Source organism: Nonomuraea antri (assembly GCF_013283785.1).
Taxonomy (GTDB): Bacteria; Actinomycetota; Actinomycetes; order Streptosporangiales; family Streptosporangiaceae; genus Nonomuraea; species Nonomuraea antri.
The window spans coordinates 1-41019 of sequence record NZ_JABCPZ010000084.1 but is presented as its reverse complement, the minus strand read 5'-3'; the positions used below and the strand labels follow the sequence as shown (position 1 = coordinate 41019).

At 72.0% G+C, this 41019-nt stretch carries 31 protein-coding genes and 1 tRNA gene; 15 read left to right on the top strand and 17 right to left on the bottom strand.

Annotated features, from left to right (window positions below):
- From HII36_RS26150 to HII36_RS26140, 3 genes are all read right to left on the bottom strand, one after another.
- Positions 1 to 2368, bottom strand: a 2368-nt coding sequence (locus HII36_RS26150; RefSeq protein WP_173525889.1) for a non-ribosomal peptide synthetase, incomplete at its 3' end; no start/stop codon positions are given.
- Between the two features lie 145 nt (positions 2369 to 2513).
- On the bottom strand, positions 2514 to 7532 hold the full coding sequence (locus HII36_RS26145; RefSeq protein ID WP_217369980.1) for a non-ribosomal peptide synthetase: 5019 nt from the start codon (positions 7530 to 7532) through the stop codon (positions 2514 to 2516).
- Positions 7529 to 9439, bottom strand: a complete 1911-nt coding sequence (locus HII36_RS26140; protein ID WP_217369981.1) for an ABC transporter ATP-binding protein — start codon at positions 9437 to 9439, stop codon at positions 7529 to 7531. The genes HII36_RS26145 and HII36_RS26140 overlap by 4 nt, the downstream gene beginning before the upstream one ends.
- Positions 9440 to 9592: 153 nt before the next feature.
- Here HII36_RS26140 and HII36_RS26135 point away from each other — a divergent pair, with 153 nt between their 5' ends.
- A complete protein-coding gene (locus HII36_RS26135; RefSeq protein WP_217369979.1) occupies positions 9593 to 10765 on the top strand; it encodes a sensor histidine kinase in 1173 nt (390 codons plus the stop codon).
- Positions 10766 to 10779: 14 nt separating this feature from the next.
- Here the strand turns inward: HII36_RS26135 and HII36_RS26130 are convergent, their stop codons facing one another.
- From HII36_RS26130 to HII36_RS26100, 7 genes are all read right to left on the bottom strand, one after another.
- Positions 10780 to 12030: an ABC transporter permease gene (locus HII36_RS26130; RefSeq protein ID WP_173525887.1), complete on the bottom strand. Its 1251-nt coding sequence runs from the start codon at positions 12028 to 12030 to the stop codon at positions 10780 to 10782.
- A complete protein-coding gene (locus HII36_RS26125; protein ID WP_173525886.1) occupies positions 12027 to 12839 on the bottom strand; it encodes an ABC transporter ATP-binding protein in 813 nt (270 codons plus the stop codon). Before HII36_RS26125 ends, HII36_RS26130 begins: the two co-directional genes overlap by 4 nt.
- The gene (locus tag HII36_RS26120; RefSeq protein ID WP_173525885.1) at positions 12836 to 13897 is read right to left on the bottom strand and encodes an RND family efflux transporter; all 1062 of its coding nucleotides are present in this window, start codon (positions 13895 to 13897) and stop codon (positions 12836 to 12838) included. Before HII36_RS26120 ends, HII36_RS26125 begins: the two co-directional genes overlap by 4 nt.
- A complete protein-coding gene (locus HII36_RS26115) occupies positions 13894 to 14403 on the bottom strand; it encodes a hypothetical protein (protein WP_173525884.1) in 510 nt (169 codons plus the stop codon). Before HII36_RS26115 ends, HII36_RS26120 begins: the two co-directional genes overlap by 4 nt.
- A 121-nt stretch (positions 14404 to 14524) precedes the next feature.
- A complete protein-coding gene (locus HII36_RS26110) occupies positions 14525 to 15178 on the bottom strand; it encodes a response regulator transcription factor (RefSeq protein WP_173525883.1) in 654 nt (217 codons plus the stop codon).
- Between the two features lie 6 nt (positions 15179 to 15184).
- A complete protein-coding gene (locus HII36_RS26105; RefSeq protein ID WP_173525891.1) occupies positions 15185 to 16324 on the bottom strand; it encodes a prephenate dehydrogenase in 1140 nt (379 codons plus the stop codon).
- Positions 16325 to 16508: 184 nt separating this feature from the next.
- Positions 16509 to 16997 (bottom strand): MarR family transcriptional regulator, encoded by a 489-nt coding sequence (locus HII36_RS26100; protein ID WP_173525882.1) that lies wholly within the window; start codon positions 16995 to 16997, stop codon positions 16509 to 16511.
- On the opposite strand from HII36_RS26100, the gene HII36_RS26095 reads away from it, so the two are divergent.
- From HII36_RS26095 to HII36_RS26060, 8 genes are all read left to right on the top strand, one after another.
- Positions 16996 to 18129: an FAD-dependent oxidoreductase gene (locus tag HII36_RS26095; RefSeq protein ID WP_173525881.1), complete on the top strand. Its 1134-nt coding sequence runs from the start codon at positions 16996 to 16998 to the stop codon at positions 18127 to 18129. The genes HII36_RS26100 and HII36_RS26095 overlap by 2 nt on opposite strands.
- A 230-nt stretch (positions 18130 to 18359) precedes the next feature.
- Entirely contained in the window at positions 18360 to 18515 is a 156-nt protein-coding gene (locus tag HII36_RS26090; protein ID WP_173525880.1) for a hypothetical protein, read from the top strand.
- A 180-nt stretch (positions 18516 to 18695) separates the two neighbouring features.
- Complete coding sequence (locus HII36_RS56890; protein WP_173525879.1) at positions 18696 to 19772, top strand: TOMM precursor leader peptide-binding protein; 1077 nt, start codon at positions 18696 to 18698, stop codon at positions 19770 to 19772.
- A gap of 31 nt (positions 19773 to 19803) precedes the next feature.
- Positions 19804 to 21273, top strand: coding sequence for a tetratricopeptide repeat protein (locus HII36_RS26080; protein WP_173525878.1), 1470 nt, complete (start codon positions 19804 to 19806; stop codon positions 21271 to 21273).
- Positions 21270 to 22007, top strand: a complete 738-nt coding sequence (locus HII36_RS26075; RefSeq protein WP_173525877.1) for a cupin-like domain-containing protein — start codon at positions 21270 to 21272, stop codon at positions 22005 to 22007. Before HII36_RS26080 ends, HII36_RS26075 begins: the two co-directional genes overlap by 4 nt.
- A gap of 23 nt (positions 22008 to 22030) precedes the next feature.
- The gene (locus HII36_RS26070) at positions 22031 to 23656 is read left to right on the top strand and encodes a B12-binding domain-containing radical SAM protein (protein ID WP_173525876.1); all 1626 of its coding nucleotides are present in this window, start codon (positions 22031 to 22033) and stop codon (positions 23654 to 23656) included.
- Complete coding sequence (locus tag HII36_RS26065; RefSeq protein WP_173525875.1) at positions 23653 to 24906, top strand: MFS transporter; 1254 nt, start codon at positions 23653 to 23655, stop codon at positions 24904 to 24906. Before HII36_RS26070 ends, HII36_RS26065 begins: the two co-directional genes overlap by 4 nt.
- 9 nt (positions 24907 to 24915) lie before the next feature.
- Positions 24916 to 26091, top strand: a complete 1176-nt coding sequence (locus tag HII36_RS26060; RefSeq protein ID WP_173525874.1) for a cytochrome P450 — start codon at positions 24916 to 24918, stop codon at positions 26089 to 26091.
- 35 nt (positions 26092 to 26126) lie between these two features.
- On the opposite strand, the gene HII36_RS26055 is transcribed toward HII36_RS26060, so the two are convergent.
- Both HII36_RS26055 and HII36_RS26050 read right to left on the bottom strand, forming a co-directional pair.
- Positions 26127 to 27914 (bottom strand): AfsR/SARP family transcriptional regulator, encoded by a 1788-nt coding sequence (locus tag HII36_RS26055; RefSeq protein WP_173525873.1) that lies wholly within the window; start codon positions 27912 to 27914, stop codon positions 26127 to 26129.
- Positions 27915 to 28233: 319 nt separating this feature from the next.
- Positions 28234 to 28307 (bottom strand) — tRNA-Lys (locus tag HII36_RS26050).
- 133 nt (positions 28308 to 28440) lie between these two features.
- Here HII36_RS26050 and HII36_RS26045 point away from each other — a divergent pair.
- A complete protein-coding gene (locus tag HII36_RS26045; protein ID WP_173525872.1) occupies positions 28441 to 29274 on the top strand; it encodes an AAA family ATPase in 834 nt (277 codons plus the stop codon).
- The gene (locus HII36_RS26040; protein ID WP_173525871.1) at positions 29274 to 30635 is read left to right on the top strand and encodes a vWA domain-containing protein; all 1362 of its coding nucleotides are present in this window, start codon (positions 29274 to 29276) and stop codon (positions 30633 to 30635) included. The genes HII36_RS26045 and HII36_RS26040 overlap by 1 nt, the downstream gene beginning before the upstream one ends.
- Here HII36_RS26040 and HII36_RS26035 read toward each other — a convergent pair whose 3' ends face one another.
- On the bottom strand, positions 30636 to 31403 hold the full coding sequence (locus HII36_RS26035) for a nuclease-related domain-containing protein (protein WP_173525870.1): 768 nt from the start codon (positions 31401 to 31403) through the stop codon (positions 30636 to 30638).
- Positions 31404 to 31547: 144 nt separating this feature from the next.
- Between HII36_RS26035 and HII36_RS26030 the strand changes: the two genes are divergently transcribed.
- Positions 31548 to 32168, top strand: a complete 621-nt coding sequence (locus HII36_RS26030; RefSeq protein ID WP_173525869.1) for a TetR/AcrR family transcriptional regulator — start codon at positions 31548 to 31550, stop codon at positions 32166 to 32168.
- On the opposite strand, the gene HII36_RS26025 is transcribed toward HII36_RS26030, so the two are convergent.
- The 3 genes from HII36_RS26025 to HII36_RS26015 are packed head-to-tail and all read right to left on the bottom strand — an operon-like array spanning position 32127 to position 35580.
- Complete coding sequence (locus HII36_RS26025) at positions 32127 to 33221, bottom strand: acyl-CoA dehydrogenase family protein (protein ID WP_173525868.1); 1095 nt, start codon at positions 33219 to 33221, stop codon at positions 32127 to 32129. The two genes, HII36_RS26030 and HII36_RS26025, sit on opposite strands and share 42 nt — an antisense overlap.
- On the bottom strand, positions 33218 to 34366 hold the full coding sequence (locus HII36_RS26020; RefSeq protein ID WP_173525867.1) for an acyl-CoA dehydrogenase family protein: 1149 nt from the start codon (positions 34364 to 34366) through the stop codon (positions 33218 to 33220). Before HII36_RS26020 ends, HII36_RS26025 begins: the two co-directional genes overlap by 4 nt.
- An 11-nt stretch (positions 34367 to 34377) precedes the next feature.
- Positions 34378 to 35580 carry an acyl-CoA dehydrogenase family protein gene (locus HII36_RS26015; protein WP_173525866.1) on the bottom strand — a complete coding sequence of 401 codons (1203 nt, stop codon included), beginning with the start codon at positions 35578 to 35580 and terminating at the stop codon, positions 34378 to 34380.
- A gap of 107 nt (positions 35581 to 35687) precedes the next feature.
- Here HII36_RS26015 and HII36_RS26010 point away from each other — a divergent pair, with 107 nt between their 5' ends.
- Positions 35688 to 36260, top strand: coding sequence for a GNAT family N-acetyltransferase (locus tag HII36_RS26010; protein ID WP_173525865.1), 573 nt, complete (start codon positions 35688 to 35690; stop codon positions 36258 to 36260).
- Positions 36261 to 36284: 24 nt separating this feature from the next.
- Positions 36285 to 38696 carry an nSTAND1 domain-containing NTPase gene (locus tag HII36_RS26005; RefSeq protein ID WP_173525864.1) on the top strand — a complete coding sequence of 804 codons (2412 nt, stop codon included), beginning with the start codon at positions 36285 to 36287 and terminating at the stop codon, positions 38694 to 38696.
- A gap of 223 nt (positions 38697 to 38919) precedes the next feature.
- On the opposite strand, the gene HII36_RS26000 is transcribed toward HII36_RS26005, so the two are convergent.
- Entirely contained in the window at positions 38920 to 39483 is a 564-nt protein-coding gene (locus HII36_RS26000; RefSeq protein WP_328807896.1) for a TetR/AcrR family transcriptional regulator, read from the bottom strand.
- 86 nt (positions 39484 to 39569) lie between these two features.
- Here HII36_RS26000 and HII36_RS25995 point away from each other — a divergent pair, with 86 nt between their 5' ends.
- A complete protein-coding gene (locus HII36_RS25995; protein WP_173525863.1) occupies positions 39570 to 40862 on the top strand; it encodes an FAD-dependent oxidoreductase in 1293 nt (430 codons plus the stop codon).
- Positions 40863 to 41019: the final 157 nt, after the last annotated feature.

Sequence of the window (41019 nt, the reverse complement as noted above, 5' to 3'; positions counted from 1 at the left end):
CACCCGCCACCCCCGGCGGCACCGGATGCAGGAACGCGTCCAGCACGAACGCCCGCCGCCCCGCCACCGGGCCACCGATCGGCAACACCGCACCGACCTCCGCACCCGGCTCGATCACGTGCCAGGTCGCGTACAGCGTGGACTCGGTCGGCCCGTAGGTGTGCCGTACCCGGACCTGCGGGCAGGCGGCTCGCACCCGCTCCACCGCCGCCCGGGGGACCACGTCCCCGCCCGCGGCGACCTCGCGGAGGCCGGCGAACGACTCCGGCGCCTCCTCGGCCACCACGCGGAACGTCCCGGCGGTCAGCTGGGCCACGGTCACGCCGCCGGCCACGTACGCGGCCAGCCGTTCTCCGTCGACCGCTCCCGGTTCGGCGATCACCACCCGGGCTCCGCAGGCCAGCGGCACCCAGATGTCGTGCAGCGACGCGTCGAACGCGTGCGAGGCGTGCATGAGCACCGCGTCCTCCGGCCCGACCTCCAGCCCGGGATCGGCGGCCAGCGCCGCCACCGCGCCGTGCGGAACCGCCACCCCCTTCGGAACCCCGGTCGACCCGGAGGTGTACATCACGTACGCCAGGTCCAGCGCCCCGGGCCGGGTCAGCCCGGCCACCGGGCCGTCGTCATCACGCACGACCAGCGACTCGACACCCTCCACGCAGCCGGTGGCCTCGTCGCACAACGCCAGCGACACCCCGGAGTCGGTCAGCATGAACCGCATCCGATCCGCCGGATACGCCCGGTCCACCGGCACGTACGCCGCACCCGACCGCCAAACCCCGAGGAAGGCCACCAGCAGATCGGCCGAGCGATCCATCACCACCGCGACCCGATCCCCGCGACCCACCCCACGCGCCGCCAGCACCCCGGCCAACCGGCCCGCCCGCGCCCACAACTCCCCATACGTCAGCGAACCCCCACGCCAGGCCACCGCCACCGCACCCGGCGCCCGGGCCACCCGATCCTCGATCAACTCCACGACCGAGCCCGGCCCCGCGGCACGGCTCTCCGAACCGTCGCCGGTAGCGGTCATCGCCTCCACCCGGCCCACCGGGGTCCGCGGATCCGTCACCAGGTGCTCCAGGACCTGGACGAGCTCGCCGAGTGCGCCGCGCGCGACGGGTTCGTCGATCGCGGCGGGCCGGTACTGCACCTGGAACTCCAGGGATTCCCCGGGCAGGACGGTCAACGTCAGCGGGTACGGCGTGGCCTGGTCGACGTCGAGCAGGGTGAACCTCGGCGAGCCTGCGGGAGCCGGCTCCTCCCGCATGCCGGCGTAGTTCTCGAAGACCACCAGCGTGTCGATGGTGACTCCGGTCACCCGCTGCACCTCCGCGAGGCCGAGGTGATGGTGGGGCGACAGCGCCTGTTGCCGTTCCTGCAGCTCGGCCAGGAGGTCCAGGAACGGGCGCGCGCCACGCAGCCGCACCCGGACCGGCACGGTGGTGACGAACATCCCCACCATCCGCTCCACGCCGGGCAGCTCCGGCGGGCGTCCCGACACCGCCGTGCCGAACACCACGTCCGTCCGCCCGGACAGCCGCGCCAGCACCAGTGCCCACGCGCCCTGTACCAGGGTGTTCAGCGTCAGCCCGCACGTACGGGAGAGTTCGGTGAGCGCCGCGGTCCGCTCGGCGGTGAGCCGTACCACCGTCTGCGCGGGCGGCTCCGTCTGCCGTTCGTCCGAGCCGCCGCCGCCCCATGGGGAGCCCGAGGAGTCGAAGCCCGCCAGCTCGGCCCGCCACGCCGCCCTGGCCGCCGCCTTGTCCTGACGGCCCAGCCAGGCCAGGTGGTCGCGGAACGACACGGCCGGCGCCAAGACCCCGGCATCGCCGCCGGCCGCGTAGACGGCCCGCAGTTCCGCCTGCAGGATGCCCTTCGACCAGCCGTCCATCAGCAGGTGGTGTCCGGTCGTCACCAGGATGTGGCGGTCGTCCGCGAGCTTGATCAGCAGGAGGCGCAGCAGCGGCGGCACCTCCAGGTCGAAGCCCGCGCTCCGCTCCTTCTCCGCGAGCGCCGCCACGTCGGCGCGCGCGGCCTCCTCCGGCAGCTCGGACAGGTCCCGCTCGCTCCACTGCAGCTCGGCCTCCCGCAGGATGAGCTGCGCGGGGACGCCCGACTTGCCGCGGTGGAAGCAGGCCCGCAGCGCCGCGTGCCTGGTGAGCAGGGCCTGCCAGGAGGTGCGCAGCAGGGCCGCGTCGAGCGTTCCTTCGATGAGCTGGGACTGCTGGATGACGTAGATGTCGGGAGCGGTGCCCGGCACGGCGTGCGAGGTCCGCACGCTGTCGAAGAGCATGCCTTCCTGCATCGGTGTCAGCGGCCAGACCTCGGCCAGAGCCGGCCCGGCGACCTGTGATGACGCGGCCATCGACTTCCCCCTTAACAGCACAGTCGAGCGGTCAAGCACCGCAAAATTACGAATTTCCCTACAAAACCGTCAAGAATTGTCCAGTTACCCACAGTCACCCCGTCCAACTGTGGATGTCGCCCGGTTGGGCACCCCGCCCCCGGGATCAGGCGTCGCCGGTCAGCCGTGCCGCGATCGACTCGAACTCGTGCACGTCGTCCTGGTCGAGGGGGATGAGGTCGAAGTCGGAGGCGGACCTGCCGCCGGCGTCCGGCGCCCGCGTGTGGTCGGCGAGACCGGACAGCAGGTCGAGCCAGGTACGGACGAATGCCTCGACCTCGTCCTCGCCGACGAGCCGGCCGGCCCAGTTCAGCACGAGGTCGAACTCCGGCCCGTCCCGCACGATCACGTTGGCCTCGATCGCATGCTGCAGCGGCGTCTCCGGATCCATCGACCCGCCGATGCCGCCGATCATCCGCCAGGGCGCCGAGCCGTCCGAGCCGCTGAACCTGCCCAGGTAGTTGAAGCCGATCCGGGGCGCAGGCAGGGCGGCCAGCACCGGCGCGGTCCCGGGGTTGAGATGGCGCAGCAGCCCGTACCCCAGCCCATCGCCGGGTACGGCCCGCGCCTGCTCCTTGACCTGCAGCAGCAACTGCCCGGCGGCGCGGCCACCGGCCACGGCCTCGTCCAGGTCGACATCGGTCAGCGACAGCCGCACCGGATGAACGCTGGTGAACCAGCCGACCGTCCGCGACAGATCCGTTCCTGGCGTGAACGGCCGCCTGCCGTGCCCCTCCACGTCCAGCAGCACGGACGACGTCCCCCAGTGCCGGGCCACCGCTCCGGCGAACGTGGCCAGCAGCACCTCGTGGATCCCGCAGTGGAACAGCGCCGGCGCGCGATCGGCCAGCCGTGCCGCCCGCTCCCCCGAGAGTGTCCACGATCGCGACCGCATGGTCGCCCCGGTGTCCTGCACCCGGTCCGGCTCGTCCAGGGGCGGCGCCGGGTGGTCGAGGACGGCCCGCCACGACTCCAGCTCCCCCGCCCGCGCCGGGCCGCCCGCCTCCCGCGTCAGCAGGGTGGACCAGCTCAGGAAGGACGTGGTCGCCGGTTCGAGCACCGGTTCCCGGCCGGCCGCGGCCGCTTCGCAGGCCGCCGCCAGGTCCGGGACCAGGATGCGCCAGGACACCCCGTCGATCACCAGATGGTGGGCCACCAGCACCAGCCTGCCCGGCTGAGCGGGCCCGCCCGCCACCCACACGACTTGGAACATCCGGCCGAGCTTCGGGGCCAGCCGATCGCGGGCTTCCGCCACGGCTTGCGCCGTCCTGGCGTCGAGGTCTCCGCCGGCCTCGATCCGGGTGACGAGGTCGGCCGCGTCGACGGCGCCGGTGTCGGGGACCGCCAGGCGACCGTCCGCCGCCGAGGCCCGCAGCATGCCGTGCGTCGCCAGCACCGCCTCCACCGCTCGGGTCAGCACCGGCAGGGTCAGGTCCGCGGGAGCGGCGAGCACCACCCACTGCGCGAACCACGTGCCCAGCGCGCCGTCGCCGAACGCCCGGATCACCGGGGTCGGCGGGATCTCACCGACGCCGGCGTCGACCCCGGAGGCGGCCGCCGGCTCGGCGGCCGGGGCCGTGGACGGGTCGCTGTCGATCAACCGTGCCAGGCGTTCCGGGGTCTTCTCGGTGAAGACCTGCGCCGCGGTGAAGCGGAGACCCTCGCTGCGGGCCCGCGCCGTGAGCTGCATCGTGGTGATCGAATCACCGCCGAGTTCGAGGAAGCCGTCCTCCGGGCCCACCCTGGGCAGGCCGAGGACTTCGGCGAACAGCCGGCACAGGAGCCGTTCGAGCGCGGTGGCGGGCTCGCGGCCGGAGGCCGGCCCGGCCAGGTCCGGTGCGGGGAGCGCGTCTCGGTCCACCTTGCCGCTGGGCGTCCTGGGCAGCTCCGCCAGCACGACGATCGCCGTCGGGATCATGAATTCGGGGAGTCGGCCGGCCGCGTGCTCGCGCAGGAGCCGGGGGTCCTGCCCCGCTTCGCGCGGGACGACATAGCCGATGACGTGCCGCCTGCCGGGCTGGACCTCCCGCACCGTCACCACGGCCTCGCCGACGGACTCGTGGCTCATCAGCACGGCCTCGATCTCGCCGAGCTCCACCCGGTGCCCGCGCACCTTGACCTGGCCGTCGGCCCGGCCCGCGTGCATCAGCTCCCCCGACGGGGTCCAGTAGGCCAGGTCCCCGGTCCGGTACATCCGCTCGCCGGCCGCCGCGGGGAGCGAGCCGGGCACCGCCACGAAACGCTCCGCCGTCAGGGCGGCGCGCTCCCGGTAGCCCCGGGCGAGGCCGCTCCCGGCCAGGTACAGCTCACCGGTGATCCCGGCGGGCAACGGCCGCAGGAACGCGTCGAGCACGTACGCGCGGCAGCCCGGGATCGGGCGGCCGATCGGCGGCGCGGGCGCGCCGGTCAGCGCGCCGGTGACGGTGGAGGTGACGGTCGCCTCGGTCACGCCGTACTCGTTGACCAGCTCGACCCTGGACGACCACCAGCGCAGCGCGGTGTCGCTCGCGCCCTCCCCGCCGATCACCAGAACCCGCAGCTCAGGGATGTCCCGGTCCGGGAGCTGCGCCAGCAGACCGGCCACCATGATCGCGTGCGTGACCCGGTGGTCCCGCATCAGGTCGGCGAGCTCGTCCCCGGAGAACCGGCCGGCCGGCCCGAGCACGAGGGTCGCACCGGCGCACAGCGTCGGCCAGATGTCGCCCATCGCGACGTCGAAGCTCGGCGACGAGAGCTGCAGCACCCGGCTCGACGCGTCGAGCCGGTACCTGTCCCGGCGGAAGGCGATGAACCGGGACAGGCTCGCGTGCGACACGGTGACCCCCTTCGGGGCTCCCGTCGACCCGGAGGTGTAGATGACGTAGGCCGCGTTCCCGCCGTCCACCCGCGGCAGCGGCCCGTCCCAGGCGGGCCCGCTCGGGTCGATCCCGACGGCCTGGCACCCGGCCGGCACCACGTCCCTCGTCTCCGGGGTGCACAGCACCAGCGCCACGTCGGCCAGCATGTCCGCCACCCGCCGCGCCGGATACTCCGGATCAACCGGGACGAAGGCGCCGCCCGCCAGCGACACGGCGAGCAGGCCGACCACCAGCTCGGGCGACCGTTTGGCGACCACGCCCACCGGGCACTCCGGCCCCACTCCGCGCGCCACCAGGTTCCTCGCCAGCGCCGTCGCCCGATCCCACAGCTCGGCGTAGGTCAGCTCGCCGTCCTGGCCCGTCACGGCCACCGCATCGGGGTCGCGCCGCACCGCCCGTCCGACCAGCACCGGCAGCGACGGCGCCGCCACCGGCTCGTCGAGCGGCTGGTCGAGCGGCTGCGCCGCGGGCAGGCCGAGCCTGCCGACCAGGGGCTCGGCCACGATGCCGGCCAGCACGCCGAGCAGCTGCTCCAGCAGGGACCCGGCGACACCGGCGTCGAACGCCCCCTCACGGTAGGCGAGCCGCAGCGTCAGCTCCGCACCCGGCACGACGCCGATGGTCAGCGGGTAGTGGGTCGCCTCGACCGTGCCCAGGTACCGGTAGCCGCCGGCGAAGTCGCGCGGGTAGTTCTCCATGACCAGCAGGGTGTCCAGGCCCGCGGCCGGCCCGGCCGCCCGCTGTATCTCGGCCAGCCCCAGGTGCTGGTGGGGCATCAGGTTCGCCTGCCGTCCCGCCAGCTCCGCGAGCATCTCGCCGACCGGCTGACCGCCGCGCAGCCGTACCCGGACCGGCACGGTGTTCATCATCAGCCCGAGCATCCCCTCCACGCCGGGAAGCTCGGGCGGGCGGATGGCCGCCACCGTGCCGAAGACGACGTCGTTCCGGCCGGCCAGCCGGGACAGGACGATCCCCCAGGCGCCTTGCATGATCACGCCGAGGGTGAGCCCACGGGCGCGGGCGAAGTCCAGCAGCGCCGTGTGGAGTGCCGCGGGGACGACCGTGTCGCGGTACACGCTCTCGCCGCCGGGGGCGCCGGTGCCGGCCAGGGTGGGCTCGTCCAGGCCGGACAGCTCGGCGCGCCAGGCCTCGCGCGCGGCGTCGGCGTCCCGGCCGGCCAGCCAGGCGAGATACTCGCGGTAGGAGGTCACCGGGCCGAGCCCGGAGGCGTCGCCGCCCGCCGCGTACACCTCGGCCGCCTCGTTGAGCACGCCCGCGACCGACCAGCCGTCGGTGACGATGTGATGGTGCACGACGAGCAGCCGACGCAGGTCCGCCCGCAGCCGGATCAGCACCAGCCGGGTCAGCGGCGCCTTCGCCAGGTCCAGCAGCTCCGCCTGCTCCCCGGCGATCACCTCGGCCACCGCGGCCTCCTGGTCGGGCACGTGGCTCAGATCCACCTCGCGCCAGTCGAGGTCCACAGCGCCCGCGACGGCCTGGACGGCCCTGCCCGACGCCAGGCGGTGGAAGGACACCCGCAGCGCCGCGTGCCGCGCGAAGACCTCGGCCCACGACGTGCGCAGCCGCGGCACGTCGACGGGCCCGGGCAGCTCCACGATCCACTGGCCCTGGTAGGCGTCGGAGCTCTCGGCGTGGAACAGCAGGCCCTCCTGCAGCGGTGACAGCGGCCAGACCTCGGCCAGGCCGGGGGCGGCCGCCGCCAGCTCCGCCGACTCCGCCGCGGACAGCTCGATCAGCCGCCGCGTCCCTGCCGGGGCCGCCTTCCCGCGCTCGGCGACGGCGGCCAGTCTCCGCGCCGTCCCCTCCGTCAGCACCTGGGCCGGCGTCACCATCAGGCCGTGCCCGGCCGCCCGCGCCGCGACGCGCATGGCCAGGATCGAGTCGCCGCCCAGTTCGAGGAAGCGGTCGCCGGCCGCGATCCCGGGCACCCCGAGGACCTCGGAGAACAGCTCGCGGAAGACCCGCTCGGCGTCCGGGTCCGCCGCCGGTGCGGCCGCGTCACTGCCGGGGGCGGCGGGCTCGGGCAGCGCCTGCCGGTCGATCACCGCCACGGGCATGATCACGGTGGGGACCAGGTGGTCGGGCAGCACTTCGGACAGTCGCTCGCGCAGCCGTACCGGATCAAGCGGCGCGTGCGCGACCACATAGCCGATCAGGCGGCCCTCGCGCACTGCCACGGCGGCCTCCCGTACCCCGGGTTGTGCCGCCAGCACCCCCTCGATCTCGTCCACGGGCATCGCGTTCATCGGCTCTCCTCCAGTGCCACCGCCTGGCGTTTCGCCACCCCGTTCCCGTTCAGCTGGGTGTGGTACAGCCCGGCGTAGAGACCGCCGGCCCGCAGCAGTTCCTCGTGCGTGCCACGCTCGCGGACCCCGCCGTCGTCGATGACGAGGATCTGGTCGGCCTCGCGGACGGTGGAGAGCCGATGCGCGATCACCAGCGCGGTACGGCTCCGCAGCGCGGCCACCAGGGCACGCTGGACCGCCGCCTCGGACTCCGAGTCCAGATGCGCGGTGGCCTCGTCGAGCACGACCACCGACGGCGACTTGAGCAGCAGCCGGGCGATGGCCAGCCGCTGCTTCTCCCCGCCCGACATGCGGTATCCCCGGTCGCCGACCACGGTGTCCAGCCCGCGCGGCAGAGCCTTGATCACATCCCAGATCTGCGCGCGCTCGCAGGCCTCGACCAGTTCCTCCTCGGTCGCGTCCGGCCGGGCGTAGCGGAGGTTCTCCCTGATGGTGTCGTGGAACAAGTAGGAGTCCTGCGAGACGACGCCGACCGTGCGGCGCAGCGATTCGAAGGTCAGGTCACGGACGTCGTGGCCGCCGAGGCGAACGGCGCCCGACGTCGGGTCGTACAACCGGGACACCAGGTGCGTCAGCGTGGTCTTGCCCGCGCCGGAGGGGCCGACCAGGGCGGTGACCGTACCGGCGGGAACCCGGAAGCCGACCCCGCGCAGCACCTCCGGGCTGTCGTCCGCGCGCTCGGCGAGGGCGTGCTCGTTCGTTTCGAGCGACTCCAGGGAGACCTCGTCGGCGCGGGGGTAGCGGAAGGACACGTCCTCGAACTCGATGTCCGGTGCCGGACCCGAGTCGGGCAGCGCGACCGCGTCGGGGCGTTCGGTGATCAACGGCTTCAGGTCGAGCAGCTCGAACACCCGGTCGAAGCTGACCAGCACGTTCAGCGCGCCCGCCTGCATGCCGGAGAGCTGGGTGATCGGGCCGAAGAGCCGGCTCAGCAGGAGGGCGAGCGCCACCAGCGTGCCGAGCTGGAAGACCCCGTCCAGCACCAGCCCGCCGCCGACGCCGTAGACGACCGCGGTGGCGAGCGAGGCCAGCAGCGCCATGATGATGAACGCGAGGCGGCCGTAGACCGTGACGACGACCCCGATCCTGCGGATCCGCTCGGCCCGGTCCGTGTAGTCGGCCAGTTCCTCGGCGGGCCGGCCGAAGAGCTTGGCGAGCATCGCGCCCTGCACGTTGAACCGCTCGTGGATCAGCCCGGCCAGGCCGCTCTGCAGCTCCATCTGCCGCCGCTGGTGGCGTTGCAGCCGCCGGCCCACGTAGGCCCACGGCACCAGGAAGATCGGGATGAGCACCAGGGCGGCGACCGCGACCAGCCAGGACAGGTAGAACAGCTCGGCCACCACGAGCACCACCGTGACCACGGCGGTCGCCGACATGAGCACCTGGGTGAACGCGTGCTGGGCGACGACGATGTCGGTGTGCATCCGGCTGGACAGCACTCCGGGCTGGGTGCGGGTGAAGAAGGCCAGCGGCAGCCGCTGCACGTGGTCGTGGGCCTGGACCCGCAGGTCGTGGCTGACCCCCTGGCCGATCCTGCCGGAGATCCGGCTCAGCACGAGCTGCGCCAGCGCCTCGATCAGGGCGAGCCCCGCGACCGCGCCGGCCAGCCGGGTCACCGTCGCCATGTCGTTGTTCAGGATCCCGTCGTCCACGATCGCCTTCAGCAACAGCGGCGTCGCGACGATGATCATCGCCTCCACGACGGCGACGAGGCCGAACGCGGCGATCGGCCCGCCGTAGGGCCGCAGGTAGGCAAGCGTCCGGCGCGCCGTTCCCGGGCGGATCCGGGCGGTGCCGGCGTCGTCGCCGCCACGCACCATCACCCCCCCTGGACCCGCCGTCATCATGACCTGTCCCATGTCTCTCCCAGGGCCGGTTTATCTCGCGCGGTCCATCGTCCCCGGCGGCGCATTCTGTCCACGAGTGGTCCAACCGCACGCGAAGTTCACTTGGACACCGCCGCCGCGCGCCGTTAGCCCCCGGCCCCTACGATGGGAGAGATGCTGGCCTCCCTGCGGTTCGTCACCTCCCCCCGGACGGTCCGGCTGCGGCTGACCCTGCTGTACGGAGTGCTGTTCGCCGCCTCGGGCGCGGTGCTGCTCACCATCACCTTCCTGCTGGTGTGGAACTCCCGGCGCAACGCCACGGCGCTGCGCTACGGCACCCTGGAGCCCGGCCTGCCCGCGCCCACCCCGTCACTCACCGTCGCCGAGCAGGCCCGCGATTACGTCCAGCGGCAGAACGAGGCCCTCATCCAGGACCTGCTGATCCAGTCGGTGTTCGCGCTCGCCATCATGACGATCATCTCGTTCGCGATCGGCTGGCTGATCTCCGGCCGGGTCCTGCGGCCGCTCCGCACGATGAACGACACGATCAGGCGGATCTCCGCGCGGAACATCCATGAACGGCTCGCCCTGGAAGGGCCCCGCGACGAGCTGCGGAATCTGGCCGACACCGTCGACGGGCTGCTCAGCAGGCTGCACGCCGCACTCGACGCGCACAAGCATTTCGTCGCCAACGCGGCGCACGAGCTGCGCACGCCGCTCACCGTGGAGCACGCGCTGCTGGAGGAGGCCCTGCTCGATCCCGGCGCCGACGCCGACACCCTGCGCTCCACCATGGGCACGCTGCTGACCATCAGCGAGCAGCAGGGGCGCCTGCTGGAGTCGTTGCTCACCCTGGCCGAGAGCGAGGGCGGGCTCGTCCACCGGCAGCCGGTCGATCTGGCGACGGTCACCGACCGGGTGGTCCGCGCGACCTCCACCGGTGACCTGCTGCTGCAGTCCACGCTCTCCTCCGCCCTGGCTTCTGGCGACCCGGCGTTGATCGAACGCCTCGTGGCGAACCTGGTCGACAACGCGGTGCGCTACAACGTGGCGGGCGGCCGGGTCGAGATCGTCACCGAGGTCACGGAGGGCTGGGCCGTCGTCTCGGTGCTGAACACCGGGCCGGTGATCCCGCCCGACCAGCTGGAACGTCTGCTCGAACCCTTCCAGCGGCTGGATCGCACCGTACGCAGCAACGGGCACCACGGGCTGGGCCTGTCGATCGTCCGCGCCATCGCCGCCGCGCACGACGCCCTGCTCTCCGCGCGGGCCAGGCCCGACGGCGGGTTGTCGGTGCGTGTCGCCTTCCCCCTCGCGGCCGGCCTGGCCCCGCGGAAGGAGCCTTGACGGGCCCGAGCCGGTCACACCGTGCGGAGTGCGGCGGTCGGCGACATCCGGGCCGCGCGGAGGGCCGGCAGCAGCCCGGAGAACGCACCGATGAGCAGCGCGGCGGCGATACCGCCCGCCCACGCCTGCACGGGGACGACGACGTCCCAGCCCCTGCCGGTCGCGTAGACCACGGTGGCCAGCGCGCCCGCGCCCACGCCGGCGACTCCGCCGAGTGCCGCGAGCAGGACCGCCTCACCGAGGAACTGCATGCGGATCTGCCCCTTCGTGGCGCCGAGTGCGCGGCGCAGGCCGATCTCCGAGCGGCGTTCGAGCACTGAGATGATCATGATGTTGGCGACGCCGACGGCGCCCACCACCAGTGCCACGGCCCCGAGGCCGAGGAAGAGGCTGTTGAAGGCTCCTTCGGCCGCGGCCCGGGCGGTCAGCGCGTCGGACGGCTGGCTGACGTTCACCTCGTTGGCGGCCTGGGGATTGGCGGTCCGCGCCAGCGCGGCCTGGACCTCCTCGACGTGATCGGTGGCCGTGCGGACGTAGAGCGTGGTGGGCGGGCCGTGCGTCGCCTCGCCGCCGGAGACGCTCACGTGTCCCAGATACTTGCCCGCCGCCGGGTAGCCGATCAGCACGCTCACGTCGATCTCCGGGGCCAGCGTGGCCGGCTGCAGAATGCCCGCGATGTGGAACCACTGGCCGCCGGCCCAGATGCGCAGGCCCGGATGGACGCGGTCGATCCCCAGCCGCTGCGCCGCCACCGACCCCAGCACCGCGACGGGGCCCTCGGCGGTGCCCGCGTTGAGCCAGCTCCCCCGATCCACGCCGATGGTCAGGACCGAGGGCAGGTTGAGGCTGGCGGCCCGGATCTGCAGGGCCCCGGTGTTGGCCGGGGGGACCATGGGGCTCCGGTACACCTTGGCGTCCTTGATCAACCCCACGTGCCCGACCTGCTGGGCGTGGGGGATGTGCGACACCCGCGCGGGCGCCTCAAGCGGCAGGTTCGCGTTCTGGCCGCCGAAGGTGCGTCCGGCCTCGGCCTTGAGCAGGTTGGTCCCGAGCCGGTCGATCTCCGCGAGGAGTCCCGCCTGCGAGGAGGAGGACAGGCCCAGAACTCCGACGATGGCGGCGGTGCCGATGGCGATTCCCAGCGCCGACAGGGCGGCACGCAGCGGCCGGGTGCGCAGCCCCACGTTGGCGATGCGCGCGCTGTCGCGGAAGGACAGCCGGGCCCTGCGGCCGACGCCTGGGCGTTCGTGCGTAGCCGTGCTCATCCGACCCCGTCCTGTTCGTACCGCTCCACCGCTTCGTACCGCTCCACCGCTTCATGCCGCTCCACCGCTTCATGCCGCTTCACCGCCGAGTCGTAGATCACTTGGCCGTCGCGCATCCGTATCTGGCGCGGCAGGGCGGCGGCGAGCTCCATGTCGTGCGTGACCACGATGATCGTCGCCCCGTCGGCATGCAGCTCGTGCAGGAGCTCCACGATCGACGTGCCGGTGACGCTGTCCAGGTTGCCGGTCGGCTCGTCGGCCAGGACGATCGCCGGCCGGCCGATCAGGGCGCGGGCGATGGCCACCCGCTGCCGTTCACCGCCGGAGAGCTTGGGCGGCCGGAAACCCGACCGGTGCGCCAGGCCGACCCTCTCGAGCGACTCCTCGGCACGCGCACGGCGCTCGGCCAGGCCCGCCCCGGTGTACAGCAGCCCGTCGGCGACGTTCTCCAGCACGGTGGCGTACTCGGCGAGGAAGAACTGCTGGAAGACGAAGCCGATGCGGTGCGCTCGCAGGAGGGACAGATCGGTGTCGGTCAGTCCGGCGACGTCGACGCCGTCGATCCGCACCGTGCCACCGCTGGGCCGCTCCAGCGTCCCCATCACGTGGAGCAGCGTGGACTTGCCCGAGCCGGACGGGCCGACGATCGCCGTCAGCTCGCCGCGGCGCACGGTGAAGCTCACCCCGCGCAGTGCGGGCACCGGCGGCTGCTCACCGTAGACCTTGGTGACCTCATCGAGCTCCAGGACCTTGTCCCGGTGCGCCGCCGTGACGGAGTTCCGCGCGGCGGGTTCGGCGGAGCGCCTCATATCGACGGCACCACCACTCTGTCGCCCGCGGCGAGGGCCCCCGTCACCTGGACACGCCCGGTGACGTTGTCGAACAGGCCGAGCTCCACGGGGACGATCTCCCGCCGCCCGTCGGCGCGCACCCGCTCCACCGCGAACCCGCCGGCGGCCCTGCCGATCACCGAGGTCACCGGCACGATCAGCGCGTCCTTCACGCCGCCGACCGTGATCTCCACCCGGACGGGGGCGTTGTCCAGCTTGCGCACGTCCTGCGGCCGGTCCAGGTCGACGAGGACCGGGATCGTGGTCTCGGTGGTTCCGGCCCCCGCGCCCTCCCCCCGCCTGGCGACCGCGCCGACCCAGATGACCTCGCCCGGGGTCGTCGTGTTGTCCGGCAGGGTGATCTGAACGCGATCCCCCACCTCGACCAGGCTCTGCTGGGCGGCGTTGAGATCCACGCCGACCTGGCGCTCCGCCAGCGACGCCTGCACGACCTCGGCGCCGACGCGGGCCCGGGTGCCGAGCCTGCCGGCGACCCCGATCACCCTGATGGAGACGGGCATGAAGACCGCGTCGCCCAGGGGGAGCTCGCCGGTCACCGGCATCCCGCGCTGCTTCTGCAGCTTCCGCAGCGCCCGCGCCGTCTTCGCGGTGAAGCGGTCTCCGCTCACCTTCAGGTTCTGGTTGAGCTGCCGGACGTCCTTGCCCTTCGCGCCGGCCGACAGGTCGCGATAGGCCGGGGTGTCGCCGCACAGCAGCAGCACCGGCTGGTCGTCGACGCGGTAGAACGTCTCCCCGCAGCCGACCTGGTCACCCTCCTGCGGTAACCGGGTGTAGATCCCGCTCGCCTGGTTGACCGCGGAGTACGGCGAGCCGTCGGGACGCTTGCGGTATCCGAGCGTCCCGTCGTCGGTGATCTGGGAGTCGAGCCGCCCCTTCGTCACCGCCGCCGTCTCCGGTGGGCGGGGCTGCGCGCTCGACGCGGTGCCGCCGGAATAGGTCAGCAGGACCGCCCCCGTGGCGACGGTGGCCGCGACGCCGGCCGCCAGACCGGTGATGACCCGGGATCTGCGCATCACTGCCCGCCGATGAGCCCGCCGGGGTTGAGCTCGCGGCAGGCTTCAGCCGCGGCCTTGTACTCCCGCGAGTTCCGGTCGACGTCCCCGCTCAGCAGCGCGCCGCCCTGCGGGTCGGGGAAGTCCGGGACGCCGTTCTTCCGCATGCACTCGGCGTACTTGATCATTTTCTGCTGCTGTTCGCCGGAGAGCTGACCGCCGCCGCCCAGGAACCCGGCGGGCTGCAGATCCTTGCACTTGTCCAGGGCCGTCTTCCACTGCGGCGAGCTGGGGTCCAGCACGGTGCCGCTCCTGAAGTTGGTGTTGAACTGACCGTCGACCGGGTCGGGGAAGTCCTTGAGCCCGTTGCCGCGCATGCACTCGGCGAACTTCACCGCCTTCGCCTGCACGTCCCCGGCCTGGTCTCCGCTGCCGGCGTTGCCGTTGCCGGAACCCTCGGGGTCCGGCCCGCTCGCGCAGCCCGCGACGATCAGCCCGACCGCCGCCAGTGTCATGATTGCCTTCCGCATGGCGCCTTTCTCCTGTCCGGTGAACCTCTCGGCACTTGTCTACGGGAGGGGCGGTGACAGGGACGTCAGGCGTCTTGTGACCGTGGTGTGACGCACCACCGGCCACCAGGCCGCGCGGCGATCAGATCCGGTAGCCCACGCGGGGCACGGTCTCGATCAACGGGGGCGGCCCCAGCTTCGACCGAAGCCGGTTGATCGTCGCCTTGACGGTGGTGGTGAACGGGTCGGCCTCCTCGTCCCACACCCGTTCCAGCAGCTCCTCGGCAGGGACGACGCGACCTCCGGCGGCGAGCAGATACTCCAGCACGGCCAGTTCCTTCGGCGCCAGCGGCAGCCGCATGCCGGCTCTCGTCGCCACCCGCCCGGCCGGGTCGAGCCGCAGATCGCCGTGGACCAGGATGGGTGGCGTGGGCGGCTGCGCGCGCCTGCCCAGCGCGCGGATCCGGGCCACGAGCTCGGCGAAGGCGAAGGGCTTGGGCAGGTAGTCGTCGGCGCCGAGGCTCAGGCCGGCGACCCGGTCGGCGATCGTGCCCGAGGCGGTGAGCATCAGCACCCGCGTCCGCCGGGCCCCCGCGGCGAGCTCGCCGCACAGGTCGTCACCGTGCATGCCGGGGATGTCCCGGTCCAGGACCACCACGTCGTAGTCCACCACGAAGAGCCGCTCGTGCGCGTCGTCGCCGTCGTAGCTGACGTCGACGGCCATGCCCTCCCGGCGCAGCACCCTGGCCACGGAATCGGCCAGCTCGACCTGATCTTCCACCACGAGCACACGCATACCGCTCTATCCTGCCCCGACCTCAGTCACAACCGGGTCACAGTGTCCCGGCCACAGCTCCGACACGTACCAACCGTGGAACTGCAGCGCCTCGGTCAGGCGCTCGGCGTCCCGCGGCCGTACGGAGATCTCGGCCACGGCGACGGGCAGACCCGGCGAGTGCTCGAGTCGGACGTCCTCGATGTTGACCTCGGCGAGCCCGGAGGCGTTGAACAGCCGGCCGAGCTCGCCGGGCCGGTCCTGCAGGACCACCTGGAGCACGGCGTAGTCGCGGGCGGGCCCACCGTGCTTGCCGGGGATCCTGGCTCGCCCCGAGATCCCCCTCCGCAGCAGGTCCGTGATCACGTCCAACTGGCCGATGCGCAGCGCGGTCGCCGCACGGGTGAGGTCCCTGGCGATTCCGGCGACCTCGTCGGCGACCGGGAGTGCGTTCCCGGCCAGGATCGCCCGCCACAATCGCACGTCGCCGCCCGCGATCCGGGTCACGTCGCGCAGCCCCTGGCCGGCCAGCTCCAGCGCGACGGGCCTTTCCCGGAGATGATCGGGCTCGTGCCCGTCCGCCCGCTCCAGCGCCGCCGCCACGGCCGCGGCCACGACGTGCGGGGCGTGCGACACCAGGGCGACCGCGTCGTCGTGCTCCCGTGCTCCGACGTCGATCTCCTGGCCTCCGCAGAGTGAGATCAGCTCGCGCGCCAGCCGGACGGACTCGACGGAGGTCTCCGGCCCCGGGCAGAGCGCCCAGGGACGGCCAAGGAAGAGGTCGACGCGGGCGGCGGTGGGGCCGGAGCGCTCCCGCCCGGCCAGCGGATGACCTGGGACGAATGTGGTCATGTCACACCCGAGCCGGGCCGCCGCGGCCGTCGGCTCGGCCTTGACGCTGGCCACGTCGGTGTACGCGCGGGCGGCGCCCCGCTTCTGCAGATCGGCCAGGACCTCGGCGATCAGGTCCGGCGGCACCGCGAGCACCCCGAGGTCGGCGGGCTCACCCTGCCACGGCTGACCGGCGCCGAGTTCGCGCGCGAGCCGCACGGCGTCCTCGTCCACGTCGGAGAGCGCGACCGTCACGCCGCGGCTGCGCAGGGCGAGCGCGATCGAGGTGCCGATGAGACCCACCCCGACGACGAGCACTGTGGATAGTTTCCGCATGAGCACCACGATCTTGGTCAAGGGGCTTCAAGGAAGACGAGCGGCTTCGCTGGGGGATGTGGACTCCTTGATAGTGCACGCCTGGAAGCGGCGTCGAGCCTGTCCACCCTCGGTGTCCGTGGACGAGACTCGCCGGAAACCAGGAAACCCCGGCTCACCGAGCTGGATCGAGAGTTCTTCGGAGCTACCTGGTGCCCCGCGCCCTGGTGGCATGACTCCGGCCGGCTTTCCGAAGCTGAAGCGTCTCCCGCACGGCGACCTCCCGAGCCGTCCGCGCGAACTCCACCAGAAACCGCAGCTGCTCCTCCTCGAACCGGGCGATCTCCTCGGTGAGGAACCGGGCCATGGGCTCGTAGAGAGCCGCCAGTTCCTCGGCCCGATCGGGCAGCGGGCGAATGACGACCCGCCGCCGGTCATCCGGGTGCGGCTCCCGGCGCACGAACCGGTTCTCCTCCATCCGGTCGAGCATCTTGGTGACCGCCCCGGTCGTCATCCCCATCCGCTCGGCCAGCGCGGTGGGTGTGTCAGCCTCTCCGGTGCCGACCAGATTCAGGCAGTGCAGATCACCCGGCGGCACCCCCAGCTGATCGGCGACCGCGTTCTGGAACAGCGTGGTCGCACTGACGAACCGCGGAATCTCAGCGAGTGCCGCCGCGACGAGATCTGTTGACATGCCCGACCCTCGCCTCGGATCGACGGTGTTCGAAGCCCACCACGACACCGCGCACGGGGTCGGCGCGACGATGGGCCTGTCCACCAACGGCCTGGCCGCGCTCCAGGCCCTCGACGCCCACCTGCCGGTACGGCACGCCGGATTCCCCGTTCCGCGCGGAGTCCTGTGGCTGGGCAACGGCCGCAGGCTCGGGGAGGATGTCCGGGAGCCGTTACCGGACGGGACGACAGCCATCCAGCTCCTGCGCTCCGATCTGTACGGCACGCTGCGCGAACTGGCGGCCGAGCGCGGGATCCGGACAGTGCACGGCAAACGCCTCGCCAGGATCACGCACGGCCGCGATCACGTGATGGCCCACTTCGCCGACGGCAGCCGAGAAGCCGGGGACGTGCTCATCGGCGCCGATGGCATGCACTCGGTGACCAGGGCCGAGATTGACCCGAAGGCCCCTCGCCCCCGCTACTCGGGCATCTTCGGCACCGGCGGATTCGCCCGCGACATCGAGGTGGACGCCGAGCCGGGCGATTTCCACATGGTGTTCGGCAAGAAGGCCTTCTTCGGCTACACCGTCCGGGACGACGGCTGCGTCTGGTGGTTCGTCAACATCCCGGCGTCGAAAGAGCCCGACCCGGCCGCGCCGGCCGCCGTCAGTGACAGCGAATGGCACGCTCGCCTGCAGGCGCTCCACGCTCGCGACGCTTCACCGGCGAGCCGCATCATCGGCGCCACGCCGCCCGCCTACCAGTGGTTCGTCTCGCATCAGATGGCGGCGCCGCGCGTATGGTCCCGTGGGCGTGCCGTGCTGATCGGAGACGCCTGTCATGTCACCTCGCCCAGCTCCGGCCAGGGGGCGTCGATGGCGATCGAGGACGCCGTCGAGCTCGCCCGGTGCCTGCGGGACCTGCCCGTCGAGCAGGCCTTCGCCGCATACCAGCGGTTGCGTGAGCCGCGATTACGGCGGATACACGCGGGGGCGAAGCAGATCAATTGGAGTAAATCCGCGACCGGATTCGGACGGATGATCCGGGACGCGATGTTCCCGGCGATGATGCGCAGGTTCAACCGGCCGGAGGTGCTCGCCTGGCTGCACGAGCACCGGATCGACTTCGAACGCCCCGTGACCGCCGATTGACTCGTCGTCCCGCGGACGATGCCGAATTCCCGGCCTTGCACGGAATGGTTGTCCGGCGTCCGGACCGTTCATCTCAAGAAAGTAGCAAGAAAAATTCAAGGAAAACTCCGGAGCCATATTCTCGGGCCTGCCGAACATTATTGACGCCCCGTCCGCGACTACTTATGGTCAAAATCACCGCGCCGCCATAAAAGGCGTGCGCCATGAATGGAAAGGGAAGGGGAGAGGTCATGGACCCGGAAGTGCGGAGTGAATCGGCGGCCGGCGCGCTCACGGCCACCGATGTCGACGTGGAGGTCATCAGCGTCGAGGAGCAGGAGAAGAAGATCAGCTCCACGATCGAGGGCCTGCCCGACGCGGCGGCGATTCTGACGTACGAAGAATAGGTCAATGGCCCTGAGCCGGTAGGCCGAAGCTTCGAGTGCACGAGCCAGAGGACGGCGCTCGATGATTCGGGCGCCGTCGGCGCGTATTGTCCTGCCACTCGGCGAACAACGTGGCACCTGAAAGCAGTCCGATTCGGGAGGAGCGACGTGTACGAAACCGCTGATGTACATCCCCAGCGCGTGAGCGGCTGGGGCCTTTTTGAATTCGAGGACGGCGCGCTCGTCGTCGCCAGGGACCTGCGCAGAGTCGTCATACGGACGCAGCCGGAGGCGGGCCTGCCCGCCCAGGCCATCAGGGACCTGTTCGAGCTGCTCGACGGCAGCCGCTCGGTGGACGGCGTGATCGACGCGATCCAGGACCGCCACCCGAAGGTCTCACCCACGGCCGTCCGCCGGCTGGTGCGCATGCTGGGCGACCGGCGCGTCCTGGTCGACGCCCAGGCGCCGGTGCCCGCCGGCCTGACGCTGGACGACGTGGCCGCCTACCGCCGTCACCTCGCCTACTACGCGGACTTCGAGACCGAGCAGCGCAGCCGCTTCGACATCCACCTGGCGGTGAAGCGGTCGCGGGTGATGCTGGTGGGTCTGGGCGGGGCGGGCAGCCTGATGGCGGCCTCGCTGGTCTCCTCGGGGGTGCGGCGCCTGATCGGCATGGACGGTGACGCCGTCGAAGCCGACAATCTGCACCGTCAGCTGTTCTTCACCGCCGACGACATCGACAAGCCGAAGGCCGTGGCGCTCAAGGCACGCCTGGAGGCACGGACCCCGGACCTGGAGTTCACGGCCGTGCCCAGGTACATGATGGCGGCCGGCGAACTGGAGGACCTGCTCGACGACGTGGACCTGGTGATCCACCTGGCCGACTACCCGCCCAGGGGCTCGCGCCTGGAGACGACGCGCGCGTGCGTGCGGCGGCGGGTCCCGGTGCTGATGTTCTTCAACTCCTACGCGGGCCCCTTGTGCGTCCCCGGCAAGACCGCCTGCTTCCGCTGCTACGAACGGCTCTCGGCCAAGGTCCACACGGACTACCGCGGAGTCGCGGACCAGCTCGACCGGCATTACCCGTACACCTCGCGCACGCGGCCCGGGATGAACATGCTGATGTGCGGCCTGGCCACCTGGGAAGCCGTCTCCTTCCTGGCCGGCACCGAGACGCCCGCGACGATCAACGGGATGGTCACGGTGAACGCCCCCTCCGGTGAGGCGCGGCGCATCCCCGTGGACCGTGACCCCGGCTGCGACGTCTGCGGCGATTGACAGTCCAGAAACGACAAACCCGGAGAGCGCCATGTCGGGCAGCGCCCGTTTCAAGTCGGTCAGCACGGTCAGAGTCGTCTTCCGCCGCCCGGCGGCCGGCGCCCGTGAGCACCGCGTCCCTGCGATCAGCGGCCGGCCCCTGCTCGCCACCCCTCTCGCGCCACCCGCCGGGCACGGGCCGCTCGGCCTGCTGTACGCGCCGTACCTCGACCTCAGGGAGGCGTCGTACGGCGCCCTGCACGCCCAGGGCGTCGGGCTGGCCTTCCGCAACGTCGAGCGGGGAGTGCCGCCGTTCCATTGGCATCAGCAGGTCCATCCACCGGCGTTCCGCCCCTTGCTGGCCCGGCACCTCGGGGTCCCGGCGGTGGCGCTCACCTCGCCGGTCGAGGCGTTGCGTGACGCCGGCGACGGCCGGGCGGCACGACTCGCCGAATGGGTCGCCGCCGTCGCCGAGCTGACCGCGTCGCAGCGCGTCGCCCTGGCCAAGCTCCTGGTCAAGCTCGGCTTCGACCGGTTCGCCCTCGATCTGTTCGCCCTCGATCTGTTCGGCGAGCAGGACGTGGCGGGCGCGGGTGAGGCCCACGCCGATCTGGCGTACGTCCTCGCAGCGGCGCGCTCCACCCTCTTCACCGGTTATGCCCTGGGCCCGCCGGGCACGTCCGTCGAGTACTGGCCGTCGGATCTCGAGCGCCTGGCGGCGTGCGCTCCGCCCGGCAGCCGGGCACGCCTGTCCGCCGCGATGCTGCTGTGCGTGCTGTTCGGCAAGATCGTCAAGGACGCCGACGCGGTGCGCCACTACGCCGGGGTGGCCCGCGCCGCCTTCGAGGGGCTGGACCACGGCGACGATCCGTTCCACCGGGACCTGGGGCGCAGCAAGATGTTGCGCGCGGTCGCGTTCGAGCCCATGCTGCGCGGTGCCCGGGAGGAGGTGACGCGACAACTCGGCGAGGCGGAGGAACTGGCCCGCGGACTGCCCGCGGACACCCCCGACCAGGCGCTGCTCAAGGCGGACAACCTCGCCACGATCTTGGAGACGCGCTGCCGCGAGGCGCAGTGGCTCGGCGACCTCGACCTCGCGGAGGAGCGCATCCGGGAGAGCGCCGCACGCAACAAGCTGGACCCCATGCGGCACATGGTGCTCGGCGAGGTGCTCAAGCAGCGTGGCAAGTGGCCGGAGGCCGCCGCGGCCTTCGAGCGCAGCGCCTGGCTCGGCCCTTCGACCAGTCCCTTGGCCTGGTTCATGGCCGGGTACGCCCGGGAGCGGCTGGGCGACCTGGAGCACGCCGTCACCTGCTACCTGTCCTGCCTGGCCATCGATCCCGGCGCGGTCTCCGCCACGTCGCGGCTGCGCCACCTGCTGCCCCGCACGGGCCTGCCGGAGCTGGTGGAACCGTGCCTGGAACACCTGCGTACGGTGCTCGGCGAGCAGGAGCCCGCGCCCGCCGCCGCGTCCCGGCGCGTCTGGGAAGCGGCGGCCGTATCAGAAGCAGCGGCCGTATGAGGACCCGGACACCGGCCGAGATCGAGTCGATCGCGTTCGCCCCGCCGGTCGTCGCGCGGTTCCGGCACGACTACCTGGACCAGCGGCCTGTCGTCCTGACGGGTGCCGCGCGCGGGCTGCCGGCCCTGTCCCGGTGTACCCGGGAAGCGCTCGTCGCGATGTTTCCCGACCGGCTCTTCCCCTGCTACGAGAGCCGGCGCGGCCAGGCCATCTCCACCCACACCGACCTGCACGACGTGGTGTCCCAGACCGGGATGACGGTCACGGACTTCGCGGCGAAGGCGGCGAAGGCGGTGAGCGGGGACGAGTGGCGGGCGCAGTTGCGGCTCCGGCTGTCCGACCCGGAGGTGCGCGAGCGTCTCGAACCGGAGTTGCGGTACCCGGAGGAGCTGTTCTCCGCCCCCGCCGACCCAGAGGTGACGGCCGTCTGGCTGGCCTCTCCCGGAAGCCGTACGCCGATCCACCGCGATGGAGGAGACGGGCTGCTGGGCCAGATCGCGGGGCACAAGCGGGCCTATCTCTTCCCTCCGCACGCCGAAGAGCGCGTCCTGGCTCAGATCGCCGCCATCAGATCCTGGCCCGGCACGTACGAGTCCTACGCGGCCTCCTGCGACGACCCACCGGCCTGTCTGGCCGCCACCCTGTCACCGGGCGACGCGCTGTACATCCCGCGTGGCTGGTTCCACGACATCGACAGCATCGACGTCTCCGCGTCACTCGTGCTGCGTAACTGATCATCACTGGAGGTCACCCAGCCATGCGCATACTCCTGGTGAACATGCCGACGCCACCGAAGGTGTCCTTCGGGCGGCGCAGCCAGCCGCTCGGAGTCGCCTACCTCGCCGCCTACCTGCTCGAACGGGGGCACGATGTCGAGATCCATGAGGGCAGCAGCGACTCCGGGGGGCTCGACGGCCTGGTCGAGCGGTGTCTGTCGGAGCGGGCCGGGCTGATCGGGTTCTCCACCACCACCCCGTCGTTCCCCATGGTGGGACAGGCTGCCGCCCGCTACCGCGCGGCCGGTGGACAGGCGCTCCTGGTGGCGGGCGGGCATCATGTGAGCGCGGTGCTCCCGACGACCGTGCTGGCCGAGGTACCCGAACTGGACGCCGTGGTGAGCGGCGAGGGCGAGCAGACCCTGGCCGAACTGGTCGAGGCGCACGCGAGCGGCGCGGACTTCACCGGAATTCGCGGCCTGAGCTTCCGCAGGGGCGAAGAGCTGGTCTGGAACGGATCGCGCAAGCTCCTGTCCTCGCTGGACTCGTTGCCGCTGCCGGCCCGCCACCTGCTGCCACCGCTCAGCGAGTACGCCGGCGTGCGCCGCTGGCCCACGCTCGACGTGGTGCCCTGCGCCACCATCGCGGCCAGCCGCGGCTGCCCCTACCGCTGCTCCTTCTGTGACATCCAGTCCTTCTACCGTCGCGAGGACGGGCCGATGCGCCGGGTCAGGCGGCCGGAGTCGGTGGCCGAGGAGATGGCGATGGTCCGCCGCGACCACGGCGCCGAGCACTTCGCCTTCGTCGACGACCTGTTCCCGTACGCGCCGAACTGGGTGCGGCGCTTCTCCGACGCCCTGGTCGAGGCCGACAAACCGGGCACGTTCTCGTTCGCCGCCCGCGCCGACCACGTCGTCAAGCATCCGGCCCTGCTCGACGCGCTCGCCGTGGGCGGCTGCTCGTCGATCGAGATGGGGATCGAGAGCGGCAGCCAGAGCGTGCTCGACCGGTACCAGAAGGACCTGACCGTCGAGGTCAACCTGGAGGCGATCCGCCTCATCCAGGCCTCCGGCATCCGCACGATCATCGACTACATCATGTTCGACCCGTGGTCGACGCCCACGGAACTGGCGGAAAGCCTCGACTTCCTGGAGGCGGCGGGAGCCGACGCGGGCTATCCCACCACGGCTTACAGCAGGCTGACCTTCTACCCGGGCACGCCGCTCTACGACCGGTGGGCGGCCGGGCCGATGCCGGAGCAGGACGACCCGAAGTGGTTCGAGAACCCGGAGGTCCACCGGATCTGGGCGGCGCTGGGCGGCTTCCGCGACCGGGCGCAGCATCGCATCAACGAGGAGATCGAGGCCTGGCGCCTCATTCACCGCGAGGCCGTGCAGGGCCAGGCCGAGGACGCGCGGCGGGCCGCCATTCAGCAGATGTACCGCCTGCGCCGCCTGCCGCACCAGGCGCTGCGCGAGCTGGTGTCCATGACGCTGAAGGACGGGCTCGACGAGGCCGGGTCGGCGGCGGTGGCCGGCCGGTCGATGGCCGTCCTGGACGCCTCCCGCGCCGAGCGGGACGACCTGGCCGCTCGTGACGGGGCTTGCGGGCCGCTGTCCGGCGCGGTCTCGGGTGCCGCCGACCAGTTGCTCAGCGCGTGCGAGTGAGCGCGGGCAGAGGCACGGAAGGCGCCGCGAGCGGGCTGGTGCGCGGGGTGCGGGGGGCGGGGCGGCCGTACCGGTTCTTCATGGGGGCGCGGCTGCTCTCGCTGCTGGGCGACCACATGTTCAGGATCGCCCTCGCCTTCGCGGTGCTGGAGGCGGGGCATCCGCCCGCGGTGCTGGGCGTGGTCGTGGCGGCCGAGCTGGTGCCGAAGATCGTCCTCACGCCGTTGGCGGGAACGTGGTGCGACCGGCTCGACCGCAAACTCGTCCTCGTGATCGGCGATCTCGTGGCGGCGGCGATCACCGCGGCCTTGGTCGCTGTTCTCTTGCTGGGGGCCGCCACCGTGCCGGTCCTGGTGCTGCTGGCCGCGCTCCTGGGCGCGGCGACGTCGTTCTTCGACCCGGCCGCCGTGGGCCTGATCGCCGAGATCGTGCCCGAACCTCGGCGCCGGGAGGCCAGCGCCGCGCTGGGGCTGGCCTCGAGCGCCGCGATGTTGGTGGCGCCCGCCGTCGCGGGCGGGCTGGTGGCGCTCATCGGACCGGCTCCGGTCATCGCGATCGACGCGATCAGCTTCGCGCTCAGCGCCGCCCTGCTGCGGAGAATACGCTCCGGCGGACGGCGGCCGTCTCCGCCCAGCCGGCCGTCAATGCTGGACGACCTGCGCGAGGGGTGGCGCGAGTTCGCCAGGCAACGATGGTTGTGGCTGCTGAGCACGCAGTTCGCGGCGTTCGTGTTCTGCGGGCTCGCCCTGTTCACCGTGCTGGGCCCGGTGGTCGCGCGGGACCGGCTCGGCGGCGCGGCCGCCTGGGGGTTGATCCAGGCCGGGCTGGGCGTCGGGTACCTGACCGGGCGGCTGGCGTCGTTCCGGTTCCGGCCCGCGCGCCCGGCGCGGGCGGCCTGCCTGCTGGTGGCGGCGACGGTCCCGGCCAACGTGGCGCTGGCCTTCGCGGGCTCACCGGTGCCCGTGCTCCTCGGCCAGGCGCTCACCGGCTGCGCCCTGGCCATGTACGCCACGCTCTGGACCACGCTGGTGACCACCCGGATCCCGCAGGACCGGCTGTCCCGGGTGGTGGCCACCGACCAGGCGGTCTCGCTGACGCTGCTCCCGCTGGCCTCCGTCGCCGCGGTGGCCGTGGCGGACGCGGTCGGCTTCCGCGCCGCGCTCGTCGGCGGGGCCGTCGTGACCGTGCTGATCACCGCGCTCGTCGCCGGCACCCGGGCGATCGGCGCGGTACGCGACACGCCATCGTAAGGAGGAGGCATGGAAGGCATGCAGGACAGCGTGCAGGACGGGAAGCCCGAGGGCTGCCCGGGCATCCGCAGGATCACCACACCCGCCGGCGATCCCGCCTGGCTCGTGACCGGTTATGACGCCGCCAGGGCGTTGCTGGCCGACAACCGGGTCGGCCGGTCCCACCCGGACCCGGCCAACGCGCCACGTTTCTCGGAGTCCACCTTGTTCGGCCGCCCATGGGGCACGGTGGAGACCGAGCGGGCCGAGCATGCCAGGATGCGGCGGCTGATGGCCCGCGCGTTCTCCTCCGGCCAGTCGGAGGCCCTGCGTCCGCAGATCCGGGAACTGACGGAACGGTTGCTCGACGACCTGGCCGCGCTGCCCCGGCCCGCCGACTTCCACCAGGCGGTGTCCCAGCCGCTGCCCGCGCTCGTCGTCGCGATGCTGCTGGGAGTGCCCGTGGAGGACCGTGACCGGTTCCACCGCTGGTCGGACGACTGGACACACGCCGATGACCACCAGCGGGCGCGCTCGGGCATGGAGAACCTGCGGGCGTACATGACCGAGCTGGTGAGGCACAAGCGCGACAAACCCGGCGACGACGCGATCTCGGACCTGCTGGGCGTGGCCGACGGCTCGGGCGAGCTGACGGAGACGGAGGTCGTCGCGCTGGCCACGACGCTGCTCTTCGCCGGCAACGAGACCACCGTCGCCGCGATCAGCAAAGGAGTCCTGCTGCTGCTCGGCGACGAGGAGGCGCGGGTGGCGCTGTGGCGGAACCCGGACCTGGTGCCGGGCGCCGTCGAGGAGATCCTCCGGGTACGCAACCCGCTGCCCAAGGACCCGGCCACCGAACAGCTCGGCATCGTCCGTTACGCCCACCACGACATCGAGGCGGCCGGGGCCGCGATCAGGACCGGTGACCTGATCCTCGTCCGAAAACTGGACGCCAACCAGGACTCCCGCGTCTTCCCCGACCCCACGCGCTTCGACGTCACTCGCCACCCGAACCCGCACCTGACGTTCGGCTTCGGATCGCGCTACTGCCCCGGCGCGCCGCTGGCGCGCGCCGAGCTGCAGGTGCTCTTCGCCGCCTTGCCCCGGAGGTTCCCCCGGCTGCGGCTGGCCTTCCCCGACGACATGCCGCGTCGCCGGCCAGGACGGCTCACGCCGCATCCGGTGGACCTGCTGGTCACGTGGTGATCGAGCACGACACGCAGGCAGGGCGCCAACCGGCGTCAGGCCGGATGCGATGGCACCCGGGCCAGGGCGCGGGTCCGTTCAAGTGCGGGGTCCTCGGTCATGGCCCGCTCCCGCGCGTACGCCCGAGTCAGCTCGTGCATCTCGAAGCTGATCTCTCCGGCGTCGTCGGCCGACGCGTCGAGCAGGCAGAGGTCCACGAGCCTGGCCAGCGTGTCGTGCACCGCGGGCAGGGCCGCACCGACGAGCGCGGCGGCCACCGACGCCGGGAAGGGCCGCGCCTCGACCAGTCCGAGCAGCCGGAACAGGTGGCGGGCCGGCGCGTCCAGCAGCCGGTAGGCCGCGGCCAGCGCCGCACGCACGTCGGCCGGGCCGTGGCTCAGCTCGTCGAGGCAGCGCCGGGGGCCGGACAGCTTGCCCACCAGGTGCCGGACCGGCCAGTGCGGGCGGGCGGCGAGGCGGGCCCCCGCGATCCGGACGGCCAGTGGCAGTCCCGCGCATCGCTCGATCAGGGCAGCCGACGGCTCCGGCTCCCGTGACACTCGCTCGTGCCCGACGATCCTGCTCAGCAGTTCCAGCGCCTGATCGCGGGTGAGCATGCCGAGGTGCCACTTTCCCGCCCCGGGTAGCCCCGCCAGCCGGTACCTGCTGGTCACCACGACCGCGCAGCCGGGCGTACCGGGAAGCAGCGGCTGGATCTGCGCCTCGCCGGCGGCGCCGTCCAGCACCACGACCATCCGCCGCCCGGCGAGCAGGGCGCGGTACATCTCGGCGCGCGGCTCCAAACCGTCCGGGATCGAACGGTGATCGACGTTCAGCGCCCGCAGGAACCGTTCGAGTACGGCGGCGGGGTCGGCGGGACGCGGGTCCAGCCCGTGCAGGTCCACGTAGAGCTGGCCGTCGGGAAAGGCGTCGCGCAACCGGTGGGCGGCGTGCACGGCCAGCGCGCTCTTGCCCACGCCGGCCGGGCCCGAGATCACCGCCATGCCGACGCCGTGCTCGCGGCCGGCGAGGAGATGCCCGGACAGCTCGCGCAGGGCCGGCTCGCGGCCGACGAAGTCGGCGAGCGCGGCGGGAAGCTGGAACGGGCCGCCGCCGCCCGGCGCGCGGGTCGTCTTCGAGCTCGTCGACTCGGGGTGGGCCAGCAGGATCTGCTGAAGCAGGGTGCGCAACTCCGGTCCAGGGGTGACGCCGAGCCGGCTCTCCAGGTGCTCCGCGAACTCCTCGTAAACCCGCACCGCCGCCACCTGCCGCCCGCATCGGCACAGCGCCGTCATGAGCTGGGCGGCCAGCCGCTCGTCCAGGAGATGGGCCGGCGCCATCTCGTGGATGCGCGCCACGACCCGCTCCGCGTGTCCGGAGTCGAGCTGAATCTCGTGGTAGCGGAGCGCAGCGGCCACCCGTACCTCGCCGAGCCGGACCCGGGCGCCCGCGGCCCAGGGGCCGGGCAGGCCCGCCAGAGGCTCGTGCCGGCACAGGTCGAGGGCCTCATGCAGCAGCGCCGTCGCCTGCCTGCCCTCGTGGACGACCTGCGCCTCGTCGACGAGCCGCAGGAAACGGTGCAGGTCGACCCGCTCCGGCTCGATCGGCAGCAGGTAACCGCCCGCGTGGCGTTCCAGCTCGACTCCGCCCGCGTGCAGGACCCCGCGCAGCCGGGCGATGTAGGAGTGCAGGGTGCCCCGCGCCCCCGGAGGCGCGGCCGCCCCCCACAGCCCATCCACGAGCTGGTCACCCAGGACTACCTCGCCCGCGTCCGACAGGAGCATCGCGAGCACGGACCGCTGCTTGGCCGGCCCGAGGCGGATCTCCCGTCCGTCGTCGGACATCGCTTGCGTGGGACCTAGCAACCTGAACCGCAACGTGTCGCCCTCCCCTTGAGGAGTTGTCGTGGATTGCGCGGCCGTGGTCGAGCACGATCACCCCCGATGCGACCTCCGTCGACGACGAACGTGCTCGGTTCCAGGGGCCGGAGATCAGTTTCAGCAGACGGAGGATTGTCTGCCAGCCCGGGTCCGCCACTTCAGACAATCTCCGGCGCCGGTCATCCGGATCGGGACATGCTGCTCCCGGTCGAGCGGCTCAACCCCGCCGGAGCCCTTCGAAAACCAAGAAACCCCAGCTCACTGAGCTGGGGTTTCGGTGCGGTGCGCCGCCAGGGACTCGAACCCCGGACCCGCTGATTAAGAGTCAGCTGCTCTGACCAACTGAGCTAGCGGCGCTTGCAGAGAGGAATATACCGGTACTCCGCATGTAGGTCGAATCGGTTTCCGCGGAGCCGGTGAGGCTAGAATAAAGTTCGGCCCCGGAGGCCCCGCAGGCCACCGGCCCTCCGGCCCGCAGACAGGAGCGTTGATGTTCGACTCGCCCGCCGAAGTGACCGAGCGGCTCGCCGCCGTGGACTACCTCTCCGACGACGCCATCTCCACCTCGGTGTTCCTGGCCGCCGCGCTGGGCAAGCCGCTGCTGGTCGAAGGGCCGGCGGGCGTGGGGAAGACGCAGCTGGCCAAGGCGGTGGCGCTGGCCACCGGCGCCGAGCTGATCCGCCTGCAGTGCTACGAGGGCCTGGACGAGGCCCGCGCCCTGTACGAGTGGAACTACAAGAAGCAGCTCCTGCGCATCCAGGCCACCAGCGACGACGACGACATCTTCAGCGAGGAGTTCCTGCTGGAACGCCCGCTGCTCAAGGCGATCAGGTCCGAGTCGCCGGCCGTGCTGCTCATCGACGAGACGGACAAGGCCGACGTCGAGGTCGAGGGCCTGCTGCTGGAGCTGCTGTCGGACTTCCAGGTGACGATCCCGGAGCTGGGCACGATCAGCGCGGTGCGCAAGCCGTTCGTGGTGCTGACCTCGAACGCGACGCGCGAGCTGTCCGAGGCGCTCAAGCGGCGCTGTCTCTACCTGCACATCGAGTACCCGACGCCGGAGCGCGAGCGCGACATCGTGCTCAGCCAGGTGCCGACGATCCGCGCCGACCTGGCCGAGCAGCTGGCCAGGACGGTGGCCACGCTGCGGTCGCTGGAGCTGAAGAAGGCGCCGTCGGTGGCCGAGACGGTCGACTGGGCCAACACGCTGCTGGCGCTGGGCCGCGAGGACCTGGACGAGGCGACGGTGGCGGGCACGCTCGGGGTCGTGCTCAAGCACGTCTCCGACCAGACCCGTGCGATCAAGGAACTGGGTCTGGGCTGATGTCGCTGGTCGACAGGCACGTGGGATTCGTGCACGCGCTGCGTGAAGCGGGGGTGCCGGTGTCGCTGGCCGAAGGGCTCGACGCGGCCCGCGCGCTGGCGGTGATCGACCTGATCGACCGCGAGTCGCTGCGCGCCGCCTACGCGGCCACGCTGGTGAAGAAGCCGGCCTACCGGCCCGGGTTCGACGTGCTGTTCGACCTCTGGTTCCCGGCCGCCACGTCCGGCAGGTACGGAAAGCGTCAGGAACGCCCGGTGAACCCGGACCAGGCGCCGCTCCCCGACCTGCGCGACTACCTGGCCCACCTCCTCACCGAGGGCACGGAGGCGGAGATCCGGGAGTTCGCCCAGGCCATGGTCGAACGCTTCGGCCGCCAGGAGGCCGGCCCCGGCCGGCAGAACTGGTTCTCCTACAGCGTCCTGCGCGCCCTGTCGCCGGAGACCCTGATGGCCCGCATCCTGCAGCAGGTCCTGGCCGGGCGGGAGCGCGGCGGACTGGCCGAGAAGACCGCCCGCCAGCGCGTGAACGCCGGCATCAAGCGCTTCGAGGACGCCGTGGCCACCGACGTGCGCCGCCGCATCGCCGAGGACTCGGGCATCGAGCGCATCGCCCGCTCGGCCGTCCGCCCGCCGCTCGACCAGATCGACTTCCTCCGCGTAACCAAGGCCGACCTGGCCAGGCTGCGCAGGGAGGTCCACCCGCTGGCCAGGCGGCTGGCCGCACGGCTGACGATCAAGCACAGGAAGGGCAGGCGCGGCCGGCTGGACTTCCGCAGGACCATGCGGGCCTCGCTGCAGAGCGGCGGCGTGCCGCTGACCACCCATTTCAAGCCGCCCCGCCCGCACAAGCCGGAGCTGGTCATCCTCTGTGACACCAGCGACTCGGTCTCGTCGTTCGCGCACTTCACGCTGCTGCTCACGTACGCGCTGCGAGAGCAGTTCACCAAGGTGCGCGCGTTCGGCTTCGTCGACACCGTGGACGAGATCACCAGGTTCTTCGTGCCCGGCGCGGACGTGGTGGAGGCCATGACCCGGCTGGCGAACGAGGCCGACATGGTCAGGTTCGGCCGCACCAACTACGGCCACGCGCTGGAACGGTTCGCCGAGCGGTACGCCGACGCGATCGGCCCCAGGACGTCGTTGCTGATCCTCGGCGACGCCAGGTCCAACTACCAGCCGCCCGCGCTCGACACGCTCAAGTCGCTGGTGTCGCGGTCGCGGCACGCGTACTGGCTGAACCCGGAGCCGCGGCGGCAGTGGGACACCGGCGACTCGGTGGCGAGCGACTACGCCTCGGTCGTGCCGATGCACGAGTGCCGCAACGTCGCCCAGCTCACCGCGTTCATCGAGACCCTGGCCTGATCAGGCCGCCTTCTGCAGCTCCCGCGCCGCCGTGCGGGTGAGCAGTTCGATCTGCTCCCTGCTGTACGCCACGCCCTCGGCGGCGCGGACGACCTTGGCCGCCAGGCCGGGCTTGAGCAGCGTGAGCCCTTCGGCCATCAGCAGCCCGCCGCGCGGCAGCAGGCCGCAGTGCACGGCCAGCATGGGCGCGATCGTCACCGGGATGCCGGTCTCCCTGGTCAGCAGCTCGGCGAACGCCTCGGCGGTGTCGACCAGCGGCTTGGCCACCTTGGTGCCGTATTTCTCGCCGAAGAACAGCCGGCCGTTGTACGAGGCGATCTCGACGTCGGGCGCCCACGACTCGTTGTCGACGATCCAGATGCCGGCCGGGCCGATCACCAGATGGTCGATGGACGCCTGGCCGCGGATGGCCCGTCCGTCGAGCACGCTGTAGCCGAGCTTGCCCAGCGAACGGCGCAGCAGTTTGCCGGTGATCACCTCGCCGCGGCGCTGCCCGCGCCACACGGCGGTCTTGCGGAACGACCGCCAGCCGTAGTACCAATCACCCACGGCCGTGGCGACGGCGAGCACCAGACCGTAGACGGCGCCACCGGCCAGGTCGAACCTGAGCGCGACGGCGAACCCGATGACGAATGCCACGGCCGCCTTGGCCGCTCTGGCCCTACGTCTGCTCTGCGCCCCTTCGCGCCAGTACTTCTCGTAGTACCACTGCGGGGACGCTCCCGTGAACTTCGCGTCCTGCTGCACGTAGATAGAGCCACCGGGCACGGCAAACTCCCCGAATGAGTCGAAAACCATAAGGATCTGCCACGCCGAAGATCCCTCGCCGGTCACCTGATACCCAATACAGAACCAAGGGGAGCCTAAGGTGACGGAATTAGAACCCGCAAGACCATCAACCGACCAGTCGGTATGCTGTGCAGCGTGACCAAGGGGGACCAAGTGAAGGAAGAATCGGTACGGCAGCGGCTGCTGGCCGAGGCGACTCGGCTGTTCGCCGAGCGCGGCTTCGAGAGCACGTCCGTTCAGGAGATCGTGCTCGCGGCCGGCGTCACCAAGGGCGCCATGTACCACTATTTCGACTCAAAAGATGATCTGCTGCACGAGATCTATGCCCGGCTCCTCCGCATGCAGATGGATCGCCTGACCCAGATCGCCGACGGTCCCGGCACGCTCACCGAGCGCCTGCACCGGGCCGCCGCCGACGTCGTGGAGACCACGACCGCGAACCTGGACGACTCCAAGATCTTCTTCAGGTCCATGCACCTGCTCGCGCCCGAGACGCAGAAGAACGTGCGCGCCGAGCGCCGCCGCTACCACGAACGCTTCCGCGACCTGGTCGCCCAGGGCCAGCGCGCGGGCGTCTTCAGCGACAAGGTCCCGGCCGAGCTGGTCGTCGACTACTTCTTCGGCTCGGTGCACCACCTGGGCACCTGGTTCCACGCGGCGGGGCCGCTCACCGGCGCCCAGGTGGGCAAGCACTTCGCCGACCTACTGCTGAGGTCCCTCGGGGCCGGGGACGTCGGCCAGTGAGGCCAGCGCCTCGCGATGGTCGCCCGGCGTGCCGAGCGCGATCTGCGCGGCCTTGGCCCGCTTGAGATAGAGATGCACGGGATGCTCCCAGGTCATCCCGATGCCACCGTGCAACTGCAGCGCCTCCTCCGCCGCGTGCACGGCCACGTCCGCGTTCCACGCCTGGGCCACCGCCACCGACAACTCGGACGGATCCGCCGCCGCGCCACGGGCCGCCGCCCTGGCCCTGACCACGTCCAGCCAGAGATCGGCCAGCCGATGCTTGATCGCCTGGAACGAGCCGATCGGCCGGGCGAACTGGTGCCGCTCCTTGACGTAGGCCAGCGTCGCGTCCAGACACCACTGCGCCATCCCGTACTGCTCGGAGGCCAGCAGCCCGGCGGAGAACCGCAACACCTCGGCCAGGTCGCACGCGCCAACGTCGGCCGCCGGGCCCGGCAGCGTCACGGTCGAGACCGGTCTGGTCAGGTCCAGCGACGGCACCACCTCGACGCTCGCGCCCTCCACCCGGTAGAGCCGCCCGCCGAACGGCACCAGCAGCACGTCCGCCACCTCGGCCCCGGCCACGCCGCGCACCGACCCGGTCAGCCGCCCGTCCTCCAGCCGCACCGAGGAGTTCAGCCCCGGCCGGTACGGCCCCGCCGCGAACGACACCACCAGCGCCGCGGTCTTGCGCCCTTCGGCCAGCTCCGCCAGCAGCTCGCCCGCTCCCCCGGCCCGCACCAGCGCGTACGTCGCCATGACCGAGCTGGTGAAGAACGGCACCGGCGCCACGCCCCGGCCCAGCTCCTCCAGCACCACCGCGACCTCGCTGGCCGAGGCGCCCGCGCCGCCGTGCTCCTCCGGGATGAGCAGCCCGGCCACGCCGATCTCGCCGGCCAGCGTCTTCCACAGGTCCGGGTCGTACACGGAGCTCGCGGAGTCGAGGGGCTCGCGGCGATCCGGCTCGGACTCGATCCGCTTCAGCACCGTGCCGGGCGGGCACCGGTCGGCGAGCAGGCCGCGCACCGCCGCCCGCAGCTCCTCCTCGACCTCGGAATAGAGCAGAGTCATCGCGGCAGGTCCTTCCACGGCACGTCCTTGTCGATACGGGGTTCGGAGGGCAGGCCGAGCACCCGCTCGGAGATGATGTTGCGCAGGATCTCCGAGGTGCCGCCCTCGATCGAGTTCCCCTTGGCGCGCAGGTACCGGTAGCCGGGGCCGCGGCCGTAGAAGTCGACGTCCTCCGAGCGCCGGAACGACCAGTCGTCGTAGCCCAGGTCCCGTCTCATCTCGACGTCCAGACCGGACACCGCCTGGTTCAGCTTGGCGAACGACAACTTCATGCCGGAACCCTCGGGCCCCGGCTGGCCGGCCGCCAGCTGCTCGCGCAGCCGCGCCCCGGACAGCCGCGTGACCTCGGCCTCCACCCACAGCGCGAGCAGCCGCTGGTGCAGGTCGTGGGTGCGCAGCTCGGGCTGTTCGCGCCAGGCGTCGAGCACCGCGGCCAGCATGCCGCCGCCGCGCCGCACCGGCGCGCCGCCGATGGCCACCCGCTCGTTCATCAGCGTGGTCTGCGCCACCCGCCAGCCGTCGCCCACCTCGCCCAGCCGCAGGTCGTCGCCGAGCCGCACGCCGGTCAGGAACACCTCGTTGAACTCGGCCTCACCGGTGATCTGGCGCAGCGGCCGCACGTCCACGCCGGGCGCGTGCATGTCGCAGATGAAGTACGTCATGCCGCGGTGCTTGGGCACGTCCGGGTCGGTCCGGGTGACCAGGATCGCCCAGCGGGCGTGGTGCGCGCCGGACGTCCACACCTTCTGCCCGTCGACCACCCATTCGTCCCCGTCCCTGACCGCCCGCGTGCCGAGCGTCGCCAGGTCGGACCCGGCGCCGGGCTCGCTGAACAGCTGGCACCAGATCTCCTCGCCCGTCCACAGGGGCCGCAGGAAGCGCCGCCGCTGCTCCTCGGTGCCGAACGCGAGGATCGTCGGCGCCGCCATGCCCAGGCCGATGCCCTGGACGCCGGTGTTGAGCTGCGGTGTGTGGGCCAGCTCGCGCTCGACGACCTGCTGCAGCTCGCGCGACACCCCCAGCCCGCCCAGCCCTTCTGGGAACCAGACCCAGGCCAGACCGGCGTCGAACCTGGCACGCAGGAACTCCAGCCGGTCACCGTCGGGGTCGTGCTCGCCGAGGAACGCGGCCACACGCTGCTTCATGTCCGTTTCGTTCACATATACCTCTTGAGTTCGCGGTAGGCGAGGGAACGCTTGTGTACTTCGTCCGGGCCGTCGGCCAGGCGCAGGGAGCGGGCGCCCGCCCAGAGCGCGGCCAGCGGGAAGTCCTGCGAGACGCCGCCGGCGCCGTGCACCTGGATCGCCTTGTCCAGGATCCACTCGACGGTGATCGGGGTGGAGATCTTGATGGCCTGGATCTCGGTGTGCGCGCCCTGGTTGCCGACCGTGTCCATGAGCCAGGCGGTCTTGAGCACCAGCAGGCGCAACTGCTCGATCCTGATGCGCGACTCGGCGATCCAGTCCTGGATCACGCCCTGCTGCGCGATCGGCTTGCCGAAGGCGGTGCGGCCCAGCGCGCGCCGGCACATCAGCTCCACCGCGCGCTCGGCCATGCCGATCAGGCGCATGCAGTGGTGGATGCGGCCGGGGCCGAGCCTGGCCTGCGCGATGGCGAAGCCGCCGCCCTCCTCGCCGATCAGGTTCTCGGCCGGGACGCGGACGTCGGTGAAGACGACCTCGGCGTGCCCGCCGTGGTCGGCGTCGCTGTAGCCGAACACGTGCATGCCGCGCTTGACGTCCAGGCCCGGCGTGTCGCGGGGTACCAGGATCATGCTCTGCCGGCGGTGCGAGGGCGCGTCCGGGTTCGTCTTGCCCATGACGATGAAGATCTTGCAGTTGGGGTTCATCGCGCCGGAGATGAACCACTTGCGGCCGTTGATGACGTACTCGTCGCCGTCGCGGACGATGGAGGTGGCGATGTTGGTGGCGTCGGAGGAGGCCACGTCGGGCTCGGTCATCGCGAACGCCGAGCGGATCTCGCCGTCGAGCAGCGGGCGCAGCCACTCCTTGCGCTGCCAGTCGGTGCCGAACATGGAGAGCACCTCCATGTTGCCCGTGTCGGGCGCGGCGCAGTTGGTGGCCACCGGGGCGAGGGCCGGGCTGCGGCCCATGATCTCCGCCAGCGGGGCGTACTGCAGGTTCGTCAGTCCCGCGCCGTGGTCGCCGGGCAGGAACAGGTTCCACAGGCCGCGCTTCCTGGCCTCGTCCTTGAGGTCGTCGATCAGCGGCGGCGGGCTCCAGCCGCTCGCGGCCGCCTGTTCCTCGAAGGCGGGCTCGGCGGGGTAGACGCATTCGTCCATGAAGCGGAGCAGCCGCTCGCGCAGGTCCTCGGTGACGCTGTCGTAGGCGAAGTCCATGCGTCCGACCCTACCGACCGGCCGGTATGACTGTCGACAGGTGGTTCCCCGCAAACCGGGCAAGGTGGCCCTGATCCGGACTCCGCCCAGCTCATAAGGTGTGCGGCATGACCGCGAAGTTGCCTGCCCCCGTCGTGCTCGAGAACGAGGTCGTCCGGCTCGAGCCCCTGTCCATGGGCCACGTGCCCGACCTGTTCGCCGCGGGAGGCGGGGACGACGAGGTGTGGCGCTGGCTCACCGCCGCCCCGCGTACCGAGGAGGAACTGGGCAAGCTGGCGCGCAAGCTGATCGACGACGACCAGCACGTCCCGCTCGCGGTGATCTCGAAGGAGACCGGCCGCGCGGTCGGCTGGACGACGTACGCCGACGTGCCCGGTTTCGAGTACAGCGTCGAGATCGGCTGGACCTGGTACGGCCGGGCGGTGTGGCGCACGGCCGTGAACACGGCGTGCAAGCTGCTGCTCATCGACCACGCGTTCACGCTCGGCTACAACCGGGTGATGCTCAAGACGGACGTGCTCAACCTCAGGTCGCAGAACGCCATCAAGCGCATCGGCGGTCTGTACGAGGGCACGCTGCGCCGGCACCGCAAGAGGCAGGACGGCACCTGGCGCGACACCGTGGTTTTCGGCATCCTCGAAGAGGAGTGGCCGCAGCACCGGGCGCGCCTGAACCGTTAGCTGAAGGGCGGCATCTAATCCCGCATGACTGATCGGCTGGGGGGCTACTGGCTCGGCGACCGGCTCGGCGACGGCGGGCGGGAGGTCGAGGCGTACGACGAGTCGGGCACGCGTTACGCGCTGCGCATACTCGACGAGCCCGAGGCGGGCGGTCCCTTGGCGGCCGGGGCCGGGGCCGGGGTCGAGGCCGCGATGCGGGTGCGCTCGCTGTCGGTGGCCCGCCTGATCGACGCCCGGCTCGACGCCGCTCCCCCGTACCTGGTCAGCGAATACGTCGAAGGGCCGACCTTGCGCCAGGTCGTCGACCGGCACGGGCACCTGGCCGCCGACGACCTCTACCGGCTGGCCGCCGCCATGGCCACCGCGCTGGCCTCGGTGCACGAGGCGGGCGCGGTGCACGGGCGGCTCACCCCCGACCGGGTCGTGCTCGGCGCGGAGGGTCCGCGGCTGGTCGGGCTCGGGCTCGCGCCCGCCGATCACGTGCCCGCCGACGACGTCCAGGCCTGGGGACGGGTGCTGGCCTTCGCCGCGCACGACCGATTAGCCGGCCGCGAACGTCTCGACCGCCTGTTACGCGAACTGGTCACCGCCGCCATCAAGCCCGACCCCGAACATCGGCCGGACGCCCGCAGGCTCCTGATGGCCCTGCTCGACGCACCGCCGTCGCAGCAGGGCCGCCTGCTGCCGCCGGAGCCGATCGACGACCCGCCGCTCGGGGCCCGCGCGGAAACCCTCTACCTGCAGCTCAGCCGGGCCGACCAGGATCTGGTGCCGGAGGTCTTCCTGCGCCTGGTCGACCTGGACCCGGACGGCACCGACACGGTACGCGCCGCGGCCGGCGAGGACCTGGTGGCCGGGCGGTCCGCGGACGAGGCGGCGGCCATCGAGCGGGTGCTGGAGTCGTACGGGAAGGGTGGGTTGCTGCTCGTCACCGACGAGCGGGTGACGATCACGCCCGCGGCGCTGCTGCGGGCCTGGCCGCGGCTGCACGAATGGCTGGAGGCCGAGCGCGACGGCCTGGCCGTGCACAGGGAGCTGGCGCGGGCGGCGCGCGAGTGGGAGTCCGGCGGACGCCGCGAGAGCGACCTGTTCCGCGACGAACTGCTGGACCGGACGCTCGCCTGGGCCGCCAGCGCCCGCAGGCATGTGACGCTGAGCGCGAGTGAGCAGTCGTTCGTCGACGCCGGTCTCGCCGGGGCCAGACGCCGGGCGCGACGCCGGCGGCGGACGATCACTGCGGCGCTCGCGTCGGTGGCGGCGATCGCGGTGCTGGTCGCCTTCCTGCAGCACAGCGCCGCGGACGGGCGTCTGGACCTGGCCATGGCGAAGGTGGCGGCGTCCAGGGCGGAGGCGCTGCGGCTGTCCGACCCGGTGACGGCGCGCAAGCTCGGCCTGGCCGCGTGGAGCCTGGCCCGCACCCCCGAGGCCCAGCGGGTGCTGACCGCGGCGGCGTCCGACCCGGCGGTGTCGGTGTTCGCCGACCCGCACGCGGGCCCGCGCTCGCTGCACGCGATCAGCCTCGACGGCCAGCGGCTCGCCGCACTCACCGACGGCCGGCTGCGCGTGTACGACGTGCGCTCGCGCGAGATCGTCGCCCAGGCGTCCGAACCGGAGCAGAGCATCAGGGCGATGGCCTGGTCGCCGGACGGCGAGACGCTGGCGCTGGTCGGCGTCGACCGCTCGTACCTGTGGGACACCGGGAGCGCCGCCGTCGGCCCGCCGTTCGGCCGCGGGCTGGGACTGAGCACCCCCGGGCAGTCGGCCTGGTTCAGCCCCGGCGGCGGGCTGCTGTTCGCCGCCGCCCCGCAGTCGGGCGAGAGGTGGGCGTGGGACCTGCGCGCCAGGCGCGCCGTCTTCGCCGGCGAGCACGTGGTGGTGGGGCCGCGCGACGAGGTGTCGCTGGTGTTCGCCGGCAAACGCTCCGAGATCAGACGGGACGGCGCCACGACCCCCGCGCCGTGGCTGGACCGGATGCCCTGGGAGTACACGACGTTCACGCCGAGCGGCCGGGTGGCGATAGCCGAGGAGACCGGCATCCAGATCTACGACCTGGACGGGGTGCCGACGCTGCCGGCCCGCCTGCGTCCCTCGCCCGGCATCCTGCGCTTCAGCGCCGACGGCCTGCTCATGGCCGCCACGGACGCCGACCGGGTACGGGTCTGGCTGGCCACGGACGGGACGCTGCTGCTGGACAGGCAGGTACCGGCGGCCGGCGTGGACCGCCCGGCGGTGGCCGTGCCGGTGCACGGAGGGCGGTGGCTGCACGTGCTGAGCGACCGGGGGACGGTGATCACGATCGACCTCGCACACGCGGCGCCGAAGGATCTCGGGCGGGCGGTGGCGGGGGTGTGTGAGAAGTACGGGGGGCTTTCGCCGGAGGAGTGGGGACGACACCTACCCGAACTCCAATACCGCCCCACCTGCCCGACCACATGACCCGAGCACCAACTCACGACCGACCTCCATAACCCGTCCCGCCCCACACAACGGAAACCCGCACAACGGGAGACCCACACGACGCGAACCTCGGGACGCGAACCCACGGGACGCGAACCCCCGGGGACGCGAACCCGCAGGACGCGAACCCGCAGGAGGGGACCTCAGGACGGAGGGCCACAGGACGGAGGGCCACAGGACGGAGGGCCACAGGACGGGGACGTCAGGAGTGGCGGCCGAGCATGCCGGACAACAACTCGCGGAACGCCTCCCGAAGGTCGTCGAAGGTCGGTTCGCTGCCCGCCCCCGCGATCGCGTCGAACATCAGCCCCTCGCCGAACGCCACCAGTTGCCGCGCATGCCGTAGCGGGTCCGTCGAACCGACGGCGGCCAACAAGCCGACGGCCGGGTCGCGGAAGCGGCGCCCGGCCTCGTCGTAGATCTTGCGGAGTTCGGGCCGGCGCGTCGCCTCCAGTGCCAGCTCGTACCGGGCGAGCGTGCGGTTACGGTCGCTGAGCTGCACCTGGATGGCCTCGGCCAGCAGCGCCGCCAGGTCGGGCGAGGCGGACGCGTCGGCACGCAGCGCGCTGGAGACCGCCTCGTGTTCGAGGTCGGTGAGCCGCGACAGGGTCAGCTCCAGCAGGGCCGCCCGCGTCCTGGCCAGGTTGGACGTGGATCCCGGCGGCAGGCCCGCGACCTCGTCGACGGCCCGATGGGTCAGGCCGCGCATGCCGCGCTCGGCCAGCAGGGCGATCGCCGCGTCGGCGACGGTGTCTGAGCGTTTCACGATCCAGATACTACAGAGGTAGTGCACACCGACTACAGCCGTAGTATGGTGAAACTACAGACGTAGTTAACGAGCAGGAGGCTGCAATGCCCAAGGCCGTAGTGATCGGAGCCGGCGTCGGCGGGCTGACCACGGCGATCGCGCTCCAGCGCAAAGGCTGGGACGTGACCGTGCTGGAACGCGCACAGTCGATCGACCCGGTGGGTTCGGGGTTGGCGATCGCCGCCAACGCGCTGAAGGCACTCGACACGCTGGGACTCGGCGACCGGCTCCGCTCGCTGTCCCGGGTGCAGGGGCAGGCGGGGATCCGGCGTCCTGACGGACGCTGGCTGGTGCAGACCACCGAGGACAACGCCCGGGAGCGGTACGGGGACTCGGTGGTGGTCGCGTTGCGTGCGACGCTCATGGACATCCTGGTGGGCGCCCTCGCCCCGGACGCCCTGCGCCTGAACACCGCCGTCACAGCCGTGGACCCGGCGACGGGCATCGTCCACACCGCCCCGGCGAACAACCCAAGCCTCCCCGACACCTGGGCCGGGACAGGGACGGGTACTGGAACCGGTGATGGAGTCGGGGAGTTGGTGGCGGATCTGGTGGTCGCGGCCGATGGGATTCACTCGGTCACCCGGCGGACGATCTTCCCCGCGCACCCCGGCCCCAGGTACTCGGGGGTGACCGCGTGGCGGGGGCTGGTGCCCAGTCCGGGGCTGCGCATTCCGAGTTCGGAGTCGTGGGGCAAGGGGCTGGTGTTCGGCAGTCACCAGGTGGCCGACGACCTCGTGTACTTCTACGCGACCGACCTGTCACCCGCGGGCGCCGTTCACGAGGACGAGCGGGCGGAGCTGCTGCGCAGGTTCGACGACTGGCACGACCCGATTCCGCAGTTGCTGCGTGACGCCGATCCCGCGCGGATCATCCGCAACGACGTGTACTACCTGGACACCCCGTTGCCCGCCTACCACAGCGGCCGGGTGGCGCTGGTGGGCGACGCCGCGCATCCGATGACGCCGAACCTCGGGCAGGGCGCCTGCCAGGCCATCGAGGACGCCATCGTGCTCGCCCACCTGGTGGACGGCGATGTCGCCGGCGGGCTGGAGGCGTACACGGCTGCCCGGCTCGAGCGGACGTCGAAGATCGTCAGCCGCAGCATGTCCGTGTGCCGGGCCACCAAGGTGCGCAACCCGGTCGCGGTCCGGGTGCGGGATGCGGCCATGTCGCTGGCCGGGAAGCTCAGCTCGGACCGGATGCTGAAGTCGATGGACGATCTGCTGGGATGGCAGCCCCCCATCTCCTCCTCAGCCGCCCCCACTGCCGCCACCGATCCAGTCACCGGCCCGACGGGCGCGCAGGGTAACGCGACGCCTTCACGCCGCCGCTGAAAGCCCGAACGGCAGTGGAAGCCCCGCCCGCGAATGCCCGGACGGCGCTGAAGGTCCCGCCGGCGAACGCCCGAGCGTCGAAAGCGCCGGTCGCGAAATCCGAGCGTCGAAACCCCGGTCGCGAAAACTCATCGTCGAAGGCCCTGCCGGTGAAGGC

Excerpts from the sequence above, each read along its gene's own strand:
- HII36_RS26020 (WP_173525867.1), bottom strand. The coding sequence starts at position 34,366 with ATGAAGCAGCGTGTGGCCGCGTTCCTCGGCGAGCACGACCCCGACGGT.
- HII36_RS26015 (WP_173525866.1), bottom strand. The coding sequence starts at position 35,580 with ATGGACTTCGCCTACGACAGCGTCACCGAGGACCTGCGCGAGCGGCTG.
- HII36_RS26025 (WP_173525868.1), bottom strand. The coding sequence starts at position 33,221 with ATGACTCTGCTCTATTCCGAGGTCGAGGAGGAGCTGCGGGCGGCGGTG.
- HII36_RS26125 (WP_173525886.1), bottom strand. The coding sequence starts at position 12,839 with ATGAGGCGCTCCGCCGAACCCGCCGCGCGGAACTCCGTCACGGCGGCG.
- HII36_RS26135 (WP_217369979.1), top strand. The coding sequence starts at position 9,593 with ATGCTGGCCTCCCTGCGGTTCGTCACCTCCCCCCGGACGGTCCGGCTG.
- HII36_RS26095 (WP_173525881.1), top strand. The coding sequence starts at position 16,996 with ATGCCCGACCCTCGCCTCGGATCGACGGTGTTCGAAGCCCACCACGAC.
- HII36_RS26100 (WP_173525882.1), bottom strand. The coding sequence starts at position 16,997 with ATGTCAACAGATCTCGTCGCGGCGGCACTCGCTGAGATTCCGCGGTTC.
- HII36_RS25995 (WP_173525863.1), top strand. The coding sequence starts at position 39,570 with ATGCCCAAGGCCGTAGTGATCGGAGCCGGCGTCGGCGGGCTGACCACG.
- HII36_RS26130 (WP_173525887.1), bottom strand. The coding sequence starts at position 12,030 with ATGAGCACGGCTACGCACGAACGCCCAGGCGTCGGCCGCAGGGCCCGG.
- HII36_RS26105 (WP_173525891.1), bottom strand. The coding sequence starts at position 16,324 with ATGCGGAAACTATCCACAGTGCTCGTCGTCGGGGTGGGTCTCATCGGC.
- HII36_RS26070 (WP_173525876.1), top strand. The coding sequence starts at position 22,031 with ATGCGCATACTCCTGGTGAACATGCCGACGCCACCGAAGGTGTCCTTC.
- HII36_RS26110 (WP_173525883.1), bottom strand. The coding sequence starts at position 15,178 with ATGCGTGTGCTCGTGGTGGAAGATCAGGTCGAGCTGGCCGATTCCGTG.
- HII36_RS26145 (WP_217369980.1), bottom strand. The coding sequence starts at position 7,532 with ATGAACGCGATGCCCGTGGACGAGATCGAGGGGGTGCTGGCGGCACAA.
- HII36_RS26005 (WP_173525864.1), top strand. The coding sequence starts at position 36,285 with ATGACTGATCGGCTGGGGGGCTACTGGCTCGGCGACCGGCTCGGCGAC.
- HII36_RS26055 (WP_173525873.1), bottom strand. The coding sequence starts at position 27,914 with ATGTCCGACGACGGACGGGAGATCCGCCTCGGGCCGGCCAAGCAGCGG.
- HII36_RS26010 (WP_173525865.1), top strand. The coding sequence starts at position 35,688 with ATGACCGCGAAGTTGCCTGCCCCCGTCGTGCTCGAGAACGAGGTCGTC.
- HII36_RS26030 (WP_173525869.1), top strand. The coding sequence starts at position 31,548 with ATGCTGTGCAGCGTGACCAAGGGGGACCAAGTGAAGGAAGAATCGGTA.
- HII36_RS26040 (WP_173525871.1), top strand. The coding sequence starts at position 29,274 with ATGTCGCTGGTCGACAGGCACGTGGGATTCGTGCACGCGCTGCGTGAA.
- HII36_RS26080 (WP_173525878.1), top strand. The coding sequence starts at position 19,804 with ATGTCGGGCAGCGCCCGTTTCAAGTCGGTCAGCACGGTCAGAGTCGTC.
- HII36_RS26115 (WP_173525884.1), bottom strand. The coding sequence starts at position 14,403 with ATGCGGAAGGCAATCATGACACTGGCGGCGGTCGGGCTGATCGTCGCG.
- HII36_RS26090 (WP_173525880.1), top strand. The coding sequence starts at position 18,360 with ATGGACCCGGAAGTGCGGAGTGAATCGGCGGCCGGCGCGCTCACGGCC.
- HII36_RS26045 (WP_173525872.1), top strand. The coding sequence starts at position 28,441 with ATGTTCGACTCGCCCGCCGAAGTGACCGAGCGGCTCGCCGCCGTGGAC.
- HII36_RS26140 (WP_217369981.1), bottom strand. The coding sequence starts at position 9,439 with ATGATGACGGCGGGTCCAGGGGGGGTGATGGTGCGTGGCGGCGACGAC.
- HII36_RS26075 (WP_173525877.1), top strand. The coding sequence starts at position 21,270 with ATGAGGACCCGGACACCGGCCGAGATCGAGTCGATCGCGTTCGCCCCG.
- HII36_RS26060 (WP_173525874.1), top strand. The coding sequence starts at position 24,916 with ATGGAAGGCATGCAGGACAGCGTGCAGGACGGGAAGCCCGAGGGCTGC.